The following is a 57,671-nucleotide window of genomic DNA, read 5'->3' as shown; positions in this document are numbered from 1 at the left end:
AATCTAAAAAATATTCAGCATTAACAACGACGCGCACAAGCTTATATGGATCACCATCACCATATGAAGCATCTTGATTTGCAATTGTAAAGGCACCTTGTGTTGCTTGACGAATACTACCTAACTGTGTTTGTGCATTTTTAGCAAATTGTAACGCTGCTGTTTTTGCATTCTCCGTCGCTTCTTCTAACATTGTAGGCTTAATCTCATTGAGTAATGTGTACTTGTAACTGACATTGCTGTTACTAATTACAACGCCCTTTGCAACCAAATCACTTGTTTTTTGAACAAACTTCACTATTACATCCACTTGATCAGTAATAATGGTCATACTGCTATATGCACTATAATTCGATGTATTAACCTGATCTTTATTATGTGTATTTTGATTTAATGAAATGCTTCCATATTGGAGGCTATCAATACTTAATCCTGCTGCTGTAATAAAATTTTTAATCACCAATTGATCGTGCTCAATCTTCTGATAAACTTCTTTTAAAGTATTGGCATTCACACTATAGCTGATATTCCAAATCGCTTTGTTTGCTTTTACTGTTTGTTCAGCCAACCCCTTAACACCAACATAACGGTTAAATGAATGAAAATTTAATATCCCATAAGCGATAAACGCACCACTTAACGCCACTCCAATGCCGATTGCAAAATAACCAAAAAAATTTGATTTTCTCATACTCATCACATTTTATCCTTATATAAATCACGACTAATATTAGTCAGCGCCTGTTCATAGAATCGTTCTATTTCATCGTTGGTATCAACTCCAAAAGAAATCTGTTGCAACAAACCATTCGATAATGCATAAACACAACCGTGGATCATAACCTCTTGATTTCTTTTCCACGCATCTTGAATAACTGTAGTTTTGGCAACGTTGACAACTTGTTCAACGACATTTAACTCACACATCACCGCATGTTTTTGCTGATTACAATTGATGCCTTTTGATAGTTTTTCACAACTACCACCTTGATCAAATGGAACAAGCAATGCTTTATGCTTATACTGCACATCTTGCACATGTCTTAACCAATTATCAATTAACCCATGAGATTCATTTAAAGTCGCGGCCTTTATCCCACCACAGCCATAATGACCACAAACTAAAACGTGTTTAACTTTCAACACATCAACAGCATATTGCAGAACCGACAAAAAATTCAAATCTGAATGCACTACTACATTAGCGACATTGCGATGCACGAACACATCCCCTGGCAGTAATCCTAAAATCTCATTGGCAGGTACGCGGCTGTCTGAACATCCAATCCACAGATATTCTGGATTCTGCTGTTTTGATAACTTTTCAAAAAAGCCAGGATGGCTTTTGTTAATATCACTAACCCATTGGCGATTTTGAGCAATCAATTTGGTTAAATACTTCATCTTTACTCCTGTGTTTGCATTAACTAACCGTCATTTCACCACGAAGGTCTTTCTGTAAAGCCTCTTTTATTTCGTTTTGAGCTAACTCAGGAATACTTAATAAATAAAAAAGCTTGGTTAATGCTGCTTCAACGGTCATATCATAGCCTGAGATAACACCAGCTTTCACCAATCCAATTCCTGCTTCATAAGCCCCCATTTTGACACTGCCTTTCAAGCATTGCGTACAATTAATAATAATTACTCCTCTTTTACTTGCTTCGATCAACTCGTCAATAATCTCATCTGAGTTCATGATATTACCTGCACCATAGGTCTTTAAAATAAGCCCCTGTAAAGGTGGCTGTAATATCTTATTTAAAATACTGACATCCATCCCGGGAAAAATTGATAATATTGCGACTTTTGGCACACTCAAAGAATTAAATTCAATCTCAGTTGTCGCATTTTTGTTAACATGACGTATATAAGTTTCGTTTAACTCAATATCAATACCAACCTGCCCAAGTATAGGATAATTAGGCGAGCAAAACGCATCCATGCCAGATGAATTAATTTTAACTGCACGGTTACCACGTAATAGCTGCTTATTAAAGTAAATGCAAACTTCCTGTATGCGTTTATCTGCTGCCAAAATTAAGCTGTGCAGAATATTGTCTTGAGCATCTGATCTTAATTCTGAAATGGGAATTTGAGAGCCAGTACAAATAACCGGTTTGTTAAGATTCTTCAGCATAAAAGATAAACTAGAGGCAGTATAAGCAAGTGTATCTGTGCCATGTAAAACGACAAAACCATTATAAGCGTTGTAGTTTTTAATGATATCACGTGCAATTATAATCCAATCCTGAGGTCTAATATTGGCTGAATCAATTAATTTAGGGTATTCATTGATCTCAAAATCTGGAACGCCATTATGATAAAAGTCTTTAATTGTTTTAATCTTATCCAGCAAAAAACCTCGTTTAGGAGCATAGCCTTGATCGGTTTTTACCATTCCAATCGTCCCCCCTGTATAGATAACATAAATTTTTTTATCTTTAATTGAGCTTAATTGCATCTTTCCCTACCCCCATATTTGCCAGTTCATCCGCTCGCTCATTTAAAGGATCACCATTATGTCCCTTCACCCAGTGCCATTTGATGATATGTTTTTTTCGCAATTCATCTAACGTCTGCCATAGATCTTGGTTTTTAACAGGCTTATTGCTAGCTGTCTTCCAACCTCTAATAAGCCAATTATTTAACCATTCACTCACACCTTGCTGTACGTATTTAGAATCCGTATACAATTCCACTTCACACATTGTTTTAAGCGCCGATAATGCTTGAATTGCAGCTAATAACTCCATACGATTATTGGTTGTATTTTCCTCTCCCCCGTATAACTCTTTGATTTTAGATTTATACTGTAAGATTACACCCCAGCCTCCTTTACCAGGATTACCTCTACAGGCACCGTCCGTATAAATCGTTACTTTTTTAGGCTTAAAAATCATTTTGTTTCTCTTTCATTAAACCGTTTATAGCTTCCCTATTGTAGTGTTCATTCCAATTGCATATTTACCTGGGAGTTTAACCATATCTTTTGTCCCTAAAAATAATGGGCTTAGTGGGATAACTCGTTTGCTGAAGCTTGCATTAAACACATAAGAAAAACTCTCTGGTAACAAACAGGGTAACCATGTTTTTGTTTGTTGAAGTTTAAAGGTATCATAATAATGACTATCGATTTTATGCAATTTATGCTCTTTTAACACCTGATATACTAGGCGAAAAGGAAGCTCTTTATCATTAGCAGAAGTCTTGGATTGAACCACAATTAAATAACCATCATCACTTAGTACACGCGATGCTTCACTTAACAACTGTGTATACTTTGAATGATCTACGAAAGTGTTCTCCAGTAGAATGATGTCAAAAAATCGAGCAGGGAAAGGCCAATTTTCTTCTCTAAAACATGCTCCAAATGCAGCTTTAGTTTTTAAAAAACCACTTGCTGCATAGTGATGCAATGCAATTAACTTATCAAAGTATTGTGGCTTTTGATGACCTAGAAAAAACGCACGTTTAACACTAAAGCGCGATAAAACTATCTCTAAATCCTGCAATTGCTTTACTTGCATTGATCAGACCCTTTATCTAAATTACCGTTAGTTTAACGTTAATTAACGGTTTATTGAATGATTTTTTCCATCCGCTCAAAATAGTCAGGACAAGTTTTACTAACACATTCAGCTCCCTTGATGATAACTTCTGATTGTACCAGTCCAAGTAATGCTAAGGACATTGCAATACGGTGATCACTGTGTCCATCCACTTCGGCACTTTGCAAATGCGACTCTTTAGGATAAATATGTATACTGTCTTGTGTTGTTTTCACTTTAACACCTAAGCGTGTTAATCCTTCTGCCATCGCACTGAGACGATCCGACTCTTGCAAACGCGTATGAGCTAAGCCCGTGATATGCGTTTCTCCCTCAGCAAAACAAGCAATAGCAGCAACAGTCATAAAGGTATCTGAGAAATTACGCATATTGATTGTTACCCCTTTAAGCTTATCCGTACCATAAACTGTAATACCATCTTGTTCTTCACATATTTGACATCCCATCATTTTCAAAACTTCTAGAAAACGAATATCCCCTTGCTTCGCATTGAGTTTAACATGTTTCACTTTCATCTTGCCATTGGTAATGGCAGCTAGCGCCCAGAAATAGGATGCCGTTGACAAGTCTGGCTCAATTACGTAATGACAAGCTTGATAACATTGCTTTGCTGGCACACTATAAATATGATTTTGAACATTAATCCTAACACCGAAATCGCGCATCATCTGTACCGTCATATCAACGTAGGATTGTGGGTGATCAGTATTGGACTTAATGACTAAGCCTTCCTTAATAAAGGGAGCTGCCATCAGTAACCCCGATAAAAACTGGCTACTCTGACCACCATCAATAGTAAGAACACCTTGCTGGTTTAAGCTTTGAGCCTTTATAGTTATTGGTAGTTTATGTGTCACATCTTCATAAATCGCTTTCATTCCCATTGCTTCTAACACTTGTAATTGCGATTGAATTGGACGCGCCATCATTCTAGAAGCTGCATAGATATAATACTCTCCCTGCTCTTGCGCTGCACAAAGTGGAATAATAAAACGCGTTAATGTTCCAGCTTCATTGCAAAAAATGCGTGCATTTGTTTTAGGAAATTTACCTCCACCCCCTAAAATAGTGATTTTACCTTCCCATTTATTAAATGAATGTTTCACTTCCAGCGCTTTTAGTGCACCAACCGCTGCTAACACATCTTTACTTAAGGGCAGATTTTCAATAACTGATTCACCATTGGCTAACGCCGCAATCAATAACACGCGGTTCGATAAACTCTTTGAACCTGGTAAACTCACCTCTGCTTTGATTGGTTTTTTTGCAACTGATAAACTTTTTTGAGGCATCTTTTGGATTATTAACTATGCGCAATTTTAGTAGTGTATCGTCCATAATAAAATTGTCATTAGCTTTTTGCTCCTTTTGTATCCTCATGTAAAAACCTTGTTTTAACCTCGTTTTTCATATCGTCTTTTTTAAAAAACCATTACAATGTCCATTATTTAATTCAAACACATAATAATCCTCATGTCTGCTAAAAACTACAAATGGCCTTATCAACCACTTACAACAGTGTTCTTACTTGCACCTGTTGTATTTAGCTTTGCTTTAGCATTAGACACTTACATGCCTGTTATTCCTGAAATGAAACGCATTTTGAATACTTCTCAGGAAATGGTTCAGCTCACTCTGTCTTTATTTTTTTTAGTAACAGGATTTGGGCAGCTCATCTTAGGTCCTTTATCTGACCAATTTGGGCGTTATAAAATTTTGCTTAGCTCTGTTATACTCTTTTTCATTGGTTCATTATTATGTGCCAATTCTGGACATATAGGCGCCTTAATTATATTTCGCATACTTCAAGGTATAGGTGCTTGCGGGATGTCAGTCAGTGCATTTGCGATCGTTAGAGACGCTTTTTCTGGAAAACAAAGTGCAATGATTTATAGCTTTTTAAATGCAATGATCTCAGTCTCTCCTATTTTAGGACCTATCATAGGCGTTATCTTAACTACTTATTTTCCCTGGCACGCTATATTTTATTTCTTGGCAATTCTAGGGGCTTTTACCTTTATTTTGGTCATCTTTTTTGTTAAAGAAAGCTCACATCCAGATAATCGCAAAAGGTTTGATTCAAGCCTTATTGGTCGTTATTTAAATATTTGTAAAAGTTTAACTTTCTGGGCTTACACTTTTCCTGCAATTGCAGGAATTTCTGCCTTTTTCACTCTTTTTTCGATGACGCCTTATATTATCCAAACTCTTGATGAGGCACGCTCACAAATTGGAGTTTTCTTTGGAATGGCAGGTGGTGCCTTTTTAGTTGGTTCGATTATTTCAGGCACCATCGTCCATAAATTTGGAGTATTAAGAACTTCTATCCTTGGCACGATACTTATTTTATTTTCGGGCGTTTTATTAATTGTGATTTACCAGATCAATGGATTGAGTCTATGGGGATTCTTTGGTCCTAGTATGCTTGCGACTTTTGGTTGCGCACTTACTGCGGGCTCAGGCGCCAGCGGCGCGTTAGAACCATTTGGTGCATACCCTGGTGCGGCTTCCGCTATGCTTGGAGCATTACAACTAGGAGGAAGTTCAATCATAGGTTCGATTGCTACTTTATTTGCTATTAATACGTCTTATCCACTTGCTTGCACCATAATTATTACTAGTGTTATCAGCTTAGTTTTGCTTATAATTTTATCTTGGTTTTCATCTAAAACACATTAATCCTCGAATACTTAACAAAAAATTTCGAAAAATCATTCATACAGACTTAGATTATCTCTTTGCTATACGCTTATATTAGCGTTATAGTAATAAGGTTCTCTTATAGTAGTTCAACAAAAAGGAAGAAAAAAATGAAAAGACTCTCCATCCTAAGCCTTATTTCCAGTGCCACATTATTATCTGCTTGTGCAAGCTCGCCAAAAGCCGACACTCCAGCGTCACCACAACCACAAGGACCAAATAAAGTTATAACGCAAGCTATGCCTGAGACTTCTATGATAATTGAAGAGCAACCTCAAGATGTAATAAAACACACTAATCTTCCAAGCTCTAACGTTAAACTCAGCATTAAAGGCGATCGCTTGATTGCAAAAGTTTATACTAATTGGAATGGCGCAAAACAAGGCGACTTAAGACTACACTGGATTGCGCCAACTGATCCACATTGTCTCAGCAGCACTTTTCCAATCATGAAATACAAAGAAAATAACGATTATTCTTGGGCATATAGAACATTTGAGCACAATAGCGCAAACGGTACGAGCTCCTGTTATGGCACTTGGAAAGCAGAAGTTTTATACAAACCTACTAAAGTCGTAATTGGCAGCGCAACGCTTAATGTTCCTGCTAAAATCACAACAACGTCATCATCAAAAAAATAAGCTAAACCCACTTGATTTTACGCATAATAAAAATATGCACTACCATAATAATCACAAGCAAAATACAAACAATTAAAAAACCATGACGATGTTCCGAACCTGGAATACCTGCAACATTAATACCCAATAATCCTGTAATAAATCCCAACGGAATAAATATCACACTTACTAAAGACAAAATATACATCCTTTTATTGATTTGGTTTTGTTCATAGGAATGAATTTGCGCTTGAATAATTAAGCTTCTATCTTTCATTGCATCTAGGTCTTCTAGCAGCCGTATATTTGAATCCAGCGTTTGACGTAAATCAAAAATGTCATCGTCATCTAGCCATGTCAATTTATGTGCAGAGATTGCAAGAATCGCCTCCCTCTGTGGTAAAATATAACGCCTGATTCTGATGATTTTCTTACATATTTCATTGACTCTATCAGCCAAAATAATTGGTTTTTCATTTTTCACATCCTGCTCGATTTGGTCCAACTTTTGATCATACTCATCAAGTAACTGATCCGTGTGTGTGGTGATGTGTGTCAGCAAAACACTTAAAAAATCACTTGTACACTTCGGACCTTGCCCTTGAGTGAGCATCCTTTGAATCTCAATAACAGAATAAGGAGTTCTACGCTTGACCGTAATGATCAATTGTTCAGATAGCCACATCCGAATTGAAGTCATATCCTCTGGATTTTGACCTGTATTTAAATTGATTGCTCGAAAGCTAGCTAGCATGCTGTTATCAAAAATCAGCACCCTTGGGCGCGTTTCATGTGCACATAACATATCGATAATCGTTTCACTTACCAACATATGCTGTTGGAGAAACTTTTCAGCAACTGTTAAATCCAAATGGACCCACACTAATACATTTTCCTGCTTTATCTTAAACCAATCAAAAGCTTCTGGTATTATCGTTTGAGCAAAACCATTTCGATCCAGTGAATAAATGTTTACTTTACCCATCATTAACTCCATTTTGGTCTATCCTTCTAATTCTCTCATGACCACTGTAGAGAAAATAAAATCAAACTCAAGAAACTTGCCTGACAAATTATATACATTTTATGAGCAAATACACTTTATACTTTGGCAATATATTACTAAAATACCAAAAACATCTCGCTATTAAAACTAAAACAGTAAATCTGACTTATGCGTGATTATGCCAAAACCACAAAACACAATCAGCCTCAATCTAAGTACTTAAACAGTTTTAGTACACCAGAGCGTACGCTAACATCTAGAAAGCTTATTCTTGGCACGATTTTACTTACTTTAATTGCTGCATTTATTATTAGTTTCTATACCAGTAAGCCTACCACTGAAAGCACACAAAAAATCACAGCGCCATCCTCTTCGACTTTAAATACAATTTCCACGTTAACAAAGCAAGCGGAACAAATGGAAAATCAAACCACCAGAGATCATGGTGATACAGTTACCACAGCATTAGTACCTCTAAGCAAAAACAATCAAACAGACACTTCAACTTATAAACAAAACATTGACAAGGTAACAACAAATAATAAGAAACAAACCAATAATCCTTCCAAACAGGAACAAAAGAAACAAGATCAATCACTGCAATTTACTTTTTACGATACGCTAACCAATAAAACGGTCCAAGTTGATGCAAATCCTCAACCCATTAAACAATATCGTTATACCTACATGCTGCAAGTAGGTTCATATCGAAATCTAACGGACGCCAATGCCACACGTGCTAAGCTTATCTTAGCAGGGCTTAAACCCACTATTCAAAAAGTTGGGGATTGGTATCGACTTGATGTCGGACCTGTTGATAACCAACGTGATGGTGATGTATTAAAGCATAAAGTTGAAGCAGCAGGTATATCAGGTAGCATTTTACGCCAAATCGACAGGCAAGAAATAACTTAGACCACAAGTGAGTAATGATAAAATAATATTGCAACCTACATAACCGGATTATATTGATGCAGGCTTTTAAACATAATTTCACCGTTACAGAAGAATTTATCGATGTCAATAAACACGTAAACAATATTGTATACCTAAAATGGATGCAGGATATTGCTATTATGCACTCCAATGCTTGTGGCTGGACAACTCAGAGATACCATAAAAACCATTGCACATGGGTTGCTAAAACACATTACATTGATTATGTCAAACCAGCCTTCCTTGGAGAGATTATTGAAGCTCGAACCTGGGTTGAGGAAATTAAACGCTGTTCCGCTTTACGCAAATACGTGTTTACAAATAATAAAGGTGAAACAGTCGTTAAGGCTGAAACCAATTGGGTATTTATCAACACCATAACAGGGAAAGTTTTAAGCGTTCTAGCTCAGGTTCGCCACGATTTTGAGACCTTTACGTGCGTTGAATATGTTTAATAAGCTCCTTGGCAAGGTATTGATGAACAACCGTTGTTGGGTGTATTCCATTATAAAATAAAAAGCCTTGGCATAAAGGGGTTTCTTTCATTTGTACACAAGTAACTTTAACTGACTGATTCAAACCCAATTTTTGCAATATTTCATCTTTATTAAAATAAACTTCTAAAAATAATTTATCGATCGAATAAACATGGTTTGCTGGAAACACCCCAAATGTTTTTAATACAAGGTTGACACTAAGACCCGTATTATAAAGTTGTGAAACGGCTGATATTAAAACAGAGATACCTTGATACAAATATTTATTTTTTATATGTGCATCTAATAATCCCCTAACTCCTGGAACCATCGAAAAATCAGGTAAATTCAAGACGTAGATATTTTGCACAGACACACCTTTTACCATCAGGCGCTTCACCGCTTTAACAATATTATCAATCGGATGTGCTAAAGTTTGCCCATTTTGCGTTGCTATCCGAATGATGTTTTGGTAAAAGTCATTGCCACCTGCCCAAATAATGAATAACGAATTTGGATTAGGTCTATCATTGACATTTTTAAGGTATAAATCTATTTGCTTTAGTACGCCAGGCACACAATTATAATGACCATAATCACCAAGTCCATTAACACACTTAGCATTATTATCACGTCCCCAAGTGGTATCCGTTAAATAATAATCCCCAGTCTCAGCTGAAGCCACTGCAAATGAGGTATTTTGTGAATATGCACTATTGGGTGTTAGTCCCTTAATAAGCGTTAAATCTTTACCTGATTTTAAATCCATTTGTTCAATAAAATAATTTAACCATGTTTTACGCACAGGATAGTTAAGTGAGATTTCGCTTGTAATAGGAGCACCTATTTTATCCGTAATACCATATGGTTTTACCCAATAATTATTCCCTACTTGTGTCTGTGGTGGTGCACTATCGCTCAAACTATCACCAAAAACAATGATATTATCAAAAGACTTATATGAGACTTTCTTTATTGTACTTTGCTCAACTTCACAACTAATTATTACAACAATCGTAATTACAATCATAAATGCAATAAGCAAACTCCAAAAAATCCTTTTAACCATAAACACTTTCCCCTTTTATCGACTACCAAATATTGCCGAACCCACTCTTACTATCGTACTACCTACTTCAATTGCCGCTGCCATATCTTCAGACATTCCCATCGATAGCTGATCTAATTTAAGACCCAAACATGCATTAATATTATCTTTTAGTGTTGCCAATTTCTTGAAACTCACCAATTGCTTATTGTAATCGCCACTCTCTTGCAAAATACACATCAAACCGCGCAATATTAAATGGGGGCAAGCATCGTTGATTACTTTTACAAGTGCATAAATTTTATCCTCATCAGTTATTAAGATGCCCGCTTTTTGTGGTTCTAAATCCACATTGATTTGAATACACACCTGGATTTTTTTATTAAATTCTCTACAATGCAATTCCAGTTTTTTGGCATGTTTAATATCTGCTAAGGTATGTAACCAACTAAAATATTGAGCAATTTTTTTAAGTTTATTGGATTGAACAGCACCAATATAATGCCAACAAATATGATCTGACAGCTTGGGAATTTTAATCTCTGCTTCCTGGATAAAGCTCTCGCCAAAATTTCTTATTCCCTGTGAAAAAATTTCCTCAATTGCTTCAATTGTCTGCTTTTTTGATACTGATACCAACAAAGGTTTACTTGTCTTACCAATTGTTAATTGCCAAATTTTTTTTTGTAGCTGCTGTAAGTTTTGATGTAGTTTTTGTGCTTGAGCTGTATCCATCTGCTATAGTTAATTCAAAGGATCATTTGATTACGGAACATCATAGCATGAACTTGACACAATTATTATCACTTTGCGTGGAGAAAAAAGCATCGGATTTACACATTTCTAGTGGAGTTGCTCCCATTCTTCGTATTGATGGCACAATGGAAATCTGTGATCAAACGATTATTACAGCAGATGAAGTCAATACACTCATCCATAACATCCTGTGCAAAGAACAGCTTGAAAAATTTAAAACGCAACTCGAATACGACTTTTCTCTGCATAAAGATCAAATTGGTTCGCGCTTTAGAGTAAACATTTTTATGCAAAATCGAGGTCCTGCAATCGTCTTTCGTACCATTCCTGAGCAAGTCTATAGCTTAGAAGATTTGCACGCTCCAGAAATATTTAAACAAATTATTCATCAACCTCATGGACTTATTGTTGTAACAGGTCCAACAGGTAGTGGTAAAAGCACAACACTGGCTGCAATGATTGATCGTATCAATCAAACCGAAAAAGGACATATTATTTCCATTGAGGATCCCATTGAATTTATCCATAAACCTAATAAATGCCTGATTAATCAACGGGAAGTCAAACGAGACACGTTAAGTTTTAATAATGCTTTACGTGCTGCTTTACGCGAAGACCCTGACTATATACTTGTTGGTGAAATGCGTGATATTGAAACCATTCGCCTTGCGTTAACTGCGGCTGAAACAGGTCACCTTGTATTTACCACATTACACACCTCTTCAGCACCTAAAACGATCGACCGTATTATCAACATTTTCCCAGGAAATGAGCAAGCAATGGTACGTGCAATGTTATCAGAATCACTACAAGCAGTAATTGCTCAACGCTTAATTCGTCGTAAAGAAGGAGGTCGTGTTGCTGCTCATGAAATTTTAATCGCCAACACCGCAGTGAGAAACCTCATTCGTGAGAATAAAATTCCTCAGCTTTACAATGTCCTACAGACTAGCCAAAATAAAGGAATGCAAACCTTACAGCAAGCCCTAAATAAGCTATTTTTGTCTGGGATTATAGATGATAGCGAACTCAAAAAACATGAAAATACACAACCAACTTACGATTAACGTCGCCAAAAATCTGGGGTAAATAATACTAGGATAGTAAAAACTTCCAGACGCCCTAACAGCATTGCAAAATTTAATATCCAATGTGCTTGAGTAGGTAGCATTGCATAATTAACACCCACATGTCCAAGCCCTGGACCTAAATTCGAAATGCTTGCCGCTACAGCTGAAAATGCGGTAATTGATTCTACCCCCACACCCATCATACACAACCATAATATTACAAACATAATAAAATAAGCTGCCACAAATCCCCAAACACTACTCATGACAGCCTCTGACATCACTTTATTACCAAATTTAACAGGAAATACCCCTGATGGATGCACAAGCCTACGTGCCTCACGAAATGCTTGCTTGCGCAATAATACAGCTCTTACAATCTTAAGCCCACCTGAGCTAGAACCTGCGCATCCACCAATAAGACCAATCACCATTAGTAATATCGGAATAAATAAAGGCCATGAATGATAGTTTGAATCGGAAGTAAAGCCCGTATTAGAGACAAAAGAAACCACTTGAAATAAACCATCCCAAAACGCGAGATCATTACTCTTAGTTGCATCTTGAGAAATAAGTGTTAATACCACAATAACCATCATAGAAAATGCAAAGAAAATATAAGCTCTAAATTCTGGGTCCCTCCAATATACTTTTAATGATAACCTTCTAAATGCAGTAAAATGTAGCGCAAAGCTAGTGGCACTAACCATCATATAAAAGATACAAATGGAATAAATTAATGGCGTTTGCCCCCCCATTGAAGCATCACTTGGCGCAAACCCACCAGTGCCAATTGTTGAATAAGCGTAGCACACTGCATTAAACCAAGTCATGCCACCTAATTTATAACTTAAGATACAAAGGACTACAAGTAATAAATAAATACCCCACAATACCTTAGCTGTATCAGCAATTCTTGGAGTTAGCTTGTTTTCTTTCCAAGGTCCATTAGCTTCAGCACGATATAATTGCATACCCCCTACACCCAACATAGGTAAAATTGCTACCGATAAAATAATAATCCCCATTCCACCTAAGAGTTGTGTTTGTTGGCGATAGTATAAAATGCTTTTTGGTAATGAATCCAAACCATGAATCACGGTAGCACCAGTTGTTGTAAAACCTGATACCGATTCAAATACCGCATCAGAAAATTCAAGGTGCAACCCATTAGAAAGCATATAAGGAATCGAACCATATAAACCTAAAACCGACCAAATCGCAATCACAACAATAAAGCCACCTTTAATAGTAAGCTCTTTTTTAGAACGTGAACTTAGCAGCCAAAGCAGTAAACCTGAAATCATAGTGATGATAAAGCTCAACAGAAATGGCTTGCCATTGTGTTCATCATAAATCCAATTCACAATCATCGGTGTTAGCATCGTTAAGCTTAAAAACATCAAAAGTATGCCTAATACCTTAAAAATCGGACCTGGGCGCATAGAAGTCAACTTTCCTAGTATTTATTTACTCAGCATGTAGAGCTACGATTTTACTTACCTTTAAATCTCATCAACTGAAATTTTGGATAAACAGAAGCTGGCTGGTGAGTATATGTTTTTATCCCGCATTCTAGTATAATCGTCGTCAAAATAGAAACTATTCTTTAGGACAGCTTATGTCAATTATATTAAAAATGTTGCACCTTTTTGATAATAAAAAACAAAGAGAATACGTCAGTGAGGCTGGTCAGTTTTTATCGACTTATGATCGCGACTTCCCAACGCGTTCAAGCTCACAAAAAAAAGAAGCTCAAAAGCATCGTAATATTTTCAATCGTAAAACCGATGATTTTAAGTTATGAGGCTCAAATTATATACCTTATATAAAGTTTTCTTACCTAAATCCTAAAAGGTCAGACATCATCCTTCTTAATTAACTCTAAGCTTCGTGACTTATAAAGTTCAATAGGCTACATTGTATCAATTCATTGTCAAATCAACGTACCAAAAAAAATGACACCCTCTGATGCTCATGCACGACAACAAGCACTTAATCCAAAACAATCTTTTATCGTTCAAGCACCTGCTGGTTCTGGGAAAACCGAAACACTTACTCAGCGCTATTTAAATCTATTAGCACATGTCCAGAATGCACCTGAAGAAATTATTGCATTGACCTTTACAAACAAAGCCGCCAATGAAATGCACCACCGAATTTATCAGGCACTGGTGAATGCTAATGGTGGGAAGCCTCCTTGTGAGCCACATAAACACTTAACCTTTGATTTAGCACAAAAAGCTTTACAGCAAAACCAGTTAAAAAATTGGCATTTGCTTGAAAACCCAAAGCGCTTACGCATCACGACCATAGATGCTTTTTGCCAATATTTGTCTAGGCACCTTATCTACGAAAGTGATGAAGCTTTTAGTGCAGATGTTACTGAAGATGCAAACTCACTATATGAACAAGCCATTGATGCACTTATTCATGACACAACTAACAATAGTCCTTGGCAAGATAGCCTGTATCGTATCCTACTACATTTGGATAATGACATCGAACGCTTAAAGTCTCTTCTGTCATCAATGCTTGCTAAACGTGAACAATGGCTGCCTATCGTCATCCAGCTTCAACTATTTAAAAATAACAGCTCTATCACAAAACAAGAAATTGAGTCAGGATTTTGTGCACTTTTCAACTCGCTAAGCACACAAGCTTACACTGTATTAAAGCTTGACGAGTATGAAGATAAATTCATTAAAATTCTTCACTTTTGTCACCCTGAGCTTAGTTCTCAACGTCTAAGTTTTACATCCAACAACGTTGAAATATGGCAATACTTAACTTCTCTTATTTTTACCAATAACAACGAATTTCGGAAAAGCTTCACTGCTAAACAAAAGCTCCCAGCTAAAGACCCCAATGCCAAAAGCCATACAAATTGGTTAATGGAATACATCAGTTTATTTTCAGAGAAAGAAAAAGAGCAAATAACAGCTATTATTGGCGAGCTTCGCCTATTTTCAAGCTTATGCTTTAGCTCAAGTGAATGGGAAATATTAAGTGCAATGACTGCCATTGCGATCCACTCTGTCCAATACTTAAAACTTATTTTTTCGCAAACGGCAAAAATGGATTTTAATGAGGTTTCATTGCAAGCGCTGTCTGCTTTAGGCAGTGAAAATACACCAACTAATTTGGCACTTTATTTAGATCATCAAATCCAACACCTCTTAATAGATGAGTTTCAGGATACATCTATTCTGCAGTTTACACTTTTGCAAATGTTAACTCTAGAATGGCAGCCCAACGATGGCAAAACACTTTTTGTCGTGGGTGATCCTATGCAATCGATTTATCGTTTTCGTCAAGCAGAAGTGAATCTTTTTTTACAAGTTAAAGACAACGGTATCAATCAGATTAAACCTAAATATTTACAACTTAGCTGTAATTTTCGCTCACAAAAATCAATTGTTGACTGGGTCAATAGCACCTTTGCTCAAATTTTCCCTAAGATAAATGATTTAAATTTTGGAGGAATTGCCTATGCGCCTTCAAACACACTGTCAGACAAAGTAAATCCCAACACTTTCACACAAAGCTATTTTCAAACCGCCGATGAAGAAGCAATACATATCGCTAATGCAATCAAATCTTATCAAAAAATTAATCCAAAGCATAACATTGCTATTTTAGTTCGTTCCAGAAGCCACCTTAAATCAATTGTACCGACGTTAAAGACACATGGACTTGCTATTATCGAAAACGAAATTGAAACACTTTATCAACAAGCAATCATTCTTGATTTGTTATGCTTAAGCTGTATTCTTTCTAACCCTCAACATGAAATATATTGGATCAGCTTGTTACAATCTAACTTATTTGGATTTACACTTCATGAACTTAATGAAATCAAGCATATTCAAATTATTGGCAGTGAAGAAAGTAATTTCATTCAACAGCTTACCCAATATCTAGCATCAAACAAGCAATACGCTCATCAGCAAAAAGCGGCTTATTTTATAGAATGGATACAGCATGAGGGCTTTATGGGTAATAAAGCGCCTCTTACTAAACGGCTTACCATACTTTGGCAAAAGGTTGATGGACCTATTATTCATCCACAACCAACACTTTATGACAATTATCTAGATATTTTAGATAAGCACCTAAGCATAGATAGGACAATAATTTGCGACACAACGCGCTTAATTGAAGCACTTAAAACCACGTATGCAAGTGCACCACCCACGGCAAATATCCACATTATGACTATTCATAAATCTAAAGGTTTAGAATTTGATTTTGTCATTTTGCCACAGCTTGAGAAAGCGACAAAAGCAGATGACAGTCAACTTTTTTTATATGAAACCACAAAGCTTGACGATCAACGCACTCACCTGTTGTTAAGTCCAATTAAACATAGTTGGGATGACACAGCTCCCGCCTTATATAAGGTCATTCAAAACATGCAGAAAAAACGCGCTTCTTATGAGCTACAACGCTTATTGTACGTTGCTATTACGCGTGCTAAATACAAAGTTTTACTTAGTGCCGTTGTAGATACCACTGACCAAGAAAATATTCGTATTCAAAAAAATAGCTTTTTATCTTTGCTACATCCTTTAGCACTAGATTGGAATTTTATGCTAAATGATCCACAGCTCAATCAAGTAGATGAAACTAAAAATCAGAATCAATTTTATAAACCCATCCAACAAGTAAAAAACTACACTATCTTGCCACTTTCGCAGAACCAAGCTTGCAATGCTCTTGACAACGCTAATTTAAACAACAAAAATCCATTAAATCATCCCGGCTTCAGTGAGTTTGTATTAAGTGATGAGCGGCGTATTGGTTCTGTGCTACATGCACTTTTCAATTACCTTTGTTACTTTCCACAGCAAGATTGGCAACCCTACTTTGAAGTTGCCACACATGAGTATGGATTAAAAAGTGACCTTAAAAAAAAGGCTTATATACAAGCCCACACCGCAATACAAAATACTAAGCAACATTACTCGTGGATATTCTCAGCAACTGGCTTTAGTGAACAAATCATGTTGAGCTTACGCTTTAATAAACCACAAAAACGTATCGCCGATAGAATTATCGCTACCAAAGATGGCTATCAAATCATTGATTACAAATTTACAACACCTGTAATAGGCGAAGCATTAGATGCTTTTTTAATAACACAACGTAAGCTATATTATAAGCAACTACTTATTTACCAGCGACAGCTTGCAAAATACTTTCAGCTAGATAGAAAAAAAATCGTGCTCTACTTATATTTTCCGCTTATTCCTAATTTATTCAAGTGCTCTAGATGGTAACAACCAAATGACAAAGTAGCCACTTGTAAACCATTCCCCACTATTATTCATCTTCACTCTCTGGAGTCCAATTTGCTGGAGGCATAAGATAAATGACTTTCCAACCAGACTCAGGTGCATATTGGCTATCAGGCGATGCGACATGAATCTGACCTTTTTTATTAATAAAGAAAAGTGGAACAGCAGTTTGATTTAAGGATATAAATTGCTCCCAATTAAACTCATCTGTTAGCATTGTTGTTTTAACTTGGCCGCCTTGCTTTACCATGCTACGCAAAACCTGGTAGGATAAGTCTCTACTAAACAACCGTTTGGCAAATTTCTTAGTTAAATAAGTAAGCTTAGAATTTGCTTTGTTTTGCGCCGTGGGAAGCACAAAAACAGAAGTTTTCCCCTCAAACTCGCGATAATACTTAACCGCAGCTAAAGTATTCATTTGTTCGCTACTTGAGCATCCAAGCATTCTACCAATGCCTACTAAATTTAAGTGCCAATCAGCATGTTCAGAAACCGAGCTACCATAATAGCAATCCAACCCTTGCAATCGACAAGCTTGTACACTACGCCAACTGGTATCTGCAATCACAACATGAACGCCATTTTGAGTCAGCTCCTTGGCAATGCTACGTGCTAAAGTATTTCCGCCTATCATCAAAAAACCTCTTGGTTCAGGGGCAGATGCATGAAGTATTTTTGCTAAGAATGGAGCTGTTAGACTTTGGATAATGACCGTCCCTAAAATTACCATAAAAACAATTAATACTAATAGCTCGCCTTCTTCTATCAATTCCAGATTCTCAATCACTTTTATTGAAAAAAGTGCTGCTACCGCAGCTGCTACAATTCCACGCGGTGCAATCCAGCTAATCATCACACGCTCACGCCAATTAAGCTCACTACCTAAAATTGAAAGTGCTGCGGCAATAGGACGTACAATAAATTGTAACAATAACACTAAGATAATTGCTTTCCACCAAACTCCCTCCAGATATTCAAAGCTAACATTCGCACCTAAAATAATAAATAAACTTGAAATCAAAATAAGGCTTAAAGACTCCTTAAAATCAAGAATTTCCTCAATATGAGTATTGGGCATATTACCAACGATAATTCCCATCACGGTGACGATCAAAAGACCCCCACCTTCAACAACGTATTCAGCAATCACAAAGCTTGTTACTACAAAAGACAATACAAACATATTATTCAGATAGCTTGGCACCCATTGCTTTTTTAAAATCATCCCTAATAAAAATCCCGTGATAAGTCCGCCAATTCCACCAACTAAAAGCACCGATAAAATATGAGTGCTAATATACCAGAAAGCATCATATTGCGAAGCAGTGATCGCAGTAAAAACAATTACTGCTAATAATGCACCGATTGGATCAACGAGCATACCTTCCCACCGAATAATATTAGCGAGTTTTTCAGTGGGTCTCACACTACGTAAAATTGGCACCACTACGGTCGGTCCACTAACCGATGAAATAGCGCCAATAAGCGCCGAAACCTGCCATGAAATATTAAAAATATAGTGAACAAGCACAGTTGTTAATGTCGCTGTAATTAAAAGACCAATGGTTACGATGTTTCTAACCGTACCACCTAAACCTCTAATTTCACGAAACTTAAGAGTCATACAACCTTCAAACAAAATAATCGATACACAAATCGACACAACAGGATAAAGCATCTTTTCAAATAAAAAGGATGGACGCAGAAACTGATAATGTTCACCAAAGAGTAATTGACTCACAGGTCCTAGTAAAATTCCAACAACAAGCAAGAATAAAATTGCTGGTAATTTTAGCCTCCAAGCTAGCCATTGACAAATAAAACCCAACGATAAAATCACCATGAACACTATTGGAATATACGTTGGTGACAAAAAAAAGTTACTTACTTCCACCTAAGATAAAACCCTTCAATCAATTTGAATAGCATTCATTGTAACAAACGACAAGTGAAGCGAAAGTGTTTTTTATCTGCCGAAGCTCCTTCTCTTTACTTAATTAGGAGTTATCCTTAAACTCTCTTTTAAACGCATGAATATCAGTAATAAAAGCAAGATCAAAACAATTGCTGCTCCAAACCACGGTGAGTAATCTAAAACAAAACCTACCATGTCATACATTTTAATGCCAATTAAACTAAATAATTGGATAAAGCCAACACTAAACGCAGCAAAGATAACAATTAATAATACCGTAATGTTAAAGTGCTTATATTTAGATGAATTCAAGCTGTTTGTATCAACCAGCTTTGTCATAATAATTGCATCCAACGAATCAACCCATGTCATTCCTAATGCAAATGCAATCGGCAAACACAAAATAAGCCATATAGACTCGCCCTGTAAAGACACACTTGCTGCCAACCCTAAAAGAGCGATTTCAGTAGCCGTATCAAACCCTAACCCAAACAAAAATCCAACTGGATACATTTTATAAGGTTTATCAATCAATTTAAAAATAGGTCTAAGCCAATGTGCTAAGGGCGAATAAAGATGTTTACTTTGGTTACGCCTAACCATATGGTACAAAGATACAACATTCATGCTCGCGGTAAGCCATAGAAATGTAATTGATACAATGCTACCGACAAGCGCACCTGTTGCTAACACACCTACTTTTTCTGTTTGAGTTAAACTTACACCGAGTATTACAAAAAAAGTCAGCAAAAATACGACAGTAGAATGTCCCAAAGCAAAAAACAAGCCTGTTGTGATACTTGGTTTATCACTTGCTGCGAGTTTACGTGTAATATTATCAATTGCCACGATATGATCAACGTCAAAGCCATGTCTTAAACCTAGTACAAAAGCGATAAACACCATGCCTAATAACGACAAATGCTGATAGAACATCAATCCAAATACGACCCATAAAACTATACTAACTATAATAAACTTACCAAAAAACCGTTTATCACACATGACTATTTCTCTATTTCTCTATTTCTGTACTGCTGATTCGCTCTAGATTTAAAGTTAAAAAATGTGCTGAACATGAAATACAAGGATCATAGTTACGTATCACCATTTCAGCGTACACTCTTAGCTCATCATCGGATTTATCCAACCCAAACTGAGTTAGTGATTGCTTTAAATCTGCTTCCATACATGCCAAGTTTTGCGCAGTTGGTGGGGTAATGCGTATTTTGGTAGCCCGTCCTTCATCATCAAACTCAAAGTAGTCAATTTGAATACCACGTGGCGCTTCACTTGCTCCCCACGCCTTACTTGCTTTGTAAGTCACATCCACATAAGGCTTTTCTGGATACTCATAATTTTTCAAAATACGTAAAATCTCACCTATAGCGTAATAGCACTCAATTGAACGTGCTAAGATGCTATGAAAGATGTTATTACTTGGGAAAGAGACGCCTGTGCTATTAGCTAAATCCTGTACTTCTTGTGGTAATTTATTAAAATTTAAATTTAAGCGTGTCAATGGTGTCGTCATATAAGGTTTATCATCACGTGTTGAATGCAGTGCCGTGGATTGTGGGGCATGAAATTCATAAAAATATTGATCCCAATCTTCAATTGGGAAGCTCTCTCCTTTATTTGTAACAACATGATCAGCAATAACCGGATATTGCCCACTTTGATCCATTAATGATACTTGTAAAATTTCATCAAAATTTACATCAGGATAAGGTAAAGTTGCAAACCACAGTACCACATCTTTAGCATCAGTCAATGCTTCTTGTAAGCGTGGAATAAGTGCTTTGATTTCTTTTGGTTTAGGCGCACGATAAAAACCACCAACTTTAATTGCACCAGGATGAACAGAACGCCCTCCAAAAAGAGCTAAAATATCATTGCCCAGGTGCTGCAATTTAACACCGCGTTTGATTTCATTTGGGAAGTCTTTTGCCATTTCAATCGCAGAATGATACTTTAAAAAATCAGGCGCTGCTAAAATGTGAGTATGTAGATAATGTGACTCCATCCACTCACCTAAATACATCACACGACGCATTGCTTTAATCCAAGAGGTCACCTCAACACCAAACGCTTTTTCCATTAACGTTACAACACTCATCTGATAGGCCATAGGACAAATACCACAAATACGTGCAACAGCATCAATGATCTCATTAGGCTCACGCCCTTCTAAAAATTTCTCAAAATAGCGCGGAGGTTCATAAATACGAACGTGACATTTGCTGATTTCATTATCTGTAATCTCTAAATCAAGCGCACCCTCTCCTTCAACACGCGCTAAAATAGGGACTTCTATTTTTTTAGTGCTTTTTGCAATGAAACTCATTGCTTATCTCCTGCTTGTTTAAAGCCTTGTTGCTGATTGTTGATAAAATGATATTTACGAGCAATTTGTTCATCAGTAAGCCCCATTGATTTAAGTTTTGCTGTCATTGCATCAAAATTGGCATATTTTGAAACACCATAACAGCCATAACAACCTCTATTAATTTTTGGACAAAGTGCATCACAACCATCAGCAGTAACAGGTCCCAAACATGGTTCATTATATGCAACTATGACACAAGTAATCCCTCTGTGTTTACAAGAAGTACACACAGGATCAACAATTGACTCGGACTCTACTTTAAACAATAACTGACGCACCATATGATACATCTGCTCACCACTGACAGGGCAACCTCTAACCTCAAAGTCCACTTCAACATAATCTTCAATTGCTTTAACCGTATCAAGCTCCTCTTTAGCAATCACATCCGTATGTTGTGGATACACCTCTTTTATCCACTCTTTAAACTCAGCTTTATTAGTGTTATTGCGTAGTGCTTGAATACCACCACTTGTGGCGCACGCACCCATTGCAATCAGATATCTACTATTGTCACGAATCCTTTGAATACGATGCACATCATGCTGGGTGTTAATACTGCCTTCAATAATTGCAATATCCACTTTACAATTTTCATCCACAGGACCTGCTTCTGCAAAATGCCTGATTTCAACAAGTTCTGATAGTTTCAGGAGCTTAACCCCATCATTAATAAATGCAAGTTGGCAACCATCACAAGAGCTAAACTTATGTACCGCCAGCGTTGGTTTACTTGATAAGCCACTTAATTTGTCTTGGGCTGACATCTTAGACCCCCTCAATAGATAGCAGTTTTTCTACAGAAGGATAAGCATAAACTGCACCATCTTTGCAGATAAATTCTTTACCCATTTGACAATGACCACAATGTCCAATTGCACATTTCATGCTCCGCTCTAAACTCACGAAAACTTGATTTGCCGGTACGCCAATATCAATAAAAGCTTTAGCAACATTTTTCATCATAATCTCAGGACCTACACTCATCACATAAGTATTTTGGTAATCCAGTTTAAGATCTTTTACTGTTGCTGTTACAAAACCGTTATACCATTTCCACGGTCCAAAAGGTTTACCTTCCGTTGTCGTAATAATCACTTCTGTATTGTGTGTGTTATGCCAACGCACGTATTTATCCTGATAGATTAATCCCACACTATGACGCACCCCTTGTACAACATAGAGCTTACCGTAGTTATCACGATTTTTTAGGATCATTTCTGTTGCAGCTACTAAAGGTGCATTCCCTAGTCCGCCTGTCATGATCACAACGTCTTTACCCTTGGCTTGTTCAATTGGCCAACAACTACCAAAAGGACCTCGAATACCAATTTTTTCACCTGCTTTTAACTTCTGTATGCCTTTTGTGACGCGTCCAACAACTTGAATGGTGTGCTCAAATAGCTCACGACTAAAGTCTCGATCATTAACGATTGAAATCGCGACCTCTCCTACCCCATATAAATAAATCATATTAAATTGACCAGGCTGAAAGCTATAAGATTGGCGCACTTTCTCATTCATTATACGCAATCGCAGTGTAAAAATATCTCCTGCATCCTTAATAAACTCAATAATTTCTGCTTCGTGTGGCAGGTAGGCATCTTGTGGATAAATCATTTATTTGTCCCCTGACAAATGATATTAATTTCTTCTGTGACATCAATACTCACCGGACACCAAGTAATGCAGCGTCCACAACCAACACAACCTTTGGTACGAAACTGTTCCCGCCACGTTGAAAACTTATGTGTTAACCACTGCCTATAACGATATTTTGGCTTGTCTCGATAAAGCTTACCATGCGTATAGCTATGATCTAAACCAAAGCAAGAATCCCACTCCCGTACATGTGTGCTTTCTTTGCCATCTAAACTTGGTGACTCTTTTTCAGTATGACAAAAACAGGTTGGGCAGGCTTGTGTACAATTTCCACATGATAAACATCGTTTAGCAACATCCTCCCATTTTGGGTGATCATGTTCTTCAAAAAGTGCTTTTTCTACTTGTGCTAAGGGAGGAATAGACTTGTTTTGTTTACCATATACACCATTTACCTTCTGATAGGCTATGTGCGTTTGCGCACCGCTGGCTACTTGCAACTGCAAATATTCAATGAGCATTCTGCCACTATCACCTCCAGACTCAACAACAAATCCATGATCAATTTCCGTCATCGCTAAATCGTAACCTTTATCAGCAAAAGGGGAATCTCCCAAACTTATGCAAAAGCAATTGCTGTGACAGGTTGTACAATTAGCTGCAATAATAAACATCGCTTCACGACGCACCTTATAACGCACATCTTGGTAAGCATTTTCAATAAATACACGATCTTGAATTTCAATTGCCCGTAAATCACAAGGTCTCACACCTAACACTGCATACTTTCGTTTATTTAAACATGACTCAAACTGAAGTGTACCATTTTTATCTCTCTTGACTCGCCATAATTTTTCTTTTTCCTTAAACAGCATCGGCTTAACAGACTGTACCGGTAAGCTCCATCCAAAAGCAGCTTTAGCATTGGTTTTTGTTACTTTATAATGCGCCGGAGATTGCTCATCAATGTATCCCCAGGGTAATTCGGCTGCTTTTTCAATATCATCATACACAATCGCACCTTCGCTTACTATTGGTGCTTTAACCATAAAACCCTCTTGTTTTAAATAATGAATCAAATCATCTAAACTCGTATGTGGTAAAAAATAAAACTGACTCATATTTTCTCCTTTTAGCAAATTCTTGGCAATTGCTCACCACTTAACCAATCAACGCGTCTGATACCACCAAAGCGTGTTTTCATCGTGACATAAGCCTCATTCTCACTTTCTATTTTTGCAATCACAGCTGCATCTTTCCCCTCTGGCTGAGATTGTAAACCTTGAAGGATTTTATCAGTTTCTTGTGCCTCACATACGATTAATACCTTGCCCTCATTTGCAATAAACAAAGGATCTAAGCCCAATAACTCACAGGCTGAACGGACTTCCTCACCCACTGGCAAAGCAGATTCATTTATACAAATACCAACTTGATACTGATAAGCCCATTCATTCAACGTTGCTCCAACTCCACCACGAGTTGGGTCACGCATTGTTTTGACTTTACAACCTGATTGATAAAGCATGTCAATTAAACGATTTAAAGGCATTACATCGCTTTTGACATTACAGTCAAAATTTAAACCTTGACGCTTAGACATCACAGCCACACCATGTTCTGCAATAAAGCCATTGATAATAATGTTATCTCCTTTTTGCAAGGGCGTTCTTGTAACGAAACTTTGTTCAATTACACCTAGCCCAGTTGTATTAATAAAAATACCATCTCCCTTGCCCTTTTCAACAACCTTAGTGTCTCCTGTAACAAGCTTAACTCCGACTTTTTTAGCAGCCTCTGCCATGGAGTTTACGATTTCTTTTAAATCTTTAAGAGGCAGCCCCTCTTCTAAAATAAATCCTACCGATAAATATAACGGCTTTGCGCCTCCTACAACAAGGTCATTGACTGTACCATATACCGCAAGACTTCCAATGTCACCACCAGGAAAAAAATAAGGCGTAATCACATAATTATCAGTGGTCATAGCAAGTTGACCTTTTATTTCTGGCAAGGTGGCTTGATCTTCACCTTGTAACAAGTAATCATTGGCAAATGCTTTTTTCATGAGCTGATCAATAAGGCGATTCATGGCTTTACCACCTGCTCCTATTGCCATATCGACTACACCTGTATTAAAGTTTATCTTCACACTCATACAGAAGAAGCCCTAGACCATTGATATTGATAACGCGCTGCACATGCGCCTTCCGAAGACACCATACAGGCTCCCATAGGTTGCTCTGGGGTACATGCCACACCAAACAACTTGCAGTCTTTTGGCTTTTTTATACCCCTTAAAATATCAGAACAAGCACATGCTTTGTGCTCAATACCTACAACACCCTGAGGAATAGCAAATTCCACTTCCGCATCAAAACGTGCATATTCTTGTTTAATTTTTAAAGCACTTTTAGGGATAAAACCTAATCCTCTCCACTCAAACGTTGGGCATAATTCCAAATAAGTATGAATAAGCCTTTGAGCAAATTCATTACCCGTTGCACTTACTGCGCGAATATATTGATTTTTTACACCAATTTCATTGTTATTGATCATTTCTATCAACATTAAGATCGATTGCAATACATCTAAAGGTTCAAATCCTGCAATCACTATAGGCTTGTGATATTTCGTTGCTACAGAATGATAAGCATTACTACCAATAACAATACTCACATGTGAAGGACCAACAAAACCATTGATTTTAACTTCATCTGATAAAATCGCTTCCATTGCAACTGGTGTTAATACATGATTACAAAATATATAAAAGTTGCCTATATCAGATTTATTTGCTGTATCAATTGCAACAGCAGTAGGCGGTGTTGTTGTCTCAAAACCTATTGCAAAAAAAATGACTTTTTTATTTGACTGAGAAATAGCAAGTTTTACTGCATCTTCAATAGAGTAAACCATACGAACATCTGCACCACGTGCTTTTGCTTTTATCAGACTATCTTGGTTTGTACCTGGTACCCGTAACATATCTGCATAACTACAAAAGATGACATTCTCTTGTCTGGCTAAAAAAATTGCCTGATCAACACGTGAAACAGGTAAAACGCAAACAGGACATCCAGGTCCATGAATCATATGTACATTACTTGGCAAAAGCCCAGCAATCCCATAACGATGGATTGCATGTGTATGTCCACCACAAAACTCCATTAAATGATATTCTCTATCTGGTAATGCTACTTTTTGGATTTTTTCAATCAGCTTGTTTGCTACCCTAGGATCGCGAAAAACCTCAATATAATTCATGACTGATCCTCATTGTTTTAACATCTGAGCAAAGTCAGCTAAAGTCTGTTTGGCTTTTTCTTCATTAAGCTTACTCAATGCAAAGCCCACATGAACAAGCACGTATTCACCCACCTTAATATTTTCTGCCAGCAACACCAAAGAAATCTCTTTATGCACTCCACCAACATTAACAAGCGCCTGTTGATCTTTTTTAAGTGCAATCACTTGTGCAGGAATTGCTAAACACATTTTGTTTCTCCTTCTGGTATTTTTTAGCAGCAAACCAGGCTTGCCCTAAGCTCACACCACCATCGTTTACAGGGACAGACTCAGGAATATAAACAGTTAAACCCCTCTCTTTTAAATGCGCTAATAATAGCGTCAATAACACTTTATTCTGAAAACATCCACCACTTAAAATGACTTGTTTTATGTCTTTGACTTGTGCATTTTTATCCATCCAAACGCTTAACGCATATGCCAACGTGCCATGAAACAAATTACTTGCCTGCGTTTGGTTTGAACTACTTAATAATGCTTTAATCAACCAAGAAATATCCAATTGGTTGTTTGGATTTAATTTGAACAATGCTTCGTCAACGACAGGAGTAATTGCTAATGCCTCTAACTTCATAGCAGCCTCACCTTCAAAACTATTGTAATGACAGATATCTAGTAAACTTGAAATGCCGTCAAATAAGCGTCCCATACTAGTTGTAACAGGTAAACTTGAGCTATTTTGTTGTAACAAATCTAAGAATATTTTTGAATTTCGATGCTCTAACAAATAGTTTGGTACACTAAGGGCAAGTTCAACACATAACGATAAGGCCATACGCCAGGGCTCTTTTTGTACTCTATCCCCACCTAGATAAATCATAGGACTAAGCTCACCTATTTGCTTAAAGCTAAGTTCAGCTATATTACAGTGATATAACTCACCACCTCTTGCAACCCCATCTTCTCCCATACCAAAGCCATCTAAAATAAGTGCTAATGCCTCTCCTTTGATGTTATGTTCAGCAATCACTGATGCAGCATGAGCTTTATGGTGTTGAATTTTATACAAAGGCAAATCAAGACGCTCAACAAAACTGGTTGTATAAAAATCCGGATGTAAATCACACCCTACTGCTGAGAACTTCATACCAAATAGCTTTTGATAATGGTGAAACGCTTTTTGAAAATACTCGATGCTATCCTGATTATCCATATCGCCGATATACTGAGACAAATATGCTTCACTCTTATCAATAAAGCAAAAAGTATTTTTTAATAACGCTCCAGCTGCAAATACGCTTGGAAGCTTCTCTTTTAGTGCTAAAGTTGTAGGTGTAAACCCTCTAGATCGACGAATCATCATCGATTTATTTGCCACAACTCGCATTACACTATCATCACTTTGCATAGCAATTTTACGATTATCATCAACGATTAAATCTGCAATAAAGTGTAATTTTTCTTTTGCTGCCATATTGTTCGCAATAATACTGCCACCAGATAAATTTGCACTTGTTACGATAAGAGCAAGATCATGAGCTTGTTGTAACCACTGCTGTCCTTGAGGTTTTCCTAACAGATAATAAAAAAGCAAATAATCTAACCCTGTTGCCGGCAGCATAAAACCGAGTTCATTTAAACCAGGAGCTAAGCTACTTGGTAGCTTACAATTTTCCTTTTTGCTCAATAATACAATTGGGCGCTGTGGCAAATGCAATAATGTCGATTCTTTGTCACCTACCATAACATATTGCTTTATGCTTTCCATGTTCAAAGACATTAAGGCAAACGGCTTCTGTGGTCGAAACTTCCGTTTACGCAACAAGCTTATGGCTTGTTCATCCTGGGCATTTAGAATCAGTCTAAAACCATTATGGCTTTTCAAAGCTAAGATTCTACCTTGATGTAAAATATCGCTCATCTCATGAAAGTGATGTGACAGTTGTGGCCCACATTTTTCACAAACCGTCGTTTGAGCATGATAGCGCCTATTTAATGGATCTTGATACACTGCCAAGCAAGAAGAACATAACGGAAAATCATTAAACGTTGTTTTATCACGATCGTATGGCAAGGCATCAATCACACTATAACGTGGACCACAGTGAGTACAGCTAACGTAAGGGTAAAGGTAATAACCACTATTTGGTGAAAAGAGTTCTTGTAAACATAAGGTACAAATGGCAGTGTCAATAGGAATTTGTGTTGCACTTTCACCTTGCTCACTCTTTAAAATTTCAAAAGTAGAATATTTTTTTGCAGAATCAACAATACTCATACTGATCATTTCCAATCTTGCTAAAGTTGGCAGATGTGTTTTGATTGCGTCAATAAACAACTGAGCATGTTTGAGTGTGGTGTCTAGTATAATTTCAACACCTCTTGGTGTGTTCTGCACACTACCATTTAACTTAAAATCACGAGCCAAACGATAAATAAAAGGTCTAAAACCCACACCTTGCACAACGCCGTTTGCTACAACCTTCACACAGCCTTTCATAATTTCATACCGTGTTTATTCTTTCTTTAATCAAACTTTTTAGCCAGCTAACCCATATATTTAACCCTTGACCTGTTTTTACAGATAACTCAAACACCCTTGCCTCAGTACGAATCTTACGTATATTATCTATACAGCGCTTAGTATCGAAATCAACATAAGGTAATAAATCTGTTTTATTGATCACAACGGTATCAGCATAATAAAACATATCTGGATACTTAAGAGGTTTATCATCTCCTTCAGTTGTTGAAATCACAGCAATCCGATGATGCTCTCCTAAATCAAACATAGCAGGACAAATCAAATTGCCAACGTTTTCAATAAAAACAAAGCTATTCTCTGCTATTGCTAAATGTTCAAATGCATGACCAACCATGTGGGCATCCAAATGACATGTTTTACCCGTATTGATTTGATAAGCCTGACCACCTACTTTACGTATTCTATCTGCATCGATTTCTGTATGTTGATCGCCTTCTACAACAGCAACTAAATACTTTTGTTGAAGTGCAGAAACTGTCTTTTCAAGTAGTGAAGTCTTACCAGAACCTGGACTGGATACAAAATTTAATGCTACAGCATTTCGTTTGTCTAAATATTCACGATTATGCTTTGCATGATAATCATTGACTTCTAAAATCGCCTTTTCAATTTCAATACTATCAATTCGATGCTCATAATGGTGGTGATCATGCTCATGATAGGTATTACCTTGACATCCACAAGTTGTACACATTTTTGCTCCTTAGATGTGAAAATAAAAAAACGTTCAATTGCTCATTTCAATATTTTTAACCAACATTTCTTGACCACTTAAGATATGCTTCTCATATGATTCACAATTTGGGCAAGCCTGATATAACTTAAATAATCGATACACATAATTGCATCTTAAACACAAAGCCTTACCTTCTTTGAGCTTGACCTCCAGCTGTGCTTTTTCTAAAGGGGTGTCTTTTGCCACAACTGGAAACCAAAATCGGATTGATTCAATATCAACTCCTGCAATCTCGCCTATACTCAGTATTACTTTATTGATCTTATTGGTGCTTTTATACTTCTTTTTTATAAGCTGATCAGATACGATTTTAATGACACTCTGACAAAGAGAAAACTCGTGCATATACTAATTGTCAATCACTTTATTTATTTGCAGAGTAACACAAATCACATTTTTCACTAAAGCGTGCACTACTTATATTTAACCTTTTTATGATACAACGCAAGTTTTTGTTGATTAGAGCTTTTCATTAGCGTCATTATCAGGTTATATTGAAAGCTCACTTGAGTGTAGCTTTTTTTCTCATGTCAGATAAACGATACTTTTTAATATTTAATTGCGGTAGCTCATCAATTAAATTTGCTTTGTTTAATCATCATCAAACTATGGCTATTTTTTTTGGAATTGCAGATAAAATTGGACAAAGTGATGCTTGCTTTTCTTTCGCAAATGCAGCACAAGATAAACAAACGTTCACCCAATCTAATATGAACTATAGACTTGCATTTGGTTTGATTGTAGAAACATTGAAAAGCTATGATTTTTTTGACTGCATTACAGGCATTGGACATAGGGTTGTGCACGGTGGTCATCTTTTCAATGAAGCTGTTATTGTTGATCAAAGCGTAATTACTAAAATCAAACAACTCATTCCTTTAGCACCTTTACATAACCCTGCAAATTTAGCTGGTATCGAATTTTGCTTAACGCACTTCCCTCATATTCCACAAGTCGCAATGTTTGATACCGCGTTTCACCACAGTATTCCTGAACATATTCATCGCTATGCAATTCAAGATACATTTTATTATGATCAACACGTAAGAAAATATGGTTTTCATGGCATTAGTCACCACTATGTTGCTAAAGATGCTGCACAATATTTAGATATCGAAAGAGGCAATTTTATCAGTGCACACCTAGGTAACGGTTGCAGTATTACTGCTATCAAAGAAGGTAAAAGCATTGACACCAGCATGGGATTTACGCCACTAGATGGTCTTGTTATGGGCACACGCTCAGGCGGCATAGATCCTGGAATATTTCAATATCTACACAAACAACTAAAAATAAGCATCGATGAAATCACCACTCTATTGAATAGACAAGGTGGTCTGTTGGCACTTTGCGGCAAAAGTGATATGCGCGACATTAGTAAAATGATTACTCAAGGAAATAAAAAAGCCGAAACTGCATTAGCAATTTTTTGTCACCGTGCTGCAAGCTTCATTGCAAGTTATATGATGTATTTTGATCGTTTTGATGGTCTTATTTTTACCGCTGGAATTGGTGAAAATAGTGCTTTAGTTCGCCAAAAAATCATAAATAACCTTAATAACCTTGATTTTAAAATCAATGATAAATGTAATCAGGCACCAAAAACATATACTGAAATTCAAGCACACAATAGTAAGCGCATCATGGTACTTCCAACCAATGAAGAACTGATGATTGCACAAGCATGTCAGCACTTAATTTAAGTCACTTTAGGAAGGAATAAACATGCCACTCCCGATTGTTTTACTGCCAACCGGTCAAAGTGTTGGACTCTTTTCACTGAAACAGGGTTTAAAACATGCACTTGAAGAACAAGGTTATACGGTTAAACTGTTTAACCCTTTATTTGACTCTAACTTATCTTCTGTCGATATTGAACAATACTTTCGCCAAAATCGTGTAAAGGCATTTTTTGAGCACCTATTGAATATTTATGATCAAAAAAGCGAAGGAACTGATATTATACTAATTGACGGCATATTTATCAAAGAACACAATCATAATGATTTTAAATGGCTCAACACATTTACTTCTCTTTTTAATTCCACTCTGATTCATGCTTTTAATGCAGATGTCGTATTAATCGCAAGACAAGGCAATAAAAACCTCTTAGAGCTTGAAGCACAACTTGAACACTATAAACAGCAAATTCCTAGCCAATCGCTTGTTGGCGCCATTATCACCAAACTCAATGCCCCTATTGATAAATATGGTAATAACCGTTTTAGCTTATTAGATGAATCTTTACCTTCTGTTATGACTAACATGATCACAACAGCAAATATTAAGGAAATGCCTATTTTTAAAAACCATAATTTGACCCTGCTTGGTGTGACCTATTGGCAAGATAAACTTGCTTTTCCACGTGTTATTGATATTGCCAATTGGCTTGGGCTTTCAGCTGTACACGAAAACTTTGATCACAATCGGCGAGTTCAAGTCGTTACTATGTGCTCACGTACTATCGATCATGTTGTAGATGAGCTTAAACCAGGAGTGCTGATTATTACTGCTTCTGACCGTAGTGATATTATTTTGGCAACAACACTTGCGGCGCAAAAAGAAATTCAAATTTCTGGACTCATCCTTACTGCATTTTCACTGGTCAATAAAAATGTGATTGACTTTTGTTTACATACTGCTCAGCAAACTCAACTCCCGATTTTTGCGACTGAAAGTAAAAGCATTAGCACTATTTTAAAACTTGCCGATATTGACTATAGCAGCATTCCAAAAGATGACACTGAGCGCTTAGTGTTGCTTAAAGCTTTAATCGCTGAACATATTGATATTAGAAAAATTGAACAACGACTACAAAAAGGAACTGTCAATAAAAAAATGTCACCTCCTGCATTTCGTCACTATCTTATTAAGCGTGCGACTGAAAAGCAAAAACGTATTGTGCTGCCAGAAGGATACGAACCACGTACAATTGAAGCCGCCATTTTTTGCACTAAACGTAAAGTTGCTGAATGTATTCTACTTGGCAAACGCGAGAAAATTTTAGAAATTGCACAAAAGCATGGTTTAAGCTTCTCTGATACACTCAAAACAATTGATCCAGATAGCATTAAAGAAAAATATGTAGCACCTCTAATTGAGAAGCGTAAGCATAAAGGCATGACAGATGTTTTGGCGCGCGGGAGTTTAGAAGACACTGTCACCCTTGGCACAATGATGCTTGCCATTGGTGATGCAGATGGTTTAGTAGCTGGAGCACTAAATACCACAGCACATACCATCTCTCCTGCATTAAAAATTATTAAAACAAAACCTGAATGCTCAATTGTTTCTTCAGTTTTTTTCATGTGTCTAGAAGATCAAGTATTAGTTTATGGAGACTGTGCAGTTAATCCTGATCCTAATGCACAAGAATTAGCCGAGATTGCTATTCAAAGCGCAGAATCAGCTGATGCGTTTGGAATTGATCCTAAGATCGCGATGATCAGCTACAGCACCGGTCAATCAGGGTATGGCGTTGACGTTGACAAAGTGCGTCAAGCAACAGAAATCGTTAAACAAAAACGACCAGACTTAGTCATTGATGGACCTTTACAATATGACGCTGCAACAACATTGTCTGTTGCTTGCAAAAAAGCGCCACAAAGTCCAGTTGCAGGATATGCCACGGTACTGATTTTTCCTGACCTTAACACAGGAAATACGACTTATAAAGCCGTACAAAGAAGTGCTAATGTGCTAAGTATTGGTCCTATTTTGCAAGGTCTTAACAAGCCTATTAATGATTTATCACGAGGCGCTACAGTGGATGACATTATCTATACTATTGCAATTACCGCAATTCAGGCTGGAGCACATGAGAAAAAATAATAAAATAAACATGGTCGCAACGGGATATCCCATTTAAGAAACACTTATTTACCATACCTATTACCTTACTGCTTCCTAATTATCACGATCATACATCGCTTTAGCTATGAAGGACGTGCTCATAGTAGATCTTGCTAACCATAGGGGAAATAGCATCTTCTACCATCTGCGATAACTGACCATCCTTAACGAATAACCGCTCACCTTGAACGCCATAAAAAATGACATGACTGATATTCATATTCAACGCATTTGCCAAAGCAAGTGAAGGTGCCACACCGATATGATGAGATGATAGAGAACCCTTAATAAATTTAGATATCTCATTCGCTTTCAGACAAAGTATTTCTCCTATTCTCAGACCCGCATTCACCGCATCAATAAGAATAATTTTTTGATAACCCTGCTCTAAAAATCTAAGTAAATTCAAACCAGGTCGATCTACAATCTCAACATCAACTCTATGCTTGGCAATTAATCTTTCTTGGATGTTTTTAGCAACTAACCACCCAAATTGATCATCACCAAAAGGCGAACCAATTCCTACAATAAGGACTTTATGACTTTTTTTATTTCTCACACACCCTCGATGATTTAGTCACTTTATAAAACGAGTAAAATTGTAATGCATTGTTTTTAGATTTTCTTTTGCAATCTAAGTAAAAGCAAGCTTAACTGTTAATCTCTCTGGTTTTTAACATATGCTTATTAGCAAACCAAAGATCAAAACTACATTCTAGTCATTGTTTTTTACTTAGTAGAACAGACGTTTGCAGTTGTATAAAATTTATATACCCTTTCTATATTCACTTTAATTCGGATTGTAACCTAAAAAATAAAAAAACATTCTGTAGAAAAAACTACCATCTTCAACGATTGTCATCTGTTTAATATTTCTATATGCTTAAACGTTCATGTGACTGCCAAACTTCCAAGTGCTTTTCATGCGTCTGAGTTTGCACAATCAATTACTAAAACTGAATCATTAAAGGATAAAAAATGCGTAGCCATTATAGCTCTGACATTAACGAAAAACTGATTGACCAACCAGTAGAAATTTGTGGTTGGGTACATCGCCGCCGTGATCATGGTGGTGTGATTTTTTTAGATATTCGCGATAGAAGTGGCTTGGTTCAATTGATTTATGAACCTCAAAACCAAAATGTATTCACACTTGCAGATCACGTTCGTCATGAATATGTGATAAAAGCTAAAGGTATTGTAAAAGCACGCCCTGAAGGTCAAGAAAATCCAAATCTCGCCAGTGGTAAAATCGAGATTGTTGGACATAAACTTGAGATTATCAGTCATGCCAAACCCATTCCATTTCAAATTGATGAACATCAACACGTTGGTGAAGATGTACGCTTAAAATTTCGCTACATTGATTTGCGACGTCCTGAGATTCAACAACGCTTGATTCAGCGTGCACGCATTTCACAATTCATTCGCCGATTTTTAGATGAGCAAGGTTTTTTAGATATTGAAACACCTTTTTTGACCAAAGCTACACCTGAAGGTGCACGTGACTATTTAGTGCCAAGCAGAAATCATCATGGCAAATTTTACGCCCTACCACAATCACCACAGTTATTTAAACAAATATTGATGGTTTCTGGTTTTGATCGCTACTATCAAATTGTTAAATGTTTTCGTGATGAAGATCTACGCGCTGATCGCCAACCTGAATTTACTCAAGTCGATATTGAAGCCTCATTTATTAATGAGGCACAATTAATGTCTATCGTGGAGAATATGATTCACTCTCTTTTCAAACATACAATCAATGTCGATCTACCACAGAAATTTCCTATTATGAGTTACGCCGAAGCGATGGATAAATATGGTTCTGACAAACCTGACCTGCGCATTCCACTTTATTTTGTTGATGTTAAAGAAATTATGAAAAATGAAGAGTTTAAAGTATTTTCTGCCCCTGCTAACGACAATAACTCTCGCGTCATTGCGATGCGTCTGGCACAAGGTAATAACAAGCTTACGCGTAAAATGCTAGATGATTATACAAAATTTGTCGGCATTTATGGTGCCAAAGGTTTAGCATATGTCAAAGTCAATAATAAAGCACAAGGTAAAGAAGGATTACAATCTCCTATTGTTAAAAATCTCTCTGAACAAGCTCTAGATAAAGTACTTGCTACAACGGGTGCTGAAGATGGTGATATCATTTTCTTTGGCGCAGGACGTACAAATATTGTTAATGACTCTATGGGTGCTCTACGCGTTAAAATTGGTGAGGATTTGCAATTACATACTAAAGAATGGGCACCACTTTGGGTTATTGATTTCCCGATGTTTGAAGAAGCAGATGACCGTTTATATGCACTACATCATCCATTTACTGCACCCAAAGTCGATTCATGTGAAACGCTGATTAGCAATCCAACACAAGCTTTATCACGTGCTTATGATATGGTTATAAACGGCTATGAAGTTGGTGGTGGTTCTATCCGTATTCATGATCAGAAAATGCAACAAACCGTGTTTTCCCTACTTGGTATTAGTGAACAAGAAGCCAAAGAGAAGTTCGGCTTTTTACTTGATGCTTTACAATATGGCGCACCTATCCACGGTGGTATTGCTTTTGGTTTAGACCGTTTAACAATGTTGATTACCCACACCACGAATATCCGCGATGTTATTGCTTTTCCTAAAACACAAACTGCAAGTTGCTTAATGACTGAAGCACCAACCGAAGTAAGTAAAGAACAGCTTTATGAGCTTGCTATTCAAACTGTTATACATGAAAAACCGCATAGCATAGAAAAACCCAAATATCAGACACTTTAAACAAGTAGGTTAAGCTTAAAACCATCTATCTTTCTCTTTTAACCATAAATCCTGCTGATTTTTTTCTTAATTTCCTCTACCATTTGACTGTTCATTTTTCGTTTTACACTTATAAAAAAGGAACCATCATGTCAGAACATTTAGAACGAATTGCTAATGCCTATATACTTGAACAAAGGCGCACACGACGCTGGCGGATATTCTTTAGACTCTGCTGGCTTGTTGTTGCTCTTTTAATCATCGGTCTATTATTTAAAACTTTTAGCACCCCTCCCATTAAAACAGAAGATCACATCGCCTTGGTAAAAGTTGATGGTGTTATTGCTGATGATAGCAATGCTAATGCCACACGTATTAATAACAGCCTAGATGCGGCTTTTGAAGATAAAAACACCAAAGCTGTAATTATTGAAATCAATAGCCCCGGCGGCTCACCTGTTCAATCCGATAATATTTATGAACATATGCGCTATCTCCAAAACAAATATTCAAAAATTCCACTTTATGCCGTATGCCTTGATGTATGTGCATCTGGGGGTTACTATATTGCCTCAGCCGCTAAAGATATCTATACCAATAAAATGACTATCACAGGATCAATCGGTGTGCGTGCTGATGGATTTGGTTTTGTCGAGTTGTTAAAGAAAATTGGTGTAGAACGTAGACTCTATACATCCGGTAAAGATAAGGGGTTTTTGGATCCTTTTGAACCGCAAAGTGCAGCACAAGTAAAAGAAATGGAAGCAATGCTTACCCAAACACATCAAGTCTTTATCAATGCTGTGAAGGCAGTTCGAGGTGACAGACTTAACCTTAAAGCCGAAGATAAGATTTTTTCTGGCATGCCATTTTCTGGCATTCAAGCGAAAGAATATGGTTTAATTGATGACTTTGCATCTGTTGACAGTTTACAACGTGATAAATTCAATAATATGAAAGTCATTAATTTTACTCAACCGTTAAATCTATTTGATCAATTAAGTCAAAAACTGGGCACTGGAGTTATGTATCAAGCTGCTAAAGCCAGTAATTTGAAATTACAATAAAAAGATACGTGCCTCGATGAAATGGACTTCTAATCTAGATGCTCGCTCGTTTGAGCCAACTCAACTTCACAGAACCTAGTGTTAACCATTTAAATTACTCAGCAGCGCTTTACTTTATAATGGCATCCAGAGTGTAAAATTTCCGTTTTCTTTCAACCTGTCTTGCACCCTCTTGTTGAACTTGTAAGAACTCCTTACAAGTTGACTCTTCCGCCAATTCCCCCTCAGCATAGATGTTTTTCAGGTGCATGGTAATATTTTGCGGTTTCACCTGAAATAGTTCTGCCATGTGTGCCTGGGTCAACCACGCGGTTTCATCTTCAATGGTCTGGGTCAGCCAATCCAGAAACGCAGAGAATTCCTCGTAGCGTTTTCTGCCGTAAAGGGTGCGGCCGATATGCCAGTCGGATGTATGAAGAACTTTCATACTGTTACCCGGCCACCGCAGAGGCGGGGCGCTTCGCGTATTCTTCACGCCAGTTTTTTAGCGAAGTCATGTCGCCCAGAAGCTCGTCTGGCTTCGGCAGCTCCACTGGTGATTCTGCTGGCTGTGAGTGTTCGAACCCGGAGTATTTGGTCATGAGCGAATCAAGGAGATTGCAATCCGCGTCCTTCAATTTGGCCAGATCCTTGAGCTTCAACGTATGGACCGGTCGTTGGAATCTTTGAACCACTCCGCACAGCAGATCATTTTCAATAGAGCGCTCCACCAATGTCCTGAAGTCGCTACATATCGACTTCAGCAAGATTTCGGCATGTTCAAACTCGCCGTTTTCACTCGCCTTCTTTGCATCCTGATACCGCTGATTCATGAGTGTGTTCAGGGCGGATTTGATGTCGCTCTGTGAAAGTGGAATGGGCGCGGGCTCTCCGGTCCCCCCAGTCCGCAGAGCGAATGCTCACCACATCGGGCTTGATGGTCTTTTTCTCGGCAAAATGCCGGACCGTTCCCAGCAAGGACAGGCGGTGAGTAAAGACTATGACCTGTTTTTCCTGAGACAACTCGATCAGTCTTTGAACCACGGCCTCCTCATAGCTTTGGTCCAACGAGGATATTGGATCGTCAAAGATAAACGGAGCCTGGTTGCTCTTGCCGGTGACGTCGGCTAAGAAAGCCGCAATGGAAACGATCCGATTTTCTCCCTCGCTCAGCACATCGGCGAGCCCATTCTGAGAAGCCCCTCGAAGCTGGAGCTTATGAAGGACGCGGCCTTTCGAGACTTTTGACTTCACGAGCTCGACTTTCACCCGAGACGCGCCCAGGGCCTTGAGCTCTGCATTGAACCTTTGCACGAACGCATCCGTGATCAAGGCTTCTGCCAGCTCCCCTTTCTTCTGGGATAGGGCTTTGGTGTTGGTCGACTTCTTGGCTTCCTGAATCTGATTCAGCAGCTTCAATCGGGTGACTTCTTCATCAATGGCGGCGCGGCGTTCAGACAACCACTTTCTGGTCTGCAGGCTGTTTAGCTTCTTCTTGATCTCCTCAAGATTATCGCTTTTGGCGTCTTCGTCATATTTTGCCGCGAGTTCACCGAGGCTCTTCGACTGGGCGTTGGCTTCTTCGATCCATTTCGGTGAGAGCAGAGGGTCGGGAATGGCTTCTTCGGAATCGATCCCAGGGAGCAGGTCTTTTCTGGCCTGCAATTGGGCAAAGAAATCCGTCACCTGGCTGGCGACTTCATCCTGTGGAATACCAGCCGCATCGATACGTGCCTTCAGCGTCTCCGATGTCGGTAGCGCCTCGATAGTTTGATTGGCGGTCTCGTATTCCTTGGCCGCATCCGTTGCGGCTTTCTGCATTTCGCCCTTCACGAAGTTTTCGAAGGAGATCAACCGCTCCTTGGCCTCCTGGGTCAAGGGCTGGTGACACAGGACACAACGGGAACCATCAGAAACATTCGGGTACTCGGTTTCTTTGTAGACAGCCGAGACGGAGTAGTTCCGGGCCGCTTCCCAAAGTTCTTTCCAGACATCAGAGCCGATTCCTTCCAGCTCGCTGCCGGAGAACACCTTTTCCGCCGCCGTATCTGCCGCTGCCTTTTTGAGAATCGACTTCTTCTTAGCAGCAATGATCCGCCGGTAATTCTCGTCCGATAATTGCTGCAGATACTTTTGGGCATCCTGGATCAGAGTGTCGATATGCTGCTTCTGCTTTCTCAGCTGCTTCGCTTTTTCTGCCGGTGCCTGTTCGGCAAGGCGCTGCTGCAGCGTTTGCATCTCGGTTTCGTCAGCACTGCCAAATGCGCAATACTTGTCGATGTCCTGGGTGCTGGTCTTGGCGCTGATGGCTTCGTACCAGATGCCTTCAGGAGTTACCTTCTTGTCAGCCGGGATATTCGGTTTTTTTGACTGGTGCCGGTTGGCCTCGGTGTCCAAGGCCGATGCGACCTTTTCGCATGCGAGGATGAGCAAGCTGAAAAAGGATAATACCGGCGGCTCGTAGCTCACCTCGTCTTCGCTGCTGACAAACACCTTGCCAAACGAGGTGTCGAAAATATCAACGCTGTTGAGGTCATCGCAGATACCTTGCCCAGACCAGGTATGAGTCTTCGGTACGCCGTCCTGCTCAAACGAAATGCAGGCTTTCTGTGCGGCAGCGCCGGGCTTATAGACATTGCGGTGGAGGGTACCCGTCTCGCGGGCTCCGCATACATGTTTGAGGAGTCTGACGTAACCGGATTTGCCTGACCCGTTGTTGCCATAAACAATCGTGATATTGCCCTTGCCAAACTCAAGTGGCTTTTTCGGAGCAAGGGCGTTTACTCCTTCGACATCACTGATTGAACACAAACGCAGGGAGCCTGCTGCGCCCGGGGAGAACGCGGTAGCAGGAAAGGAACAGGTCGTTTTGGGCAGCTTACCTTCGGCTTCCTGCTGGCATAGGGTTGCGAGCTCAGAGACATCTTTGTCGGTAAGCTCAGACTGCTGGAGTAGCCGAGTAGCCGCGATCTGGAGCCACTGGGGGCGCTCTGAAAACCATTTGGTCAGTGATGCCGAAAACTCATTCATGCTTTTGCCCCTCCCATGCCGACAATCTCCATCAGTTTCCCGTAGCTAGTTACCACGTCGTATTTCACGTGTTCGGGATCAATCTTGCGGTTGACCTCCGCGAAGAACTTGCGGGCGCATTCGATTTTGGTTTGTTCGATTGCCCGAAGCTCCATGCTGGACATGGAGCCCTTGGTCTCGGCGACGAAATAGATGTGCTTGACCGAACCTTCTTTGAAGGAAATGGCCCAGTCCGGGTTGTAGTCGCCGACGGGAGTTGGAATCAGGAAGCCTCTGGGGAGCTTTGCATAGACGACCACCTCGGTGCTGGTATCCAGCTCTTTCACAAACTCCCGCTCAACCTTGGAGTCGGTAATCACGTAGTCATAGATGTGGTTCTTCAGCTTCTCGCTCGCCTTGGTGAAGTCCTGCTTGCTTTGGCCTGCGGTGAAAATATCGATATCGTGGGTCTCGGCAATGTTGTCGTAGCTCAGCCGCTTGATGATGATCGTGGCCTTCTGCTCATTGATAAGCCGTGAGCCTTCGGCGATGAAATGCTCCGGGTTCTGTTTGAATTGCTTGAAAACCGCCGTCTGAACGCCGCGCAATATCTCGGCTACGGTCTTTCTTGTCAGTTGAGTGTTTTCGGCAATTTTCCCAAGCAGATCATAGGTGACCATGGAATGGATTAAGGCATTGTGGGTTTCGACTGATGTGTTGGTCAGCGTGAATCCGTCACCGCTTCTGAGTTGACCATCGGTGATCTGATCGTTCTGGAGGCCACTTTGGATGGTGTACTGCAGTGGGGTCACCTGCAGTTCTTTGTCCAGAGCCAGGATGCTGTTTCGGATAATGTCCCTGATCCGATGCAGGTTGAACATCCCTTTAACCATGGTGTAGAGGGAATCAATGCCATCTTTCTCAACAAGGTCTGCGCCATCGGTTTTACGCCACGCGTAGAAAAACTCATACGGGGCAAAGAAAGAACCGGCCTTATTATTGACACCGTTGCTAATCACACAAATCGCGTTGTATTTAAACAGCTCTGGAATATCCCGGCGGTACCGGGTTGTCAGCTGAACATAGGCATCGTGGATGGTTGCTTCTTCACGAATGGCGCTTTTGAATTCAAAAACCACCAAGGGCAAACCGTTGATGTATATAATGCCGTCAGGTATCCGTTTTTCGTATCCAAGGATTTCAAACTGATTCACCACCTTATAGATGTTTTGGGTGGCGTTATAAGGGGCAACTTCCTCGGCAACGACGGTTTCGACCTCCGTCGGCTTCGGCTCACGCAGTTCGGGAAGATCCCGATAATCCAGCAACTGGATATACAGATCTTTTTTGCTGCGGTCTTCACGCTTCAACAAAAAGCCATCAGAGACCATCTTCATGATGGCTTTGTTACTTTCATAAAGATCAGATGCGGAAAAGACCTCCAGCTTGCGAACGATCGAGTCAATTTCACCGATGGTTATCTGGTCTGTTGCATAACGCCTTGAAAGATAGCTGCGCAGATCGTCTTTGAGTAAGACTTCATTTTCAGGGCGAGTTATGGTTTCCCCGCTTACATATTCATAGCCTTCAAGCTGTAAGAGCTCGATAATGGCTGCTTCCAGTTTGGCTTCGGTGAACTTACTCATCTACAACCTCCCAGTGGCCGCCTAATTTGGGACCTTTCCTAACAATCACGCCATCTTCTTTGAGTTTGGCTATGTGGTTTTCAATCGTCCGAGCTGTTTTACCAAGTTCCGCCGCAATCTCCTCAGCGCTATGGTCAGGGTGTTGATAGATCATCTCAAAGGTCTTCGCTACGTTGCTTCCGAGCTCCTTCCGAACTCTTTCCGAAATAATTCCGAAATCATTCCGAAAAACATCGGCGTTTTCCGAACTCTTTTCCGACGTTTTCACCCGCGTTTCGACCCGCGTTTTTTCACCCCTCTTTTCTCCATCCTTTAGAGATTCCAGATATCCCTCTTCGTACTCGAAACAAAGCTCTACGAAATTCTCACTGAGACGAAAAACATCCTTTGAGTAAGCACGAAGGATTTTACCCATGCCCGAACCTAATTGCTCCACCAGATCCAGATCCCGATAAACCCGCATCAACTCACGATTGCGTATCATGGATCGCCCGGCAAAAAAGTCTTCCTGGGATAATCCCTGCACCAATCCACCATAAGAAACAATCGCAAGACGGTCTGAGTAAATCTCCACCACCGGAGTCATTTCCCGCGTATAGTCGTTATGAACGATGGCATTGATAAATGCTTCACGCAGTGCCGCTTTATCAATCATATTTTTCTCTAGCCTTCTGGCGGCGCCCGTTACTTTGGCAAAAGTCCTGTTTTCAATTTCCAGCTTATCCAGAACCCGCTCAGTCGCCTTGATGAGCGAACAATAGCCATATTCCTCGTTTTCAATCAAATCAAGTTTGTCTGGTCCCGCAAACTTGGCGACTTTAATGGAGACGCTGTTTTGATCCGCCAAAAGGTATGCCACATAATTCAGCTCGCCGTTTGGGGCATAGAGGTCGAGGTTTTCAAGGAATGAATCGTTTACCGTAAAACCCTTCTCATCGTAATAGATTTTGAACTGATGAAAACTCAGGTTCTTTCGCGGCGAGGGGATATTGCGCAACGAATCCCGCGTGCGGGTGGCATATAAGCGGTCGATCATCTCGGTGGTCAGCGGCTGCGTTCCCGTGCCCACCCGAATGTGCGCCCCGGCGGGAGACATACCGTATTTTTTCAGGTAATACGGTTTTTCGAGTCCACGGGTAACAATCACCTTAATGACCGGCTTGCCGTCAATCTCCTGTGTAACCACATCAAAAAAGCCAAGGGTCGTCGGCAAAATATTGTTTTTGATCCGATCAATAATCGCCAATTGCAACTTGTCCGGATTGTCAACGCCAACCACCGTGCCATCGTCCTCCACCCCGATATAGATGTCCCCGCCCTTGGCGGAATTGAGAAATGCCACGACTTCCTTTTCCAGCGTATCGGTGAGTTCCCGCTTGAATTCAGTGCATTCGTCTTCGTAGGGGTGGAAGGGGATCATGAGTCACCTCCTGTGACGTTTTCCAAATCAGAGACCAATCGGTTAAACTCCTCAACATCAATAGGATTGTTTTCCGACTCTGTGCCGTTGTGTAGATCGCCTCCAGAAACACGATCGTGGACTTTTCTCATCTTCTCAATATTTTCAGAAGAACAATTCAAGCCTGTGAGTTTATCCCAAGGAATCCTGCTATTCTTGTTACTATACTTTGTTGGCGTAACACCGTTTAAAACGGTTTCATCAACCAGACACTCCACAGCTTTTCGCAGTATGGCGGATACTTTTGAATGCTCTGTAAAGGGTGATTTTTGTAGCTCTTGCTTTGCTTCACCAATGTGATCGTTGAAGGTGTTGGTACGATAGAAGCTTAGAACCCCTTTTCGTGACTTTCCCTCAGAGCTTACAGTGTAAACCAGAATATGCTTGCCCTGTTTATTGCAGGCGGAGTCGACAGTTTTGCATATATGCCCAGCCTTAGCAGTTTCAAAGGCATCCTGAAACAATCTATTGTGATTGAAGATTATGAGCTGATTATCTAGCGCAAGAAGTCTGTTTGCGAAATTGGCGGCAATCTTATGATCCAGACTGTTTACCGGATCATCCAAAATTATCGGTGCTTTCGATTTTTGAACAACTGCTTCTGCAATAAATAGAGCCAAGCCAACTGCCTTTTGTTCTCCTTCACTCAGGATGCTATGAATGGAATCGCTGTTTTCAAGAATCAGCTTGGTCGAACTGGAGCCCTTGCCCCCTTCGGCTTTGACTAAATTCACTTCTAGGTTTTTATAACCGAGCTGATCAAGCTCATTTTTGAAGGCTTTGTTCAATTCAGAGGTTAATAGCTCGTCATGTGCTGTATTTGAAAGGCGAGTAACGGAATTGGTGTTTATCTCGGATTCTTTTTCCCTTAGAAGCTTCTCTTCCTTATCGATCTTCAGCCAACTCTCAATTTCTGCTTGTTGCGTAGAGACGGATTCGTTTTCCATGAGAACTTTGAGCTCATTCTCCAAGGTTTTAATCTTTTCGTTCTTTTGAGTGTCATCCGCCTTGAGTGTTCTAATAGTTCGAGCATTTTCTTTATACTTACTAACAAGCCAAAGACAGAGTTGGGGAGCTACCTCAACACGGGGTTGCTCTTGCATCTGTCCATCAATCAAATCAATTAAATGAGATTTTAAGCCTTCAAGAGATCTTTGAGCTTCATCTAGTGCGATGGTCAACGAAGTTCCGGTGTTCTCAAGAAGAGCCTCTTTGTATTTCTGGCTGAAATTATCAGAAACATTTAGCGAAACCGCTATGGCATTAACCTCCCCCTTGGCTTTGGTTAAGTCATCCGTTGCTTTTTTTAATTCGCTCTCGGTTTTATCTCCTAAATATTCCGAATATGCCTGAACTAATCTGAGCGCATCATCTTGTAATGGCTGATTGCAGTAAATGCAGTTTGCTCCGCCCGTGTTGCTCTTTTGTTTTAGCTTCGCTCCGGCTGAAATAAAACCTTTCCACTCCGCAGATCCCGAGAAAGGGAGCTCTTTGAGGATAGCGATCTTCTCCAATGCCTGCTTATTAGCACTTTCCTTATCCCTTTTATTTTTCAGTAATTCGTGAAGATATAAAGCTTTCGTCTCCAGCTGTTTTTTCTTTTTCAGGCAATTATAAATCTGTCTAACTTCCTTATTCTCTATTTCCAAGAGAGTAATGCGGTCTGCATAATTGGTTTGCCTCAGAGTTGTTCGTTCGCTTGTTTTTTCTTTAAGCTGTTTTTCTTGTTCCTCCGTGAATACAAACTTCTTGCGCATTGAGGAAATTGATGCTTCTGACAGATTATGTGCCTCAAATTCACCCTTTAATTGATCAGAGACATTTTCAAGAGAGATTGATGGTTTACTTCCTTTTAATCGGTCGGCATCGTTTCTCAACCGAAGCTTAAACGCATCAATTTTGTCAGCAATGTATTTAAAAATATGTAATCCCAACGGTTCTAAAACAGTTTCGTCTTGAGTGCGCTGCGAAAGCAGACCCGCCAGATAAGAAGAATCAAAGACCTTGCACCTTAACAGATCATCAAAACCTCTTTGGGTGTTATCAAAATTCAAGTCCTTGCTACTGCCATTATTGTAGGTCAGCTTTACTTGAATTGATTGATTTTGATCTGCGTGGATATTAGACAGAAGCTCCTTTTGTTCATTCCCTCCAACAATCTCATTAAGTACCTTGAAATAGCTACTTTTTCCTGCACCATTTAGCCCGTAAAGAACGGTTACATGTTCACTGAATTTTATGGTTTGGTTGGCTGCCAGCGCATTAACGCCACTAATGTGTTCCAACTTCTTTATTGAAATGATCTGAGTGTTCGATGCAGAACGTGTGTTGAGGCTCGGCTGTTGAACTGCTGTCCCGCTTTTAAGGTTGGAATAAATCTCGTCCAATTTTCCGTCAGATATTTTACCATTGGTGTTTACTGCTTCGAAAATAAGCAACTTTAACCAGTCACACTGATCTTGTGAAAAATCAACCAAGTAATCTTTCGCGTGTGTTTTCGATTGCTGGCTCATAATCCAACCTCCCATCCATAATCTGCGACAGAACCTGACAATGCAGTATCAAACTCATCGGCAGAATAAGAGAAGCCGCATCCGGTGACCGGTGCGGTCCCTAATTGGTAATTGATGGTTCCGGCGGCAATCGTCATGCAATTGCCTCCGCTTTTGTCATTTTGGAAAGAAGAAGCGATAACAACTCTTTTGATTTTCTAATATTCTTATTGTTGCCATCAATATTTTTCTGAAGAGGCTCAATCAACTCCATTGATTTTTCAATATAAGCATCCACAGGCTTCAAAATGTTGATTCTTCTAATGTCTTTGATGGGGAGTTGTGGCTGTGCCGAACCCGACAGAAAGCTGGATATCGCATTTTTCATCATTGGGCTCTTTAGTAGCTGATAGTTGAATACTTTATATTTAGCCACATCAAGAGAACGAATAATAATCATTCCTGAATTGATTCTTAAATGATCATACTCAACTTCATCGCTGAAGTAGGCACAGTTGCCAACTGTTCCACACGTTGTGAGAACTGAGTCATATCGCTTTAGCTTTCCTTTTCTTAGGGCATTATTCTTCTCTGCAGTTATGAAACTAGTAGAAGAAAAATCAAACCCACTTTTTGTAACATTGCCAGTATTTAGAAACAGACAGTGTCCTTCTTCAAAAAAATCACCCTGACTGGGGTAGCTTTTCCCCCTATCACCGTCGATTAATTCAGAAAATGATTCAACTGTTCCATTTTCCCACCCCTCCGGAATCTCCTGATCCAATTCATCATTCCAAACCATTTTGCCGCCGCTGGATTTGTAGGGTTTGCCTTCCAGTTCCGGCTTGCCGATTTTGGCGGCATGCTCTTTAGACATGGGAAATTCAAAATCGACGAACCACTGCTTGTAGATAGCCTGTGCCGTTTCTTCCAGCTTCTGGTTGAGTTGTTCGTTTAACTTAATCCGGTCAACAATGGTGTAGTACTCCCGCACAATCTCCCGCTGTTTTTCGATGGTCGGCACGGGGAGTGCAACATCACATAGTTCTTCCCAGCCGAAGCCTCCTCGAATGGCACTGTCACACCGAAAAAACACATATCGGTCAAACTCACTCCTTCGCATCCACATCATTAAATATTCGGGATGTACCTTATTGTGATCGACTATCTCAAAAACAGGATCGGTAACGAGAACATCTTTGTTTCGGTTGTCTACTTTGCGAATGTAGTCACCCATTCTTTTATAGCTTGATCTCATATCCCAGCTCCCTGAATACATTCAGCAGTTCATTTTTTGACGCTTCTTCTGCTTTCAATAAATCTGTAAATTCCGTCTGCAGGCCAGCCATTTTTTCATCGAAATCGATATTCTCGTCCCGATTTACAAACTCGATATATTTACTTGGCACGAGGGAATAGTCCTTGGTTCTGATCTCATCGAGACTCGCTGAATAGCAGTATTCAGGAATATTTTTGTATTCCGTCTCAGCGAGAGTTTGCTGCCATGTGTGATAGGTGCTGGAAATTTTCTGTATATGCTCATCTGAAAACTGTATAAATTTCTTTTCAAACGGCTCGCCAATCTCACGCAGATCCATAAACAAAATCTCATCTTCACGGTCGCGGTAGTGGCGGGAAATGTCGCCATGCTCAACAGTTCTGGTCTTTTTATTTTTGTTCAAGATCCAGAGCGTCACACTGATATCAGTGGTGTAGAACATGTTTCGTGGCAGGATGATCACCGCTTCCACAAGGTGATTCTTAATCATCTTCTTGCGGATTTCTTTCTCTGTGTTGTCGCCGGAGAGAGCGCCGTTTGCCAGAATGAATCCGGCCACGCCGTTTTCTGATAACTTGGACGCCATGTGCAGAATCCAGCCGTAGTTGGCGTTGCTAGTTGGCGGAACGTCATAGCCTGACCAGCGTGAATCATCGGTCAGCTCATCGGATGCACGCCAATCCTTCTGGTTGAACGGCGGATTGGCCATGATGTAATCAGCTTTTAAGTCTTTGTGCTGGTCACGTGAAAAGGTGCTTGCGGCAACTTCACCAAGGTTGGCGGCAATGCCACGGATAGCCAGATTCATCTTGGCCAGCTTATAGGTGGCTCCAGTATATTCCTGTCCGTAAATGGAGATGTCTTTTTTGTTTCCTTGGTGGTTTTCTATAAATTTCATGGACTGGACGAACATACCGCCCGAACCGCAGCAGGGGTCATAAATCTTGCCTTTGTAGGGCTCAATCATTTCTGCAATCAAATTTACTATGCTTTTGGGGGTATAGAACTCTCCCTTGCCTTTGCCTTCGGCGAGAGCAAATTTACTCAGGAAATACTCATAAACCCGTCCGACAATATCCTGCGACTTGTCAGCAAGCGTATTGATATTGTTGATTGTGTCAATGAGAGCAGCCAGTTTGCTAACATCTAGATTTAGGCGAGAGAAATAGTTATCTGGTAATGCTCCTTTTAAGGACTTGTTAACTTTCTCAATTGAGAACAGGGCGCTATCAATTTTCAGGGCAACATCATCTTGTTTTGCGTGTTGCTTGATAAAGCTCCAGCGGGTCTCTTCGGCAGATAGAAGACGTTTTTCATGGTATAGAATTCCACCATACCCACATAGTCGCCTTGACCTTCATCAATCAATTCCTGCATGCGTTCTTCAAATTTATCCGATGCGAACTTGAGAAAAATCAAACTCAGCACCACATGCTTATATTCTGAAGGTTCAACACTGCCGCGCAGCTTGTTCGCGGAATCCCAAAGGGTTTCCTCAAAGCTCTTTTGTTTTTTGTTATTAATCGCTTTCTTCGCCATTATAAATCCTCACCGAGCCTGCCTGCCGTGCTACGCTTGGCCCAGGCAGGTTGGTTAATTGTTTTTATCTTCCAACTTGTCTTGCGTGGAACTGGCGCCACCAGCCTCGACCCAGGCATCGACCTGATCCTTTTTGAACTTCCAAAGACGACCCATGCGATGGGCGGGCATCGCATGCTTGTCGATCCAGCGGTAAACGGTGTCACTGCTGACACCGAGGTACTTGCCTATCTCGTCTACTGATAACCAGCGGTCTTCTATCTCGGTCATATCTCCGACTCCTCAAGGGCGATTGGTTTTCTTGCCACGCCAGAGGTGATAATGGGGATGCTGGGCGGAGCTTCCCCAAGTTAAAATGCCCTTTAATATATTTAGGCAGGGGCCGATTGTCAAACGCTTTCGTCCGGATAAGGCCGCAAAAGCATGCTCACGGGCGTAACCACTGACCACTGGCAACTCTTTTTGCGTAAGTATGGGCATGGCAAAGTCGATTAAGGCGAATTATGAGGCTTAGCGCAGTAGTTGGTCCGAGGCAACGAAACAGATCGATGGTATTGTATATGCTACCGTTGTAAGTGACGTATTTCAGACTTGGTCCGAAGAAAACAGAGAATCAGTGGTCAAACAGAGAAAGAAAGGCTGGAAGATGGGGAGAATAGATGGTGCGGAGAGGTGATTTGGAAAGATGTGAAACGGGCGCAAACCATTTAGAAACAAGGGAAAAAAGAAAACCCGCCTACTCAGAGAATGTCTCTGGATTGACGGGTTTTCTTTTTCAAAATGGTGGAGGCGGCGGGAGTTGAACCCGCGTCCGTAAACTCGCAATCTTCAGATCTACATGCTTAGATTTATCTATTATGTTTAACTTGAGTCTACCCGATAAATCAGGGTATGAAACCAGCGAGTCTTAGAATTTAACATCAGTGTTCAGACGGACACTTTAGCTAGCTTATGTCAATATGAACGAACGTAAGATAGATCCACAAGCAAATACTATCGGTTCGTGCGTATCTAGGGTTTTAAACTAGATTAAGCAGCTTTACGAACAGCGAAAATGCTGTCGTTAGCCACAACGCGAGCTTTTTTATTGTTGCCAGTTATTCTGACGATATAACGTGTTTTACGAGGCAGATACACCCTCGGCATGCACCGTAAGACCTTGACATTCCCGTCGAAGCCATATTCGCCCCCAGTGACACTGTCATTGTAAAGCTGATAAGATACAAAGGCAAGTAGGTTTTGATTAAGTAGCACACAAAGTAATTACTTTTATGACCCTGAAGTGTAGTACGTGTAGATAAAAATTTCGGTGGAGGAATGATATGTGTTAACAGAAAGATGTTTTGATAATTCATCACTTAAGCAAGCCAACAATCCTACTGCTAAAAACATTGCGATAATTACGCTGAAACGTTCTAAAAGCTAAACCATAGCAAGATCTTTTTCAATGTCTTCTTGTAAAGAAAGTCGTTGAGGGAAGATTTATAATTTTGCTATAAAACCTCCCCATACTAAACCTGCTCCAAAAGCTTCCGTGAGAATGGTTTGCCCTGGTTTAATCGTGTTATTACGTATTGCATAATCAAGCGCTAACGGAATGGAGGCTGCGGATGTATTGCCATGGTTTTGCAGGGTAAGCACGACTTGAGACATAGGCATGTTAAGTTTTTTTGCTGTTGCTTCAAGGATACGATAGTTTGCTTGGTGCGGTACCAACCAGTCGATTTCATGGGAACTTAATTTGGCCTCATGTAGCAGCTCATTTACCAGTTCGCTTAATGCAGATACCGCTTTTTTAAAAACCTTGTTACCTTCCATATAGAGTTTTTGTTCAAGTTTTACGCCATCAAAAGCATTTTTAGGAAGAAGACCAGGAATGTTTAAAATATCTTTGCCTTGACCATCGGTATGAAGCACCGATGCAATAATTCCAGGTGTTTTGCTTTGTGTAAGCACAATTGCGCCTGCACCATCACCAAACAACACACATGTAGAGCGATCCTGCCAGTTTAAAGTGCGTGACATACGCTCTGATGCAATCACAAGTGCATTTTTGCTGCTTCCATTTTCAATATATTGTTTGGCGATATCTACCGCATAAACAAAACCACTACAGGCAGCAGAAATATCAAAAGCAGGACAGTTAGGGGTATGAAGTTTCATTTGAACAATACTGGCAGTTGAAGGCATAATGTAGTCGGCTGTACCTGTTGCAACGATAATGAGATCAATGTCGTTTGCTGTTAAGTGAGCACTTGTCAATGCATGCCGTGCAGCTTCAATTGCCATAAAGGATGTGGTTTCTGTTTCATCAGCAATATGACGTTCTTTAATACCAACACGTTGTCTAATCCACTCATCTGATGTATCGACCATTTTGGCAATCTCACCGTTGCGCAAGATCATTTGTGGTAGATAACTGCCTGTGCCAATGATTTTTGCAAACATATCCTTTAACCTTCTGATTGCATTATTCGCTCAATGTGCGACTGTGTTTTTTGTGGAATATTAAATTTGATTTCTTTAATCGCTTCATAGATTGCAGTTTCAAAGGCTTCTGCAGAAGCACCCCCGTGACTTTTGATCACAATCCCACGTAACCCTAATAAAGATGCACCGTTATATTGATTTGTATCAAGTTTGCTTTTTAGGCTTTTAAGCACCGATGCACTAATAAGCATCGCAAGCTTAGAAAATATACTGCTAGTGAAGCTGTCTTTTAGCATGTCGGCTATGATTCTAGCAGTGCCCTCCATAGTTTTTAAGGCGATATTACCAGCAAAACCATCACATACAATAACATCTGCCTTTGCTGAAAAAATATCGTTGCCTTCAACATAACCGATATAATTAATGTGATCACAATTTTGGAGCATTTTAGCAGCTTGCTTAATGCTATCTAAACCTTTCATTTCTTCTTCACCAATATTTAGCAAAGCAACGCGAGGTCGTTCTTTGCCTTTTAAATTGGCAGCAAGTACCGAGCCCATAATGCCAAATTGAAACAGTTGTTCAGAGGAACAATTCACATTTGCCCCCAAATCAAGCATGTATGCTGGATCCATTTTCTTAGTTTTTCGATCTAAGGATGGAATAGCATAAACGATGGCGGGGCGATCAATGTCGTTTAGTGTTTTTAATACAAATTTAGAAGTTGCCATTAATGCCCCTGTATTACCAGCACTGACACAAGCATCGACATCATGATTTTTGACAAGGTTAATGGCTACTCGCATCGAAGAATCCTTTTTATTACGTAATACTAAAGCAGGGGATTCATCCATTTCAACGATTTCACTAGCATGAACAACCGTTAAGCGACTAGCATCATAGCGGTTTTTAGATGCACTTAGTGCTTGCTCAATTTGGTCAGAGATCCCAACTATAGAAATATGCAGATTGGAATATTTGTTCAATGCAGATATGCACGCAGGTATGGTGGTTTTTAAGCCATGGTCACCACCCATAGCATCAACAGAAATTTTATATGAAATTGCGGTGCTCACAGTATATTTAGAATAATTGCCTTATCGTGCACTCATTCTATTCATCATCAGATGCAACGGCAACTACTTTCTTTCCTTTATAGTAACCGTTTGCACTTACGTGATGACGCAAGTGAACTTCACCCGAAGTTTTATCAGTTGAAAGCGCAGCAGCAGTTAATGCATCATGAGAGCGACGCATATCTCTTTTTGAGCGACTTTTTCTGGTTTGCTGTACAGCCATTATTATTCTCCTATTACACTACTTTCTACTTTAATTTTTTATTAAACTTTAGCTCTTTTAAAGCAGCAAACGGGTTGTGTTTGTCCTGCTTTTCAGTATCACCAGTTTCAAGAACGCCACAGTATGGCGTATTTTGTTCAACTTGACAATCATTTCGTTCTTTTTTTGGAATCATTGGAATACACAACAGAACTTCCTCTTCGATCAGATGAGTTAAATCAATTTGGTTATCTTTATAGATATAGGGTTCGTAGTCATCAGGAAAGTTTTTAAAGAAGCGATCATCAGTAACAAAACCAAGTTTAATGTCACTTTCTATATTGAAGGTAAATGGCTCAAGTGTGCGCTGACAGATAAGCTCAACGTTACCTGTGACTTTCCCATCTAACAACGTTTTTTCATGCTGACAGCTAAAGTTGCCACTAAAGTGAAAGCTATATTCACCCTTTATGACGCAATCATGAAGTGTATCTAAGTTTGAAAAAACAAAGGTTTTGTCGATTACAAGGTTCTCTTTAGCTGATTTAATCGGATTTAAGTGATTGGTTTTTTGTTGTGACATGCTTTATCTCTTATTAGGTTTTGTTAAAGTAAGCATATTTAATAAGAAGTATATAATAATCGAAGTTAAGGAGTATAGACAATGACTTTTCAAGTTGGCAATAAAGTAACGTTACCTCAAGTAGCAACAACATCTGGTAAAACATTTAAGTTAAATGACTACAAAGGCAAGTATGTCATACTATACTTTTACCCTAAAGACAGCACCCCAGGTTGCACAATCGAAAGCGTTGGATTTAAGAATCACAGCGAAGATTTTGCTAAAGCCAATGCTGTGATATTTGGTGTTTCAAAAGATACTTTGAACTCACATGAAAAATTCAAGGCAAAGCATCATATGCCATTTGAATTAATAGCAGATACAGACATGATATTATGTAATGCCTTTGAGGTGCTTAAAGAAAAAAGCATGTTTGGCAAAAAATATATGGGCATTGAACGTAGTACTTTTATTATCAATCCCGAAGTCAAATTAATAAAAGAATGGCGTAAGGTTTCAGTCCTAGGACATGTTGAGGAAGTATTAGAGTACCTTAGAGGACTAAATTAGATTACTTAAGATCAAGGTGGAGTTATTCGTCATTATCACAGTCAAAAGTGTGAGACTTGCTATTTAGAATTAAGGACAATAAATGGAAAAAAATTATTATAGTATCTTAGGTATTGATAAAAATGCCAGTGATGCTGAAATCAAAAAAGCCTATCGAAGGTTGGCTAAAAAGTATCACCCAGACGTTAGTACTGAAACCAATGCTGAAGAAAAGTTTAAAGAAGTTCAAGATGCATACGAAGTGTTAAAGGACAGCAAAAAACGTAAGCTATATGATGAATATGATGGCAATTGGCAGCATGCAGAAAAAGGTGAATTTGATAATCAATATGCACATGATGGTGCTTATCGCCATTACTCTCATGGTTCGGAAGGTTTTGGCAGTTATGAAGATATATTTGGTGAATTTTTCCGCCAGCAACGCTCACATCGCCATCAAAATACAGGATTTGATATCGATGGGCAAGATCTACACACTAAGGTTGAGATTTCTATCCAAGATGCGTTAGTCGGTGTTGAACGTGAACTTCATTTTGTTTACCAGGCTTTAGATGAGCGTGGAAGCGTCGTTCAAAAAAGTAAAAAACTTAAAGTTAAAATTCCTAAATATGTGGGAAACCATCAGCAAATTCGCTTAAAAGGTCAAGGAGAAGCAGGGATTGGTAAAGGACATAACGGTGATTTATACATAGAGATTATTGTGCGTTCAGATCAGCAATATAAGGTTGTTGGTAACGATATTTACAGTCATATTCCAATTGCACCGTGGGAAGCTGCTTTGGGTGCGGATATTACCATTTCAACGCCACATGGCAAAATGAAATTGACAGTCCCAGCACATACTCAAAGTGGTAAAAAGATGCGATTAAAAGGGAAGGGATTAATAAATGGTGATTATTATGTAGTGTTGGAAGTAATTTTGCCACCAGCTGTTTCTGAAACTCAAAAAGCTTTCTATGAAAAAATGAAGAAGGAGATGGCATTTAACCCACGTAAAGATCTGCTAGGAGTATAACGTAATGAGTGAAATCATATCAGAAAGCCAATATATTACTGTTGTTGAACTGTCAAAATTGCTATGTGTTCCACAAGCGATTATTGTGGAGTGGATTGAGCATGAAGTGATTTATGCTGAGCATAAGCAAGATATTTATTACATTGCAGCATCGGATATTGTGCGAGCAAAGTCTGCTATGCGTCTTGCTTATGACCTAGGTGTAAATGCCTCGGGTATTTCAATTATCTTACAATTAAGAGAAAAAATTCAGCAACTTGAAGCATTGTTAAATAAGTGACAACCCTGGGGAAGGGATAAAATAACTGTGTAAATTCGTTCATAGGTCATGCTGGCTAAAACTTATAATCTAGGAACAAAAGATGAAAAAGTGAAAAACAAAATCAAGCTTTAAATCAAGCACTGGGTCTGATTATAGTTGACGTTTAATGTCAGAAAGGATGATTAATCGATGAGTCTAAATATCTCTTAATCTCAATTAACGCATTTTGCTTATTAACAAAGACCAGATAAGGATTATGATGTATTAATTCTTGTTCTTCGTATTCGGGGCATATGAGGCAATGATAACTGTATCCCCCTTGGCAACATGACGTGCTGCTGCACCATTTAGACAAATTTCCCCTTTGTCACCAAGAATAACATAGGTCGCAAAACGTGCACCATTGTTACAGTTATAAATCTCTACGCGTTCAAATGGAATTAGGTTAGCCTGTTTGCACAACTCTCTATCGATACTAATTGAGCACCATAATAACGTAAGTTAGCTTCAGTCACCGTTGCCATATGAATTTTAGATTTTAATAATGTGCGTTTCATGTAATTTCCTTGGGGTTATATATTATAATCTTGTGGAGGTTAGCATTATATTCAAGACACCGACTATTACCATAAAGAAAAATTGCAAAAATTGCTTGAGTTTTAATTACTCCATAGATTAGATACAAAATATGTAAAATTTTGTAAGAAAAGTATTGCAATCAGCTTTCAGTGACGTTTAGAATGTGATTGAGGTCGAGGGGGAAATGATAAGTCTTCCGCATCAAAGTTTTATGAATTGCAAACAAAGGATGACTTGAAGATGAATAAAATTCCTGTTATTGAATTGTCAGAAGTACGGTTAGGCTCACAGCAAGCAATTAATAATGCCGTTATAGAAATTGATAAAGCATGCAAAGAGATAGGTTTTTTTGTGATTACTGGGCATGGCATTGACAAAAAAATCATACAGAGAGCCTATGAAGGATTAACTGATTTTTTTAACATGGATTTTAAACGCAAAACCGCATGTAAACTAACTTCAGGCTTGATCACAAATTATACCTCTTACTGAATTTTTAGAGTTTGCAAAATAGCAATAATCAGGTTGATAAATTTAAACTTCAAATTTTGACTGGAAAGAGAGGATTACATGTTTTTTATTTTAAGGAAAATGCCTAGCGTAATTCATATAGTCTTATTTGGTGGTGTCATAATATGGACAGTTTATTTTATGTTGTGGCCATTTATGGCAGTTATTTTTTATCAGAAGTTTGAACTATCAATTCTTGCCACGGGTTTTATTTTGAGCGTAGCGACGTTTATATCGATAATTTTAAGTATCTGTTGCTTTGATTAATTTTATGCATTGGCTTACAGAAAATTGGCGGCAGGGGATAACAGAAATAGAAGCCGCGGATAAATTAAAAAACTTGCGTTTGCAAATGCCAAATGCACTTGATCTTAGCTTTGAAACAAAAAGTGCTTTTGGCAGCAATGGTGCTGTTATTCATTATGATCCTACCCCGGAAACCAATAAAACAATTGCGGATTCCAGCCTTTACTTATTTGACTCTGGAACTCAATATTTAGAAAGCACAACTGATGTTACGCGCACAATTCACTTAGGGAAACCAACGGCAAGGCAAAAGCAACATTATACTTTGGTATTAAAAGGTCATCTCGCACTTGGTCGTGCTAAATTTCCAAAAGGAACCTGTGGAGAGCACTTAGATGCCTTTGCCAGAATGTATTTATGGGAAGAAGGATTAGACTACCAACATGGTACAGGTCATGGAGTTGGTAGTTCATTATGCGTACATGAAGGACCGCAAAAAATTTCAAAAGCCCCCTCAGGTGTTCCTTTACAACCAGGAATGATTGTCAGCAATGAGCCTGGACTATACATAGAGGGTGAATATGGGATTCGTATCGAGAATCTTTGCTTAGTCGCTGAGGTAAAGCATGAAAAAAAGGAACAGAATTTTACATCTGAACCATTTTATTGTTTTGAAACGCTAACCCTTATGCCATATTGTAAAAAGCTTATTGCTACAGAACTTTTGACCGAAGAAGAAAAAAGACAAATTATTAATTATTATCAGGAAATAGAAAATAAAGTTATGCATTTGCTTGATATAGGTGGACAAGTCTGGCTGAAAAATGAGCTTTGCACTGATTTTCTTTTTCAGGCAACTCACCACAAACTATACACAGAAGAAGCCTCACTATCTTAATGCACTTAATGTAATGTGTAAAATGCGAATCAAGGGTTCCCCTTTAAGCAGTGAGATTGAATTTTTCATATAACAACCTAAATGCAGCAGCTATTCGCCCAAAAATATGAACCATCAAACCTGAGGTGGCTTGTACCTTACTGACTATTTGAATACCAGTTTTTTCTTGAAGAAAATTAGAGTTCCTTCCAAACCGTATTTAATCTAGCAAAATAGCTATTTAAAAATTAAAGGTGGATATGATCAATGAGATGGGAAACGATAAACAAGTTAGCAGCAGATGAGTTTCGTCGTTTAACAGGTGTAAAAAAGC

General features: G+C 39.0%; 55 protein-coding genes and 1 other RNA gene (1 of these 56 running past the window's edge). 16 read left to right on the top strand and 40 right to left on the bottom strand.

The annotated features are described in order from the left end of the window. The 6 genes in view from DNJ77_RS00270 to aroA are tightly spaced (at most 50 nt apart) and all read right to left on the bottom strand, a layout consistent with a single transcriptional unit that may run on beyond the window. Positions 1-697, bottom strand: the 5' portion of a protein-coding gene (locus DNJ77_RS00270; protein WP_116962995.1) for an SIMPL domain-containing protein. The gene continues 2 nt to the left of window position 1, outside the view; the window shows 697 of its 699 coding nt (coding positions 1-697); it begins with the start codon at positions 695-697; only part of the stop codon is in view: it crosses the left edge, with 1 base visible at position 1. Further along, positions 697-1,404, bottom strand: coding sequence for a carbonate dehydratase (can, locus tag DNJ77_RS00265; protein WP_116962994.1), 708 nt, complete (start codon positions 1,402-1,404; stop codon positions 697-699). The genes DNJ77_RS00270 and can overlap by 1 nt, the downstream gene beginning before the upstream one ends. Positions 1,405-1,423: 19 nt before the next feature. After that, complete coding sequence (gene ansA / locus DNJ77_RS00260; protein ID WP_192877916.1) at positions 1,424-2,464, bottom strand: asparaginase; 1,041 nt, start codon at positions 2,462-2,464, stop codon at positions 1,424-1,426. Further along, entirely contained in the window at positions 2,445-2,903 is a 459-nt protein-coding gene (gene rnhA / locus DNJ77_RS00255) for a ribonuclease HI (protein WP_116962993.1), read from the bottom strand. Before rnhA ends, ansA begins: the two co-directional genes overlap by 20 nt. A gap of 24 nt (positions 2,904-2,927) precedes the next feature. Further along, positions 2,928-3,530 (bottom strand): methyltransferase domain-containing protein, encoded by a 603-nt coding sequence (locus DNJ77_RS00250; RefSeq protein WP_116962992.1) that lies wholly within the window; start codon positions 3,528-3,530, stop codon positions 2,928-2,930. Between the two features lie 50 nt (positions 3,531-3,580). Further along, complete coding sequence (gene aroA / locus DNJ77_RS00245; protein ID WP_116962991.1) at positions 3,581-4,864, bottom strand: 3-phosphoshikimate 1-carboxyvinyltransferase; 1,284 nt, start codon at positions 4,862-4,864, stop codon at positions 3,581-3,583. 181 nt (positions 4,865-5,045) lie between these two features. Between aroA and DNJ77_RS00240 the strand changes: the two genes are divergently transcribed. Continuing rightward, positions 5,046-6,251 carry a multidrug effflux MFS transporter gene (locus tag DNJ77_RS00240; RefSeq protein WP_116962990.1) on the top strand — a complete coding sequence of 402 codons (1,206 nt, stop codon included), beginning with the start codon at positions 5,046-5,048 and terminating at the stop codon, positions 6,249-6,251. Positions 6,252-6,382: 131 nt separating this feature from the next. Next, the gene (locus DNJ77_RS00235) at positions 6,383-6,913 is read left to right on the top strand and encodes a TUL4 family lipoprotein (protein WP_116962989.1); all 531 of its coding nucleotides are present in this window, start codon (positions 6,383-6,385) and stop codon (positions 6,911-6,913) included. A gap of 1 nt (position 6,914) precedes the next feature. On the opposite strand, the gene DNJ77_RS00230 is transcribed toward DNJ77_RS00235, so the two are convergent. Then, a complete protein-coding gene (locus DNJ77_RS00230; protein ID WP_116962988.1) occupies positions 6,915-7,889 on the bottom strand; it encodes a zinc transporter ZntB in 975 nt (324 codons plus the stop codon). A gap of 177 nt (positions 7,890-8,066) precedes the next feature. Between DNJ77_RS00230 and DNJ77_RS00225 the strand changes: the two genes are divergently transcribed. Both DNJ77_RS00225 and DNJ77_RS00220 read left to right on the top strand, forming a co-directional pair. Continuing rightward, positions 8,067-8,813 carry an SPOR domain-containing protein gene (locus DNJ77_RS00225; RefSeq protein ID WP_116962987.1) on the top strand — a complete coding sequence of 249 codons (747 nt, stop codon included), beginning with the start codon at positions 8,067-8,069 and terminating at the stop codon, positions 8,811-8,813. Between the two features lie 56 nt (positions 8,814-8,869). Further along, positions 8,870-9,289: an acyl-CoA thioesterase gene (locus DNJ77_RS00220; protein ID WP_116962986.1), complete on the top strand. Its 420-nt coding sequence runs from the start codon at positions 8,870-8,872 to the stop codon at positions 9,287-9,289. On the opposite strand, the gene DNJ77_RS00215 is transcribed toward DNJ77_RS00220, so the two are convergent. Next, positions 9,267-10,379: an SGNH/GDSL hydrolase family protein gene (locus DNJ77_RS00215; protein ID WP_116962985.1), complete on the bottom strand. Its 1,113-nt coding sequence runs from the start codon at positions 10,377-10,379 to the stop codon at positions 9,267-9,269. The genes DNJ77_RS00220 and DNJ77_RS00215 overlap by 23 nt on opposite strands. Before the next feature lie 15 nt (positions 10,380-10,394). Further along, positions 10,395-11,093, bottom strand: a complete 699-nt coding sequence (locus tag DNJ77_RS00210) for a YggS family pyridoxal phosphate-dependent enzyme (protein ID WP_116962984.1) — start codon at positions 11,091-11,093, stop codon at positions 10,395-10,397. Positions 11,094-11,140: 47 nt separating this feature from the next. Here DNJ77_RS00210 and DNJ77_RS00205 point away from each other — a divergent pair, with 47 nt between their 5' ends. Then, positions 11,141-12,181: a type IV pilus twitching motility protein PilT gene (locus DNJ77_RS00205; protein ID WP_116962983.1), complete on the top strand. Its 1,041-nt coding sequence runs from the start codon at positions 11,141-11,143 to the stop codon at positions 12,179-12,181. On the opposite strand, the gene DNJ77_RS00200 is transcribed toward DNJ77_RS00205, so the two are convergent. Next, positions 12,178-13,629, bottom strand: coding sequence for a potassium transporter TrkG (locus DNJ77_RS00200; RefSeq protein ID WP_116962982.1), 1,452 nt, complete (start codon positions 13,627-13,629; stop codon positions 12,178-12,180). The two genes, DNJ77_RS00205 and DNJ77_RS00200, sit on opposite strands and share 4 nt — an antisense overlap. 176 nt (positions 13,630-13,805) lie before the next feature. Here DNJ77_RS00200 and DNJ77_RS00195 point away from each other — a divergent pair, with 176 nt between their 5' ends. Further along, positions 13,806-13,991, top strand: coding sequence for a CBU_0585 family protein (locus DNJ77_RS00195; RefSeq protein ID WP_116962981.1), 186 nt, complete (start codon positions 13,806-13,808; stop codon positions 13,989-13,991). Between the two features lie 151 nt (positions 13,992-14,142). Then, positions 14,143-17,466, top strand: coding sequence for a UvrD-helicase domain-containing protein (locus tag DNJ77_RS00190; protein ID WP_116962980.1), 3,324 nt, complete (start codon positions 14,143-14,145; stop codon positions 17,464-17,466). A gap of 43 nt (positions 17,467-17,509) precedes the next feature. Here DNJ77_RS00190 and DNJ77_RS00185 read toward each other — a convergent pair whose 3' ends face one another. The 12 genes from DNJ77_RS00185 to hypA all read right to left on the bottom strand — a co-directional run bounded on the left by DNJ77_RS00185 (position 17,510) and on the right by hypA (position 30,265). Beyond that, positions 17,510-19,357: a cation:proton antiporter gene (locus DNJ77_RS00185; RefSeq protein WP_157966521.1), complete on the bottom strand. Its 1,848-nt coding sequence runs from the start codon at positions 19,355-19,357 to the stop codon at positions 17,510-17,512. Positions 19,358-19,477: 120 nt separating this feature from the next. Further along, on the bottom strand, positions 19,478-20,404 hold the full coding sequence (locus DNJ77_RS00180) for a HoxN/HupN/NixA family nickel/cobalt transporter (protein ID WP_116962978.1): 927 nt from the start codon (positions 20,402-20,404) through the stop codon (positions 19,478-19,480). 10 nt (positions 20,405-20,414) lie between these two features. Continuing rightward, entirely contained in the window at positions 20,415-21,746 is a 1,332-nt protein-coding gene (locus tag DNJ77_RS00175) for a Ni/Fe hydrogenase subunit alpha (protein ID WP_192877915.1), read from the bottom strand. Further along, entirely contained in the window at positions 21,743-22,555 is an 813-nt protein-coding gene (locus tag DNJ77_RS00170; RefSeq protein ID WP_116962977.1) for an NADH-quinone oxidoreductase subunit B family protein, read from the bottom strand. The genes DNJ77_RS00175 and DNJ77_RS00170 overlap by 4 nt, the downstream gene beginning before the upstream one ends. A gap of 1 nt (position 22,556) precedes the next feature. Beyond that, complete coding sequence (locus tag DNJ77_RS00165; RefSeq protein WP_116962976.1) at positions 22,557-23,408, bottom strand: FAD/NAD(P)-binding protein; 852 nt, start codon at positions 23,406-23,408, stop codon at positions 22,557-22,559. Then, positions 23,405-24,511, bottom strand: coding sequence for a 4Fe-4S dicluster domain-containing protein (locus DNJ77_RS00160; protein ID WP_116962975.1), 1,107 nt, complete (start codon positions 24,509-24,511; stop codon positions 23,405-23,407). The genes DNJ77_RS00165 and DNJ77_RS00160 overlap by 4 nt, the downstream gene beginning before the upstream one ends. A gap of 11 nt (positions 24,512-24,522) precedes the next feature. Further along, positions 24,523-25,548 carry a hydrogenase expression/formation protein HypE gene (hypE, locus tag DNJ77_RS00155; RefSeq protein ID WP_116962974.1) on the bottom strand — a complete coding sequence of 342 codons (1,026 nt, stop codon included), beginning with the start codon at positions 25,546-25,548 and terminating at the stop codon, positions 24,523-24,525. Then, complete coding sequence (gene hypD, locus DNJ77_RS00150) at positions 25,545-26,657, bottom strand: hydrogenase formation protein HypD (RefSeq protein ID WP_116962973.1); 1,113 nt, start codon at positions 26,655-26,657, stop codon at positions 25,545-25,547. The genes hypE and hypD overlap by 4 nt, the downstream gene beginning before the upstream one ends. A 9-nt stretch (positions 26,658-26,666) precedes the next feature. Continuing rightward, on the bottom strand, positions 26,667-26,888 hold the full coding sequence (locus tag DNJ77_RS00145; protein WP_116962972.1) for a HypC/HybG/HupF family hydrogenase formation chaperone: 222 nt from the start codon (positions 26,886-26,888) through the stop codon (positions 26,667-26,669). Then, positions 26,851-29,139 carry a carbamoyltransferase HypF gene (gene hypF / locus DNJ77_RS00140; RefSeq protein ID WP_116962971.1) on the bottom strand — a complete coding sequence of 763 codons (2,289 nt, stop codon included), beginning with the start codon at positions 29,137-29,139 and terminating at the stop codon, positions 26,851-26,853. The genes DNJ77_RS00145 and hypF overlap by 38 nt, the downstream gene beginning before the upstream one ends. Positions 29,140-29,143: 4 nt before the next feature. Then, entirely contained in the window at positions 29,144-29,878 is a 735-nt protein-coding gene (gene hypB, locus DNJ77_RS00135; protein ID WP_116962970.1) for a hydrogenase nickel incorporation protein HypB, read from the bottom strand. A gap of 33 nt (positions 29,879-29,911) precedes the next feature. Then, positions 29,912-30,265 carry a hydrogenase maturation nickel metallochaperone HypA gene (gene hypA / locus DNJ77_RS00130; protein ID WP_116962969.1) on the bottom strand — a complete coding sequence of 118 codons (354 nt, stop codon included), beginning with the start codon at positions 30,263-30,265 and terminating at the stop codon, positions 29,912-29,914. Between the two features lie 182 nt (positions 30,266-30,447). Between hypA and DNJ77_RS00125 the strand changes: the two genes are divergently transcribed. Both DNJ77_RS00125 and pta read left to right on the top strand, forming a co-directional pair. Further along, positions 30,448-31,623, top strand: a complete 1,176-nt coding sequence (locus DNJ77_RS00125; protein WP_116962968.1) for an acetate/propionate family kinase — start codon at positions 30,448-30,450, stop codon at positions 31,621-31,623. 22 nt (positions 31,624-31,645) lie between these two features. Further along, positions 31,646-33,751: a phosphate acetyltransferase gene (gene pta, locus DNJ77_RS00120; protein ID WP_116962967.1), complete on the top strand. Its 2,106-nt coding sequence runs from the start codon at positions 31,646-31,648 to the stop codon at positions 33,749-33,751. A gap of 100 nt (positions 33,752-33,851) precedes the next feature. Here pta and DNJ77_RS00115 read toward each other — a convergent pair whose 3' ends face one another. After that, positions 33,852-34,331, bottom strand: coding sequence for a hydrogenase maturation protease (locus tag DNJ77_RS00115; RefSeq protein WP_116962966.1), 480 nt, complete (start codon positions 34,329-34,331; stop codon positions 33,852-33,854). Positions 34,332-34,750: 419 nt separating this feature from the next. On the opposite strand from DNJ77_RS00115, the gene aspS reads away from it, so the two are divergent. Further along, complete coding sequence (gene aspS / locus DNJ77_RS00110) at positions 34,751-36,559, top strand: aspartate--tRNA ligase (protein WP_116962965.1); 1,809 nt, start codon at positions 34,751-34,753, stop codon at positions 36,557-36,559. A gap of 128 nt (positions 36,560-36,687) precedes the next feature. Continuing rightward, complete coding sequence (locus DNJ77_RS00105; protein ID WP_116962964.1) at positions 36,688-37,605, top strand: S49 family peptidase; 918 nt, start codon at positions 36,688-36,690, stop codon at positions 37,603-37,605. A 109-nt stretch (positions 37,606-37,714) separates the two neighbouring features. Here DNJ77_RS00105 and DNJ77_RS10020 read toward each other — a convergent pair whose 3' ends face one another. From DNJ77_RS10020 to DNJ77_RS00040, 15 genes are all read right to left on the bottom strand, one after another. After that, the gene (locus DNJ77_RS10020) at positions 37,715-38,032 is read right to left on the bottom strand and encodes a hypothetical protein (RefSeq protein ID WP_204723343.1); all 318 of its coding nucleotides are present in this window, start codon (positions 38,030-38,032) and stop codon (positions 37,715-37,717) included. 4 nt (positions 38,033-38,036) lie between these two features. Next, positions 38,037-38,417: a hypothetical protein gene (locus DNJ77_RS10015; RefSeq protein WP_204723342.1), complete on the bottom strand. Its 381-nt coding sequence runs from the start codon at positions 38,415-38,417 to the stop codon at positions 38,037-38,039. Beyond that, positions 38,380-40,614, bottom strand: coding sequence for an AAA family ATPase (locus DNJ77_RS00095; RefSeq protein ID WP_204723341.1), 2,235 nt, complete (start codon positions 40,612-40,614; stop codon positions 38,380-38,382). The genes DNJ77_RS10015 and DNJ77_RS00095 overlap by 38 nt, the downstream gene beginning before the upstream one ends. Further along, positions 40,611-42,239: a type I restriction endonuclease gene (locus DNJ77_RS00090; RefSeq protein WP_116962963.1), complete on the bottom strand. Its 1,629-nt coding sequence runs from the start codon at positions 42,237-42,239 to the stop codon at positions 40,611-40,613. Before DNJ77_RS00090 ends, DNJ77_RS00095 begins: the two co-directional genes overlap by 4 nt. Then, positions 42,232-43,659, bottom strand: coding sequence for an RNA-binding domain-containing protein (locus DNJ77_RS00085; RefSeq protein WP_116962962.1), 1,428 nt, complete (start codon positions 43,657-43,659; stop codon positions 42,232-42,234). Before DNJ77_RS00085 ends, DNJ77_RS00090 begins: the two co-directional genes overlap by 8 nt. Further along, positions 43,656-46,211, bottom strand: a complete 2,556-nt coding sequence (locus tag DNJ77_RS00080; RefSeq protein WP_116962961.1) for an AAA family ATPase — start codon at positions 46,209-46,211, stop codon at positions 43,656-43,658. The genes DNJ77_RS00085 and DNJ77_RS00080 overlap by 4 nt, the downstream gene beginning before the upstream one ends. A gap of 133 nt (positions 46,212-46,344) precedes the next feature. Beyond that, the gene (locus DNJ77_RS00075) at positions 46,345-47,448 is read right to left on the bottom strand and encodes a restriction endonuclease subunit S (RefSeq protein WP_116962960.1); all 1,104 of its coding nucleotides are present in this window, start codon (positions 47,446-47,448) and stop codon (positions 46,345-46,347) included. Then, positions 47,432-48,517: an N-6 DNA methylase gene (locus tag DNJ77_RS00070; RefSeq protein WP_239986709.1), complete on the bottom strand. Its 1,086-nt coding sequence runs from the start codon at positions 48,515-48,517 to the stop codon at positions 47,432-47,434. The genes DNJ77_RS00075 and DNJ77_RS00070 overlap by 17 nt, the downstream gene beginning before the upstream one ends. A gap of 188 nt (positions 48,518-48,705) precedes the next feature. After that, positions 48,706-49,008, bottom strand: coding sequence for a type I restriction-modification system subunit M N-terminal domain-containing protein (locus DNJ77_RS10285; RefSeq protein WP_239986698.1), 303 nt, complete (start codon positions 49,006-49,008; stop codon positions 48,706-48,708). A 54-nt stretch (positions 49,009-49,062) separates the two neighbouring features. Next, positions 49,063-49,278 carry a helix-turn-helix domain-containing protein gene (locus DNJ77_RS00065; RefSeq protein ID WP_116962959.1) on the bottom strand — a complete coding sequence of 72 codons (216 nt, stop codon included), beginning with the start codon at positions 49,276-49,278 and terminating at the stop codon, positions 49,063-49,065. 511 nt (positions 49,279-49,789) lie between these two features. Next, positions 49,790-50,199, bottom strand: a transfer-messenger RNA (tmRNA) gene (gene ssrA, locus DNJ77_RS00060). 291 nt (positions 50,200-50,490) lie between these two features. Then, entirely contained in the window at positions 50,491-51,456 is a 966-nt protein-coding gene (locus tag DNJ77_RS00055) for a beta-ketoacyl-ACP synthase III (protein WP_116962958.1), read from the bottom strand. 5 nt (positions 51,457-51,461) lie between these two features. Next, positions 51,462-52,502, bottom strand: coding sequence for a phosphate acyltransferase PlsX (gene plsX / locus DNJ77_RS00050; RefSeq protein ID WP_116963185.1), 1,041 nt, complete (start codon positions 52,500-52,502; stop codon positions 51,462-51,464). 49 nt (positions 52,503-52,551) lie between these two features. Further along, positions 52,552-52,737 (bottom strand): 50S ribosomal protein L32, encoded by a 186-nt coding sequence (rpmF, locus tag DNJ77_RS00045; protein WP_116962957.1) that lies wholly within the window; start codon positions 52,735-52,737, stop codon positions 52,552-52,554. Between the two features lie 25 nt (positions 52,738-52,762). Further along, complete coding sequence (locus tag DNJ77_RS00040) at positions 52,763-53,299, bottom strand: YceD family protein (protein WP_116962956.1); 537 nt, start codon at positions 53,297-53,299, stop codon at positions 52,763-52,765. A gap of 81 nt (positions 53,300-53,380) precedes the next feature. On the opposite strand from DNJ77_RS00040, the gene DNJ77_RS00035 reads away from it, so the two are divergent. The 3 genes from DNJ77_RS00035 to DNJ77_RS00025 all read left to right on the top strand — a co-directional run bounded on the left by DNJ77_RS00035 (position 53,381) and on the right by DNJ77_RS00025 (position 55,143). Then, positions 53,381-53,848 (top strand): peroxiredoxin, encoded by a 468-nt coding sequence (locus DNJ77_RS00035; RefSeq protein WP_116962955.1) that lies wholly within the window; start codon positions 53,381-53,383, stop codon positions 53,846-53,848. A gap of 82 nt (positions 53,849-53,930) precedes the next feature. Continuing rightward, positions 53,931-54,863: a DnaJ C-terminal domain-containing protein gene (locus DNJ77_RS00030; protein ID WP_116962954.1), complete on the top strand. Its 933-nt coding sequence runs from the start codon at positions 53,931-53,933 to the stop codon at positions 54,861-54,863. 4 nt (positions 54,864-54,867) lie between these two features. Then, positions 54,868-55,143, top strand: a complete 276-nt coding sequence (locus tag DNJ77_RS00025; protein WP_116962953.1) for a chaperone modulator CbpM — start codon at positions 54,868-54,870, stop codon at positions 55,141-55,143. 246 nt (positions 55,144-55,389) lie between these two features. Here DNJ77_RS00025 and DNJ77_RS00020 read toward each other — a convergent pair whose 3' ends face one another. Further along, positions 55,390-55,587 carry an aspartate 1-decarboxylase gene (locus DNJ77_RS00020; RefSeq protein WP_275667729.1) on the bottom strand — a complete coding sequence of 66 codons (198 nt, stop codon included), beginning with the start codon at positions 55,585-55,587 and terminating at the stop codon, positions 55,390-55,392. Next, positions 55,566-55,682, bottom strand: coding sequence for an aspartate 1-decarboxylase (locus DNJ77_RS10135; RefSeq protein ID WP_275667728.1), 117 nt, complete (start codon positions 55,680-55,682; stop codon positions 55,566-55,568). Before DNJ77_RS10135 ends, DNJ77_RS00020 begins: the two co-directional genes overlap by 22 nt. Before the next feature lie 262 nt (positions 55,683-55,944). Between DNJ77_RS10135 and DNJ77_RS00015 the strand changes: the two genes are divergently transcribed. Further along, positions 55,945-56,196 carry a 2-oxoglutarate and iron-dependent oxygenase domain-containing protein gene (locus DNJ77_RS00015; protein ID WP_116962952.1) on the top strand — a complete coding sequence of 84 codons (252 nt, stop codon included), beginning with the start codon at positions 55,945-55,947 and terminating at the stop codon, positions 56,194-56,196. A gap of 289 nt (positions 56,197-56,485) precedes the next feature. Continuing rightward, complete coding sequence (locus tag DNJ77_RS00005; RefSeq protein ID WP_157966520.1) at positions 56,486-57,358, top strand: M24B family metallopeptidase; 873 nt, start codon at positions 56,486-56,488, stop codon at positions 57,356-57,358. The last annotated feature ends 313 nt before the right edge of the window (positions 57,359-57,671 follow it).

Source organism: Fastidiosibacter lacustris, assembly GCF_003428155.1.
Classification (GTDB): domain Bacteria; phylum Pseudomonadota; class Gammaproteobacteria; order Francisellales; family Francisellaceae; genus Caedibacter; species Caedibacter lacustris.
Note: the sequence above shows the minus strand (reverse complement) of the source record. Positions and strands in the feature narration are given on the sequence as shown.

Coding starts and splice junctions, on each gene's coding strand:
- hypA (WP_116962969.1), bottom strand. CDS start 30,265: ATGCACGAGTTTTCTCTTTGTCAGAGTGTCATTAAAATCGTATCTGAT.
- DNJ77_RS00055 (WP_116962958.1), bottom strand. CDS start 51,456: ATGTTTGCAAAAATCATTGGCACAGGCAGTTATCTACCACAAATGATC.
- DNJ77_RS00200 (WP_116962982.1), bottom strand. CDS start 13,629: ATGCGCCCAGGTCCGATTTTTAAGGTATTAGGCATACTTTTGATGTTT.
- hypF (WP_116962971.1), bottom strand. CDS start 29,139: ATGAAAGGCTGTGTGAAGGTTGTAGCAAACGGCGTTGTGCAAGGTGTG.
- DNJ77_RS00015 (WP_116962952.1), top strand. CDS start 55,945: ATGAATAAAATTCCTGTTATTGAATTGTCAGAAGTACGGTTAGGCTCA.
- DNJ77_RS00145 (WP_116962972.1), bottom strand. CDS start 26,888: ATGTGTTTAGCAATTCCTGCACAAGTGATTGCACTTAAAAAAGATCAA.
- DNJ77_RS00160 (WP_116962975.1), bottom strand. CDS start 24,511: ATGAGTCAGTTTTATTTTTTACCACATACGAGTTTAGATGATTTGATT.
- DNJ77_RS00180 (WP_116962978.1), bottom strand. CDS start 20,404: ATGTGTGATAAACGGTTTTTTGGTAAGTTTATTATAGTTAGTATAGTT.
- DNJ77_RS00175 (WP_192877915.1), bottom strand. CDS start 21,746: ATGAGTTTCATTGCAAAAAGCACTAAAAAAATAGAAGTCCCTATTTTA.
- can (WP_116962994.1), bottom strand. CDS start 1,404: ATGAAGTATTTAACCAAATTGATTGCTCAAAATCGCCAATGGGTTAGT.
- DNJ77_RS00095 (WP_204723341.1), bottom strand. CDS start 40,614: ATGAATGAGTTTTCGGCATCACTGACCAAATGGTTTTCAGAGCGCCCC.
- DNJ77_RS00220 (WP_116962986.1), top strand. CDS start 8,870: ATGCAGGCTTTTAAACATAATTTCACCGTTACAGAAGAATTTATCGAT.
- DNJ77_RS00170 (WP_116962977.1), bottom strand. CDS start 22,555: ATGTCAGCCCAAGACAAATTAAGTGGCTTATCAAGTAAACCAACGCTG.
- DNJ77_RS00240 (WP_116962990.1), top strand. CDS start 5,046: ATGTCTGCTAAAAACTACAAATGGCCTTATCAACCACTTACAACAGTG.
- DNJ77_RS00035 (WP_116962955.1), top strand. CDS start 53,381: ATGACTTTTCAAGTTGGCAATAAAGTAACGTTACCTCAAGTAGCAACA.
- DNJ77_RS00080 (WP_116962961.1), bottom strand. CDS start 46,211: ATGAGCCAGCAATCGAAAACACACGCGAAAGATTACTTGGTTGATTTT.
- DNJ77_RS00230 (WP_116962988.1), bottom strand. CDS start 7,889: ATGGAGTTAATGATGGGTAAAGTAAACATTTATTCACTGGATCGAAAT.
- DNJ77_RS00210 (WP_116962984.1), bottom strand. CDS start 11,093: ATGGATACAGCTCAAGCACAAAAACTACATCAAAACTTACAGCAGCTA.
- hypB (WP_116962970.1), bottom strand. CDS start 29,878: ATGTGTACAACTTGTGGATGTCAAGGTAATACCTATCATGAGCATGAT.
- aroA (WP_116962991.1), bottom strand. CDS start 4,864: ATGCCTCAAAAAAGTTTATCAGTTGCAAAAAAACCAATCAAAGCAGAG.
- DNJ77_RS00235 (WP_116962989.1), top strand. CDS start 6,383: ATGAAAAGACTCTCCATCCTAAGCCTTATTTCCAGTGCCACATTATTA.
- DNJ77_RS10015 (WP_204723342.1), bottom strand. CDS start 38,417: ATGAATCAGCGGTATCAGGATGCAAAGAAGGCGAGTGAAAACGGCGAG.
- DNJ77_RS00005 (WP_157966520.1), top strand. CDS start 56,486: ATGCATTGGCTTACAGAAAATTGGCGGCAGGGGATAACAGAAATAGAA.
- DNJ77_RS00075 (WP_116962960.1), bottom strand. CDS start 47,448: ATGAGATCAAGCTATAAAAGAATGGGTGACTACATTCGCAAAGTAGAC.
- DNJ77_RS00090 (WP_116962963.1), bottom strand. CDS start 42,239: ATGAGTAAGTTCACCGAAGCCAAACTGGAAGCAGCCATTATCGAGCTC.
- DNJ77_RS00065 (WP_116962959.1), bottom strand. CDS start 49,278: ATGACCGAGATAGAAGACCGCTGGTTATCAGTAGACGAGATAGGCAAG.
- DNJ77_RS10285 (WP_239986698.1), bottom strand. CDS start 49,008: ATGGCGAAGAAAGCGATTAATAACAAAAAACAAAAGAGCTTTGAGGAA.
- DNJ77_RS00105 (WP_116962964.1), top strand. CDS start 36,688: ATGTCAGAACATTTAGAACGAATTGCTAATGCCTATATACTTGAACAA.
- rpmF (WP_116962957.1), bottom strand. CDS start 52,737: ATGGCTGTACAGCAAACCAGAAAAAGTCGCTCAAAAAGAGATATGCGT.
- DNJ77_RS00030 (WP_116962954.1), top strand. CDS start 53,931: ATGGAAAAAAATTATTATAGTATCTTAGGTATTGATAAAAATGCCAGT.
- DNJ77_RS00215 (WP_116962985.1), bottom strand. CDS start 10,379: ATGGTTAAAAGGATTTTTTGGAGTTTGCTTATTGCATTTATGATTGTA.
- DNJ77_RS00225 (WP_116962987.1), top strand. CDS start 8,067: ATGCGTGATTATGCCAAAACCACAAAACACAATCAGCCTCAATCTAAG.
- DNJ77_RS00195 (WP_116962981.1), top strand. CDS start 13,806: ATGTCAATTATATTAAAAATGTTGCACCTTTTTGATAATAAAAAACAA.
- ansA (WP_192877916.1), bottom strand. CDS start 2,464: ATGCAATTAAGCTCAATTAAAGATAAAAAAATTTATGTTATCTATACA.
- DNJ77_RS00125 (WP_116962968.1), top strand. CDS start 30,448: ATGTCAGATAAACGATACTTTTTAATATTTAATTGCGGTAGCTCATCA.
- DNJ77_RS00205 (WP_116962983.1), top strand. CDS start 11,141: ATGAACTTGACACAATTATTATCACTTTGCGTGGAGAAAAAAGCATCG.
- pta (WP_116962967.1), top strand. CDS start 31,646: ATGCCACTCCCGATTGTTTTACTGCCAACCGGTCAAAGTGTTGGACTC.
- DNJ77_RS00165 (WP_116962976.1), bottom strand. CDS start 23,408: ATGATTTATCCACAAGATGCCTACCTGCCACACGAAGCAGAAATTATT.
- DNJ77_RS00190 (WP_116962980.1), top strand. CDS start 14,143: ATGACACCCTCTGATGCTCATGCACGACAACAAGCACTTAATCCAAAA.
- DNJ77_RS10020 (WP_204723343.1), bottom strand. CDS start 38,032: ATGAAAGTTCTTCATACATCCGACTGGCATATCGGCCGCACCCTTTAC.
- aspS (WP_116962965.1), top strand. CDS start 34,751: ATGCGTAGCCATTATAGCTCTGACATTAACGAAAAACTGATTGACCAA.
- DNJ77_RS00040 (WP_116962956.1), bottom strand. CDS start 53,299: ATGTCACAACAAAAAACCAATCACTTAAATCCGATTAAATCAGCTAAA.
- DNJ77_RS00085 (WP_116962962.1), bottom strand. CDS start 43,659: ATGATCCCCTTCCACCCCTACGAAGACGAATGCACTGAATTCAAGCGG.
- DNJ77_RS10135 (WP_275667728.1), bottom strand. CDS start 55,682: ATGAAACGCACATTATTAAAATCTAAAATTCATATGGCAACGGTGACT.
- DNJ77_RS00025 (WP_116962953.1), top strand. CDS start 54,868: ATGAGTGAAATCATATCAGAAAGCCAATATATTACTGTTGTTGAACTG.
- rnhA (WP_116962993.1), bottom strand. CDS start 2,903: ATGATTTTTAAGCCTAAAAAAGTAACGATTTATACGGACGGTGCCTGT.
- DNJ77_RS00250 (WP_116962992.1), bottom strand. CDS start 3,530: ATGCAAGTAAAGCAATTGCAGGATTTAGAGATAGTTTTATCGCGCTTT.
- hypE (WP_116962974.1), bottom strand. CDS start 25,548: ATGAGTGTGAAGATAAACTTTAATACAGGTGTAGTCGATATGGCAATA.
- hypD (WP_116962973.1), bottom strand. CDS start 26,657: ATGAATTATATTGAGGTTTTTCGCGATCCTAGGGTAGCAAACAAGCTG.